The 57,671-nt window shown below is 48.8% G+C and carries 60 protein-coding genes, 1 tRNA gene and 1 other annotated feature (2 of these 62 cut by a window edge); of the genes, 2 read left to right on the top strand and 59 right to left on the bottom strand.

Annotation, left to right across the window (positions count from 1 at the left end):
- Positions 1-4,894, top strand: the 3' portion of a protein-coding gene (locus tag QZV31_RS03445; protein WP_295358115.1) for an ESPR-type extended signal peptide-containing protein. Its footprint begins 1,418 nt before the window's first position; the window shows 4,894 of its 6,312 coding nt (coding positions 1,419-6,312); its start codon lies beyond the left edge, outside the window; its stop codon occupies positions 4,892-4,894.
- 99 nt (positions 4,895-4,993) lie between these two features.
- Here QZV31_RS03445 and QZV31_RS03440 read toward each other — a convergent pair whose 3' ends face one another.
- The 52 genes from QZV31_RS03440 to QZV31_RS03185 all read right to left on the bottom strand — a co-directional run bounded on the left by QZV31_RS03440 (position 4,994) and on the right by QZV31_RS03185 (position 45,312).
- Positions 4,994-6,532 carry a class I SAM-dependent methyltransferase gene (locus QZV31_RS03440; protein WP_295358112.1) on the bottom strand — a complete coding sequence of 513 codons (1,539 nt, stop codon included), beginning with the start codon at positions 6,530-6,532 and terminating at the stop codon, positions 4,994-4,996.
- 191 nt (positions 6,533-6,723) lie between these two features.
- A complete protein-coding gene (locus QZV31_RS03435; RefSeq protein WP_295358109.1) occupies positions 6,724-8,475 on the bottom strand; it encodes a diguanylate cyclase in 1,752 nt (583 codons plus the stop codon).
- Between the two features lie 180 nt (positions 8,476-8,655).
- Positions 8,656-8,732 (bottom strand) — tRNA-Val (locus QZV31_RS03430).
- 117 nt (positions 8,733-8,849) lie between these two features.
- Positions 8,850-9,242 (bottom strand): 30S ribosomal protein S9, encoded by a 393-nt coding sequence (gene rpsI / locus QZV31_RS03425; protein ID WP_093729223.1) that lies wholly within the window; start codon positions 9,240-9,242, stop codon positions 8,850-8,852.
- Positions 9,243-9,261: 19 nt separating this feature from the next.
- Entirely contained in the window at positions 9,262-9,699 is a 438-nt protein-coding gene (rplM, locus tag QZV31_RS03420) for a 50S ribosomal protein L13 (protein ID WP_093729224.1), read from the bottom strand.
- A gap of 368 nt (positions 9,700-10,067) precedes the next feature.
- Complete coding sequence (gene truA / locus QZV31_RS03415; RefSeq protein WP_295358104.1) at positions 10,068-10,808, bottom strand: tRNA pseudouridine(38-40) synthase TruA; 741 nt, start codon at positions 10,806-10,808, stop codon at positions 10,068-10,070.
- 124 nt (positions 10,809-10,932) lie between these two features.
- A complete protein-coding gene (locus tag QZV31_RS03410) occupies positions 10,933-11,742 on the bottom strand; it encodes an energy-coupling factor transporter transmembrane component T (protein ID WP_295358101.1) in 810 nt (269 codons plus the stop codon).
- Positions 11,743-12,600 (bottom strand): energy-coupling factor transporter ATPase, encoded by an 858-nt coding sequence (locus QZV31_RS03405; protein ID WP_295358098.1) that lies wholly within the window; start codon positions 12,598-12,600, stop codon positions 11,743-11,745. It lies immediately after the preceding gene.
- A gap of 171 nt (positions 12,601-12,771) precedes the next feature.
- The gene (locus QZV31_RS03400; RefSeq protein ID WP_295358095.1) at positions 12,772-13,617 is read right to left on the bottom strand and encodes an energy-coupling factor transporter ATPase; all 846 of its coding nucleotides are present in this window, start codon (positions 13,615-13,617) and stop codon (positions 12,772-12,774) included.
- Between the two features lie 169 nt (positions 13,618-13,786).
- Positions 13,787-14,125 carry a 50S ribosomal protein L17 gene (gene rplQ, locus QZV31_RS03395; RefSeq protein WP_093729229.1) on the bottom strand — a complete coding sequence of 113 codons (339 nt, stop codon included), beginning with the start codon at positions 14,123-14,125 and terminating at the stop codon, positions 13,787-13,789.
- A gap of 15 nt (positions 14,126-14,140) precedes the next feature.
- Entirely contained in the window at positions 14,141-15,130 is a 990-nt protein-coding gene (locus QZV31_RS03390; protein ID WP_295358090.1) for a DNA-directed RNA polymerase subunit alpha, read from the bottom strand.
- 69 nt (positions 15,131-15,199) lie between these two features.
- The gene (gene rpsD, locus QZV31_RS03385) at positions 15,200-15,793 is read right to left on the bottom strand and encodes a 30S ribosomal protein S4 (protein ID WP_093729231.1); all 594 of its coding nucleotides are present in this window, start codon (positions 15,791-15,793) and stop codon (positions 15,200-15,202) included.
- Between the two features lie 19 nt (positions 15,794-15,812).
- Positions 15,813-16,205 (bottom strand): 30S ribosomal protein S11, encoded by a 393-nt coding sequence (rpsK, locus tag QZV31_RS03380; RefSeq protein WP_093729232.1) that lies wholly within the window; start codon positions 16,203-16,205, stop codon positions 15,813-15,815.
- 24 nt (positions 16,206-16,229) lie between these two features.
- Positions 16,230-16,592: a 30S ribosomal protein S13 gene (rpsM, locus tag QZV31_RS03375; protein ID WP_093729233.1), complete on the bottom strand. Its 363-nt coding sequence runs from the start codon at positions 16,590-16,592 to the stop codon at positions 16,230-16,232.
- Between the two features lie 17 nt (positions 16,593-16,609).
- Positions 16,610-16,723, bottom strand: coding sequence for a 50S ribosomal protein L36 (rpmJ, locus tag QZV31_RS03370; RefSeq protein WP_009015366.1), 114 nt, complete (start codon positions 16,721-16,723; stop codon positions 16,610-16,612).
- Positions 16,724-16,751: 28 nt separating this feature from the next.
- On the bottom strand, positions 16,752-16,970 hold the full coding sequence (infA, locus tag QZV31_RS03365; protein WP_093729234.1) for a translation initiation factor IF-1: 219 nt from the start codon (positions 16,968-16,970) through the stop codon (positions 16,752-16,754).
- 6 nt (positions 16,971-16,976) lie between these two features.
- Positions 16,977-17,633: an adenylate kinase gene (locus QZV31_RS03360; protein ID WP_295358076.1), complete on the bottom strand. Its 657-nt coding sequence runs from the start codon at positions 17,631-17,633 to the stop codon at positions 16,977-16,979.
- A 14-nt stretch (positions 17,634-17,647) separates the two neighbouring features.
- On the bottom strand, positions 17,648-18,904 hold the full coding sequence (gene secY / locus QZV31_RS03355) for a preprotein translocase subunit SecY (protein ID WP_093729236.1): 1,257 nt from the start codon (positions 18,902-18,904) through the stop codon (positions 17,648-17,650).
- Positions 18,905-18,906: 2 nt separating this feature from the next.
- Positions 18,907-19,347 carry a 50S ribosomal protein L15 gene (gene rplO, locus QZV31_RS03350; RefSeq protein ID WP_295358071.1) on the bottom strand — a complete coding sequence of 147 codons (441 nt, stop codon included), beginning with the start codon at positions 19,345-19,347 and terminating at the stop codon, positions 18,907-18,909.
- 17 nt (positions 19,348-19,364) lie between these two features.
- Positions 19,365-19,550 (bottom strand): 50S ribosomal protein L30, encoded by a 186-nt coding sequence (rpmD, locus tag QZV31_RS03345; RefSeq protein ID WP_093729238.1) that lies wholly within the window; start codon positions 19,548-19,550, stop codon positions 19,365-19,367.
- A 17-nt stretch (positions 19,551-19,567) separates the two neighbouring features.
- Positions 19,568-20,086, bottom strand: a complete 519-nt coding sequence (gene rpsE / locus QZV31_RS03340; protein WP_093729239.1) for a 30S ribosomal protein S5 — start codon at positions 20,084-20,086, stop codon at positions 19,568-19,570.
- A gap of 17 nt (positions 20,087-20,103) precedes the next feature.
- Positions 20,104-20,463 (bottom strand): 50S ribosomal protein L18, encoded by a 360-nt coding sequence (gene rplR, locus QZV31_RS03335; protein ID WP_093729240.1) that lies wholly within the window; start codon positions 20,461-20,463, stop codon positions 20,104-20,106.
- 21 nt (positions 20,464-20,484) lie between these two features.
- Positions 20,485-21,033 carry a 50S ribosomal protein L6 gene (gene rplF / locus QZV31_RS03330; RefSeq protein ID WP_295358067.1) on the bottom strand — a complete coding sequence of 183 codons (549 nt, stop codon included), beginning with the start codon at positions 21,031-21,033 and terminating at the stop codon, positions 20,485-20,487.
- A 24-nt stretch (positions 21,034-21,057) separates the two neighbouring features.
- Positions 21,058-21,456, bottom strand: coding sequence for a 30S ribosomal protein S8 (rpsH, locus tag QZV31_RS03325; protein WP_093912288.1), 399 nt, complete (start codon positions 21,454-21,456; stop codon positions 21,058-21,060).
- A 30-nt stretch (positions 21,457-21,486) separates the two neighbouring features.
- A complete protein-coding gene (locus QZV31_RS03320) occupies positions 21,487-21,672 on the bottom strand; it encodes a type Z 30S ribosomal protein S14 (protein ID WP_093729243.1) in 186 nt (61 codons plus the stop codon).
- A gap of 17 nt (positions 21,673-21,689) precedes the next feature.
- Positions 21,690-22,235, bottom strand: coding sequence for a 50S ribosomal protein L5 (rplE, locus tag QZV31_RS03315; RefSeq protein WP_093729244.1), 546 nt, complete (start codon positions 22,233-22,235; stop codon positions 21,690-21,692).
- 27 nt (positions 22,236-22,262) lie between these two features.
- A complete protein-coding gene (gene rplX, locus QZV31_RS03310) occupies positions 22,263-22,592 on the bottom strand; it encodes a 50S ribosomal protein L24 (RefSeq protein ID WP_093729245.1) in 330 nt (109 codons plus the stop codon).
- A gap of 37 nt (positions 22,593-22,629) precedes the next feature.
- Positions 22,630-22,998, bottom strand: coding sequence for a 50S ribosomal protein L14 (rplN, locus tag QZV31_RS03305; RefSeq protein WP_093729246.1), 369 nt, complete (start codon positions 22,996-22,998; stop codon positions 22,630-22,632).
- Positions 22,999-23,041: 43 nt separating this feature from the next.
- On the bottom strand, positions 23,042-23,302 hold the full coding sequence (rpsQ, locus tag QZV31_RS03300) for a 30S ribosomal protein S17 (RefSeq protein WP_093729247.1): 261 nt from the start codon (positions 23,300-23,302) through the stop codon (positions 23,042-23,044).
- 32 nt (positions 23,303-23,334) lie between these two features.
- Positions 23,335-23,529, bottom strand: a complete 195-nt coding sequence (gene rpmC / locus QZV31_RS03295) for a 50S ribosomal protein L29 (RefSeq protein WP_093729248.1) — start codon at positions 23,527-23,529, stop codon at positions 23,335-23,337.
- Positions 23,526-23,981 carry a 50S ribosomal protein L16 gene (rplP, locus tag QZV31_RS03290; RefSeq protein ID WP_093729249.1) on the bottom strand — a complete coding sequence of 152 codons (456 nt, stop codon included), beginning with the start codon at positions 23,979-23,981 and terminating at the stop codon, positions 23,526-23,528. Before rplP ends, rpmC begins: the two co-directional genes overlap by 4 nt.
- A gap of 1 nt (position 23,982) precedes the next feature.
- Positions 23,983-24,651, bottom strand: a complete 669-nt coding sequence (rpsC, locus tag QZV31_RS03285) for a 30S ribosomal protein S3 (protein WP_093729250.1) — start codon at positions 24,649-24,651, stop codon at positions 23,983-23,985.
- A 27-nt stretch (positions 24,652-24,678) separates the two neighbouring features.
- Entirely contained in the window at positions 24,679-25,011 is a 333-nt protein-coding gene (gene rplV, locus QZV31_RS03280) for a 50S ribosomal protein L22 (RefSeq protein ID WP_093729251.1), read from the bottom strand.
- Between the two features lie 10 nt (positions 25,012-25,021).
- Positions 25,022-25,303, bottom strand: coding sequence for a 30S ribosomal protein S19 (gene rpsS / locus QZV31_RS03275; RefSeq protein WP_093729252.1), 282 nt, complete (start codon positions 25,301-25,303; stop codon positions 25,022-25,024).
- A gap of 25 nt (positions 25,304-25,328) precedes the next feature.
- On the bottom strand, positions 25,329-26,159 hold the full coding sequence (gene rplB / locus QZV31_RS03270) for a 50S ribosomal protein L2 (RefSeq protein ID WP_093729253.1): 831 nt from the start codon (positions 26,157-26,159) through the stop codon (positions 25,329-25,331).
- Positions 26,160-26,172: 13 nt separating this feature from the next.
- Complete coding sequence (gene rplW / locus QZV31_RS03265) at positions 26,173-26,463, bottom strand: 50S ribosomal protein L23 (RefSeq protein ID WP_093729254.1); 291 nt, start codon at positions 26,461-26,463, stop codon at positions 26,173-26,175.
- Complete coding sequence (gene rplD, locus QZV31_RS03260) at positions 26,463-27,092, bottom strand: 50S ribosomal protein L4 (protein WP_295358028.1); 630 nt, start codon at positions 27,090-27,092, stop codon at positions 26,463-26,465. Before rplD ends, rplW begins: the two co-directional genes overlap by 1 nt.
- A gap of 29 nt (positions 27,093-27,121) precedes the next feature.
- Positions 27,122-27,760, bottom strand: a complete 639-nt coding sequence (gene rplC, locus QZV31_RS03255) for a 50S ribosomal protein L3 (protein ID WP_093729256.1) — start codon at positions 27,758-27,760, stop codon at positions 27,122-27,124.
- 13 nt (positions 27,761-27,773) lie between these two features.
- The gene (gene rpsJ / locus QZV31_RS03250) at positions 27,774-28,085 is read right to left on the bottom strand and encodes a 30S ribosomal protein S10 (RefSeq protein ID WP_093729257.1); all 312 of its coding nucleotides are present in this window, start codon (positions 28,083-28,085) and stop codon (positions 27,774-27,776) included.
- Between the two features lie 179 nt (positions 28,086-28,264).
- Complete coding sequence (gene tuf, locus QZV31_RS03245; RefSeq protein WP_093729258.1) at positions 28,265-29,458, bottom strand: elongation factor Tu; 1,194 nt, start codon at positions 29,456-29,458, stop codon at positions 28,265-28,267.
- Positions 29,459-29,519: 61 nt separating this feature from the next.
- Positions 29,520-31,628 carry an elongation factor G gene (gene fusA / locus QZV31_RS03240; RefSeq protein ID WP_093729259.1) on the bottom strand — a complete coding sequence of 703 codons (2,109 nt, stop codon included), beginning with the start codon at positions 31,626-31,628 and terminating at the stop codon, positions 29,520-29,522.
- Between the two features lie 37 nt (positions 31,629-31,665).
- On the bottom strand, positions 31,666-32,136 hold the full coding sequence (gene rpsG / locus QZV31_RS03235) for a 30S ribosomal protein S7 (RefSeq protein ID WP_093729260.1): 471 nt from the start codon (positions 32,134-32,136) through the stop codon (positions 31,666-31,668).
- A 62-nt stretch (positions 32,137-32,198) separates the two neighbouring features.
- On the bottom strand, positions 32,199-32,579 hold the full coding sequence (gene rpsL / locus QZV31_RS03230) for a 30S ribosomal protein S12 (RefSeq protein ID WP_093729261.1): 381 nt from the start codon (positions 32,577-32,579) through the stop codon (positions 32,199-32,201).
- Between the two features lie 64 nt (positions 32,580-32,643).
- Complete coding sequence (locus tag QZV31_RS03225) at positions 32,644-32,895, bottom strand: ribosomal L7Ae/L30e/S12e/Gadd45 family protein (protein ID WP_295358017.1); 252 nt, start codon at positions 32,893-32,895, stop codon at positions 32,644-32,646.
- A 288-nt stretch (positions 32,896-33,183) separates the two neighbouring features.
- On the bottom strand, positions 33,184-34,296 hold the full coding sequence (locus QZV31_RS03220) for a glycosyl hydrolase family 18 protein (protein WP_295358014.1): 1,113 nt from the start codon (positions 34,294-34,296) through the stop codon (positions 33,184-33,186).
- 34 nt (positions 34,297-34,330) lie between these two features.
- Positions 34,331-36,205: a glycoside hydrolase gene (locus QZV31_RS03215; protein ID WP_295358011.1), complete on the bottom strand. Its 1,875-nt coding sequence runs from the start codon at positions 36,203-36,205 to the stop codon at positions 34,331-34,333.
- A 48-nt stretch (positions 36,206-36,253) separates the two neighbouring features.
- Positions 36,254-38,125 (bottom strand): glycosyltransferase, encoded by a 1,872-nt coding sequence (locus tag QZV31_RS03210; protein WP_295358008.1) that lies wholly within the window; start codon positions 38,123-38,125, stop codon positions 36,254-36,256.
- Between the two features lie 65 nt (positions 38,126-38,190).
- On the bottom strand, positions 38,191-40,278 hold the full coding sequence (locus QZV31_RS03205) for a polysaccharide deacetylase family protein (protein WP_295358005.1): 2,088 nt from the start codon (positions 40,276-40,278) through the stop codon (positions 38,191-38,193).
- 43 nt (positions 40,279-40,321) lie between these two features.
- Positions 40,322-41,239: a polysaccharide deacetylase family protein gene (locus tag QZV31_RS03200; RefSeq protein ID WP_295358002.1), complete on the bottom strand. Its 918-nt coding sequence runs from the start codon at positions 41,237-41,239 to the stop codon at positions 40,322-40,324.
- A 2-nt stretch (positions 41,240-41,241) separates the two neighbouring features.
- Positions 41,242-42,558, bottom strand: a complete 1,317-nt coding sequence (locus QZV31_RS03195; RefSeq protein WP_295358000.1) for a nucleotide sugar dehydrogenase — start codon at positions 42,556-42,558, stop codon at positions 41,242-41,244.
- A gap of 100 nt (positions 42,559-42,658) precedes the next feature.
- On the bottom strand, positions 42,659-43,951 hold the full coding sequence (locus QZV31_RS03190; RefSeq protein WP_295357997.1) for a hypothetical protein: 1,293 nt from the start codon (positions 43,949-43,951) through the stop codon (positions 42,659-42,661).
- 359 nt (positions 43,952-44,310) lie between these two features.
- A complete protein-coding gene (locus QZV31_RS03185) occupies positions 44,311-45,312 on the bottom strand; it encodes a GGDEF domain-containing protein (RefSeq protein WP_295357994.1) in 1,002 nt (333 codons plus the stop codon).
- A 349-nt stretch (positions 45,313-45,661) separates the two neighbouring features.
- Here QZV31_RS03185 and QZV31_RS03180 point away from each other — a divergent pair, with 349 nt between their 5' ends.
- On the top strand, positions 45,662-46,564 hold the full coding sequence (locus QZV31_RS03180; protein ID WP_295357992.1) for a LysR family transcriptional regulator: 903 nt from the start codon (positions 45,662-45,664) through the stop codon (positions 46,562-46,564).
- 363 nt (positions 46,565-46,927) lie between these two features.
- Here QZV31_RS03180 and rpoC read toward each other — a convergent pair whose 3' ends face one another.
- The 7 genes from rpoC to nusG form a co-directional block, all read right to left on the bottom strand.
- Positions 46,928-50,950 (bottom strand): DNA-directed RNA polymerase subunit beta', encoded by a 4,023-nt coding sequence (gene rpoC, locus QZV31_RS03175; RefSeq protein ID WP_295357989.1) that lies wholly within the window; start codon positions 50,948-50,950, stop codon positions 46,928-46,930.
- A gap of 18 nt (positions 50,951-50,968) precedes the next feature.
- Entirely contained in the window at positions 50,969-54,733 is a 3,765-nt protein-coding gene (locus QZV31_RS03170) for a DNA-directed RNA polymerase subunit beta (RefSeq protein WP_295357986.1), read from the bottom strand.
- A gap of 431 nt (positions 54,734-55,164) precedes the next feature.
- Complete coding sequence (gene rplL / locus QZV31_RS03165; RefSeq protein ID WP_366508679.1) at positions 55,165-55,539, bottom strand: 50S ribosomal protein L7/L12; 375 nt, start codon at positions 55,537-55,539, stop codon at positions 55,165-55,167.
- A gap of 57 nt (positions 55,540-55,596) precedes the next feature.
- Positions 55,597-56,127 carry a 50S ribosomal protein L10 gene (gene rplJ, locus QZV31_RS03160; RefSeq protein ID WP_295357983.1) on the bottom strand — a complete coding sequence of 177 codons (531 nt, stop codon included), beginning with the start codon at positions 56,125-56,127 and terminating at the stop codon, positions 55,597-55,599.
- A gap of 38 nt (positions 56,128-56,165) precedes the next feature.
- Positions 56,166-56,313 (bottom strand) — a sequence feature (ribosomal protein L10 leader region).
- Between the two features lie 18 nt (positions 56,314-56,331).
- Entirely contained in the window at positions 56,332-57,036 is a 705-nt protein-coding gene (rplA, locus tag QZV31_RS03155) for a 50S ribosomal protein L1 (RefSeq protein ID WP_093729273.1), read from the bottom strand.
- A gap of 57 nt (positions 57,037-57,093) precedes the next feature.
- Positions 57,094-57,519, bottom strand: a complete 426-nt coding sequence (gene rplK / locus QZV31_RS03150; protein WP_093729274.1) for a 50S ribosomal protein L11 — start codon at positions 57,517-57,519, stop codon at positions 57,094-57,096.
- Between the two features lie 18 nt (positions 57,520-57,537).
- Positions 57,538-57,671, bottom strand: the 3' portion of a protein-coding gene (nusG, locus tag QZV31_RS03145; protein ID WP_295357980.1) for a transcription termination/antitermination protein NusG. It continues 475 nt past the right edge of the window; 134 of the gene's 609 nt are visible here — the last part of the coding sequence; the start codon falls outside the window, past its right edge; the stop codon is at positions 57,538-57,540.

Raw genomic sequence — 57,671 nt, 5'->3', positions numbered from 1 at the left:
GCTGGGCGGCGGCATGTCCTACACATATCACCAATATGGCAAAGACGCCGACGGTAATGAGGATCGCACCAAAATGACCAATATTACCCAATATTATGATGGTGCACAAAGCAAATGGGTAGACAGGGCCGAAGGCACCGGCGCTCACGTAGGTCTGGAAGCTGACGGCGCTGTAGCCATTGGCGGCGCAACCGGAACAGTAAAAGGGATTGATTCCGAGTATTTTCCTACAACTGCTCTTAGCGGCGAAATTGATGATTACACCGCCGCAGCAACGATTGGCGATAACGCAACTCGCGCTATTGCCATCGGCAGCGGTTCAAGCGCCAGCGTGGCAAACGGCGTTGCGTTAGGCGCATACTCCGTTGCAGCAAGGGCAAGTTCAAATGGCGGCGCAGGCGCTGGCTACGATGCAACAACCGGTAAGAATTATGCTGGTGAAGACGCGGGTAATCCTATCTGGACTTCTACGCTGGCAGCCGTTTCCATCGGCGGCAATTCGTCCAATGCAAAAATCGGCCAAGCAACAACTGCAACACGCCAACTCACAGGTTTAGCTGCTGGCACTGCCGATACCGACGCCGTTAACGTAGCGCAGTTGAAGAAAACTGTATGGAACATAGGGCTTGCAGCAGACGGGGGCAAGGTTAAAAATCCGACAGACGGTTATTCGTTAGATGTGAAAACGACTGTTGTGGGCAACGGGAAAAACAAGGTGCAGTTCGTTGCAGGTAAAGGCATAACACTAACCTCTGTGCCTTATACAACGGTCAGCACAAAAGATACCTATGGCATTGCCATCAGCACGCGTTTCGAAGCGTTAGAAACAACTCCAGACAATGTAGCTACAGCAATCTATTATGATGGTATAAGATACACCATTGCTTCCGGCGGATCATCCGCTCCATCAAAAGTCACTACAGACCACCGCGCATTGAACGTAGATACGATACATTTTCAAAAATTAGATGACCAAGGCAAGCCAGTTGTAGATGAACATGGAAATCCTGTAATGGAAGATTATCACAGCATCAACAGCCCGTATATACATATTAACGGATTACGGGCAGACCCATCAGATCCATACACGGGAGTGTATGTCGCGCCTGAATACCAGGCGAACGCTGCTGGTGAGAATGCGATTGCAATTGGCCGCGAAGCAGATGCATTGTATACGAACTCCATTGCAATCGGTCATTTAGCCGAAGCGGGACATAGCGACAAGCGCGCTGTTAATACGGTAGCCCTCGGTTACAGGGCGCATGCACTGGCCAACAATTCTGTATCGGTTGGCACGGCGGCATTTGCTACCGGCAACCGGAGTATCGCCATCGGCGTTTCCAATGTAGTAGATACCGAAACTCTAGACCATAATGACCAGAGAGCCTGGGCTGCCGGCCAGGGTTCCATGGTATTAGGTAACGAAGCTACAGCTGTTACCCAGGCGGTCCGGTTCAACCTTAATGGTACCGGGAACTCACCCATCGATTACAACACCAATGATGCCATTGCCCTTGGTACCCGGTCTGATGCCCGAGCTCTGAACGCAATTGCTTTGGGTGGCAACATGTCCTATACCAACAGTGATGGGAAAGTGGTTTATGGTGCGCCGGAAGGCAACGCCCGCGACTTCGGAGCAACCGTTGGCGAAGGCGCCAAATCTGCCATTGCAATTGGCGGTGCTTATGGCACTCAAAAAATCGAAGAGGGTACTGTCAAAGGTATTGAAAGCGTAACATATGCAGCAGCCACCTCCTATGGTGCAAAAGGTATTGCGATAGGCAGCGGCGCCTTAATCGCCAATAACGAAGATTATCTTGATTTACAGAATCTGATTGATAATGAAGTATATCAGGGCCGTAAAGATGCGTATTATAAGAAACGTCACGCATTTACTGTTGCTGAACGCGAATATAACATCTATGTTGCTGCAAAAGGCGCATCAACCGCAGACCCAGAATATAACAGGCTAAAGGGTACCATGGACGCAGCCAAAAATGCGTACGATAAAGCAGCAGACGCCTTTAGCGTTAAGATTCGGGAAAAAATTGCACTGGAAGAAAAGAATGCATCTTCCGTCGAAGATGCCGTCGCCATCGGTGCAGGATCTCGTACCGGAGTAGCCGGCGGTATCGCCTTGGGCAGCCAGGCTAAAGCCGGTTATCTGGACAGGTCGGGTACAGAAAGTGCCATGACTGGTTACGATATGCAGACCGGATTAGGTTATTATGGAAAAGACGCAGATGATCCTACCTGGAAAGCGACCCATGCCGCCTTATCGATCGGCACCTTATCTACAAGTAACTCATCCAGTCGCGACGCCAACGTAACCCGCCGTATTACCAATGTAGCTGCCGGCGTGTTTGACAGAGATGCGGTTAACGTAGCACAATTAAAACGCGCAACCACCTTCACTACAGATTATCGAAATGTAGCCATTGGAACTGACGCAAACAGTTACAGAAAAATTCAGAGCCCGTATGCTCATTTTGAAGGGGTAAGAGAAGTATCCGATGCTCTTTCCATCACGGAATATGGAAAGCAAGACTACATTAAAAAAGTATCTACCGAAAGAACAACGATTACTAACAAAATTGGCGAATATGATAAGGCAATTAAGGTATTAGAAAAGAGGCTTGATGGGGATCCCAGTGATACTACAAAGAAAGGTTTAAATGCTAAATTAAGCGAATTAGAAAAAGTTGAGGACAACAAGCAAAACAAAACATTAATAGCTGACTATAAACGGTTGATTACCGATATCAATTATGAAAAGAAGATTCTGGGTGATAAGATTAAGGACCTTACGAACGAGCTTAATCTACTTCCCAAAGATGACACGGCTGCCGGAACCGCTTATGATAATGCAGAAGCCCTTGTTAAAACGCAGGCCAAGGCCTATGGCAAAGGATCCATAGCCCTTGGCAAAGGCTCGGTTGTCGGTGAAAAGGGAGACCAAAGCATAGCCCTTGGCGTGAATAACACCGTAACCGGAAGCAACAACATCGCAGTTGGCACCGGGCACAAGATTTACGGTAAAAATTCCGGCGCGTTCGGCGATCCGACAGAAATTGATGCCTCCGTAGACGGAAGCTATGCCATCGGTAACAATAGTCACATTAAGACGTCCGACACATTTATCTTAGGAAACAATGTAACAACCACGTACCAAGATTCCGTATTCCTCGGAACTAAATCCGGATATACGGAAGCCGGAGACAGCACCGCCGGTGTAAACGGGTATGGAACCAAGGACGACCCCGTAGAAATCAACGGAAAACCCTATGAATTTGCAGGCGCAACGCCTGCCGGTGTGGTGAGTGTTGGCAGTACCGATAACGGTACCCGCCGCATCCAGAACGTAGCGGCCGGCCTGATTTCAAAAGATTCTACCGACGCGATCAACGGCAGTCAGTTGTATCAGGCAATGCAGGCTTTGAGTGTACAGGTGATTGGAGATACGACGCCTACCAAGAGCACAACGGTCACCAAGACAACGGAAGGCGGCGAAGGCGCAGGGACGACAGGTACCGGAGCAACGGGCACTGACACGCCCGCTACGGACCCCTCCCCCACTTCAATTACGCTTACTCCTGCCACTACGTATGAGGTGAAAGCCAGCACAACGACCATCTACAATACGAATGACCATTCTGAATCCGGCAATTTGACAATTAAAGAAACAAATCCCTCCGACGATCCCAAATCCTATCATTATGAGATTGACCTTGCCAAAGATATTGAAGTTGACAGCGTAACGGCAGGCGATACCGTTATGAATACCAAGGGTATGACGGTTGGGGACACTTCCATTACCAAAGATGAAGTAAAAGCCAACCGGTTTACGGCAGGAAACACCACGATGAACAACGACGGTGTTTCGATCGCCGGCGGTTCCAGCCCGGTCAACCTGACGAATCAAGGGCTGACAGTCGGCGGAACAACCGTGAACGACAACGGCGTAACCATTCAGAATGGTCCCAGTATGACAAAAGACGGCATCAACGCAGGCGATAAGAAGATTACGAACGTAGCGCCCGGTGAAAATGATACCGACGCCGTAAACGTTTCCCAGTTACGAGACTATGCAGCAGGAAACAATCAGGCGTTGAATAACCTTGGCGATCAGATCAGCAACGTAGACAACCGGGCGAAAAAAGGCATCGCCGGCGCTGCTGCATTAGCAGCCCTGCATCCCCTTGATTTTGATCCGGATGACAAACTGACCTTTGCGGCCGGCGTGGGGCATTACCGCGGTGAAAACGCAGCAGCACTGGGTCTGTTCTACCGTGCGGATGAAAAAGTCATGTTCAGTTTGGGTGGTACCGTAGGCAACGGCGAAAATATGGTGAACGCAGGCGTCAGCTTCTCGTTGGACCGCACACCCCGCGTCACCGGTTCCCGTACGGCCCTGACGAAGGAAGTCGTTGCGTTGCGTGAACATGTGGCCCGTCAGGACGCCCAGATTGCGGAACTCACGGCGCTGGTACGGCAGCTGGCCGGAAATGCCGGCGTGAATATGCCGGCAGCTTCTTCCCTGCCCACAGCGATGCCCGCCATGTTCCCGGACAACCTGGATAACAAGTGGGCCTATGACAAACTGGAAGAACTGGAACAGCAGGGTTACATTAAAGGATATGCCGGACATACCCTCACCCGCAGCCAGTTTGCTGCAGCCCTTGACATGGCGATGAAACGCGGCGCGAAGCTGGAAGAACGCCTTGTGAAGGCGTTCGAGCCGGAACTGAGTCATGTCCGTGTGGCCCATGTGGAAGGCAATGGCAATGAAGAAGGCAAATGGTACGAGCGTCCCCGTTTCAGCTATGACAAGTTGGAAAAGAAACACGAGATTAAAAAGAAGAACGCACGCATTGTGCCTGCAAAACAAAAGTAAAACACAGCAAATAGAAAACTCCTCTCTGCGAAATGCGGAGAGGAGTTTTAATTTACAAAGCAATAACAGCCATTGGAGTCATTACAGGGAAAAAGCAAATCACAAAATCCCCAGCCTCGTCAGGACCGGCAGGGTCTGTTCGGTGAATCCCTTGACCTGCAGTTTCAATTCCGCCAGGTTCTCTTTTTCCGTTTCCAGCTTTTTGCCGTCTTTCAGCAGGAACTGCCCCTGGGAATCCAGTGTTTTCCACACTTCTTTCGGCAGCGCGTTTTCCTTGACCCCCTGCCACATAAAATGTAAAACCATCTGAGCGATCCGGTTCAGGTTGACGCCGCTTCCGGTTACCGGACTGGCCAGGTAGAAGATCTCATCTGCGGCCAGAGCCCGCTGGCATAAATAGCGGTTCAAACGGTCGCAGGCCGGTTTGGCTTCCTGCACAGCCTCTTCCGACTGACAGGGCGCAATCACTCCCTGCTCCACCATTACCTTCAGCAAACTGCACACAACCTCAGGCGCCGTTTCCGGGTGGGCCGCCAGGTACCCGGTGAAGTCTTTCGGCTTATTCCCGCCGGTCTTCAGCCAGGCCACCACCGGTTCCACCAGTTCGGATTTGAAATCGATCTTGCGATAATAGCCGCTGCATTCCAGATGTTTCAAATCCATAACTAACAGGATGTAGCGGGTGGACAATATCCCTTTCAGCTGCTGGGCGGGCGTCAGCCGCCGGGTGCCTTTTACATACAGGTCTTTCCGGAACTGGCGGTTGATGTAATAATCCCGCAGCTCTTCCCGCAGCAACGGGTGGCTGATGGTAGATAAAAAGGCCGTGGCTTCTTGCGGCAAGTTCATGCTTTCCACATCGTCCAATGTATCCAGCAGCGATGCGGTGCAGGCGTAATCCAATTTGGCTTCTTTCAGCATTTCCGCTACTTCGGTAAAATACATCACGTTCCAGTCCCGGTTCAGGTACTCGTGAGCCAGATAGTTCGGATTTTTTGTCTGCAGATCTTTCAGGCGTTCCAGAAGATCCGCATTGCGTTCCGCATAAAGCGGATTGGCAGTGACAGCTTCTTTCGCGAACGCCAGCGCGTTGGTCACCCGGGCCGCTGCATTGTTGCCGCTGCGGATGTAGATGTCGGGCATGGTCAGCAGTTCCCGTATCGGATGGTGCTGGGCCCAGCCGGGGAAACAATTGTAGCTGTTGTAGAAGATGCCGCCCGGTTTCAGATAGCGGCGTATAAATTCCACAACTTTTTTCTGGTTCTCATGGCTGATCCAGGTCCACACCCCATGCATGCTGATACTGTCCAGCATGGGCATGTCCGGTTCGTCCATCAGTTCTGCAAAGCTCAGGTCGTATAACTTTGCGTTTGTGCCCGAAGCTTTACACAGCAGGTTGGCGTGCAGCGCGTGGGATGGGTTAAAATCGGTGCCGATAAAGTTTCCCTGTGCGGTTGCCGCATGAATGTTTACCGAAATACCCTGCCCGAAGCCCAGCTCACAGTGCACATTGTCCCGGTCCGGCGCCGGTACCTCGTAGCCGTTGACCAGCAGGCAGAAACGCTGCCAGATCGGGCTCAGTTCCCGGTAGTAGCCGTAGGTGTAGGTTCCCTCCGTAAAGTAACCGTCCGTCCACATAAAAAATGCCCCCTCTTTATCGTTTTATCATAATCGTTTTAACGTAATACATACGTAGTAAGAAAATGCGGATGGCAATCCAGGTATACATCTTTTGGTTTAATTTTACCATATTTTATGTTAATTATGCAAATTTAAAAGCCGGAGCCTGCAACACCATAGCTGCCAGCTCCGGCTTGTGTATTTCATTGCTATTTCACTACGACACGGTTCTTGCCGGCACGTTTTGCCGCATACAGCGCGTCGTCCACACGGATGCAAAGGTCGTCCGTATCTTCACCGGGAATATATTCCGTCACACCCAGGCTCATGGTCTGCCGGCCGGCGCCCTTAAATTCGATGGCCGCAAAGCCGTTCCGCAGTTTTTCCGCAATCACGGCTGCGTCTTTTGCATGCATGCCGGGTAAAACGATCATGAATTCTTCCCCGCCCCAGCGCCCGGCCATATAGCGCACTTCTTCCGAATGCAGCGATACCTGCAGGAAATCCGCCAGTCCGGTCAGCACTTCGTCGCCGATTTTGTGTCCGTAGGTGTCGTTGACCTTTTTGAAATCGTCCAAATCGATCATGATCAGGGAGAACGGTTCTTTCTTCCCTTCCCCTTCGCCCTGCTCTTCAATCCGCCGCTGTATCTCGCCCCGGTTGTACAGCCCGGTCAGCGCGTCGGTGATGGCTACCTCGTGAAGCTTCTGGTTCGCCTCTTCCAGTTCCTTTGTGGCCATATTGATGAAGGTGGCCAGACGGTGAATCATGGAGATGCGTTCCGTATGATCCAGTTTTTCGGCAGCAGTCGTGTTTTCTTTGGGTTCTCCTTCCCGCATGGCTGCGATGACCAGCGTAACATTATGCTGGTTCACATAGCCGTTGGTGCGCAAAAACTCGCTGGATGTGAAAAAGCCAAAGGTCGGTGCAAGGGATTCAAAAGGCTGTGTTTCCCGGCCGATCCTGTCGTCGCCCCAGAATAACCGGCGTCCGGCGCAGGAAAAGATAAGGATGGCTTCCGGCGAAAAGCTTGCTACTTCCGTCCGGGTTTCCGCCACGCTGTCCAGAATCGTCATGGGATCGCCGTAGGCAAGGCGGCCCGTCGCCCCTTCTTTCACGTCCGAGGTCATTTCGATGGACCCGTCTTCGTTGCAGCATACCGGGTCGCGCAGGATGTTGACGCCGTTCCGAATGTAGTAGAACGGGAACTCTATAGTATGGAAGAAAAAATTCTCATCATTCTTGATTTTTAAATAACGATAGTATGCGTCATAGGTCGGCTGACCGTCCAGTTCGTATACGATGTTGCCCGTGGCACGGGTCACTTTCATTTCTTTGCCCAGCGGCTTCCAGCCGGACACAAACTGTGTGGAAAGATAAAAATCATCGCCGCCGTACAGCACAAAGGCAACGCCCTTTTGCATACAGGAACCTTTTTTGGAAAATACGCAGGCCTGTACGGCATCCAGCTTGCCGCTGAATGCGCCGCCGCCGAACACCTGAATGGAAGGATCCAAATCGTGCAGATTGTCGCAGAACGCAGACATGGACAGGCCCCGGATGGTGGCTACCAGTTCCACGGCCTTGACCCAGGGACGGGCTTTCACTTCCCGCTTCAGCGCATCGGTCACCTCTATGGCCACGTCTTCTGTAAGCCTGTACTGCAGCGTTTCCACATGGATGGAAGGACAGCTGAACACCATACACGTAATGGATACACCGGAAGGCGAGAAATCACCGCTGCTGATGTTGCCGTTGGTAGAGCAGCCTGCATATTCCGCGTCCGGCATCTCCTGGTCCAGCACGGTGCAAACGCCATCAATCAGCTCTTTGTCCGGCGAATCGGTAAATATATGGAAAAGGACTTTAGAAGCGCCCTTCTCTTCACAGTATTGACGAATTCTGTGCAGCTTGCCACGTAATGAAATTTCGTTTTTATAATCAAACTGGAACAGCTTCATAAGGCAACATCGCCCCCTATCTTGCAAAAACTTTCAGTGATTATAATCATTTTGTCATTATTGTCATTTTATTATATCATAGTTTCACTGGATTTCAAATATTTTTCATCTTTTTGGTGTAAAAATTGTGTGATATAAAAACAACCCCCAATGCCCGTACGGGATTGAGGGTGTGATGGCTGGTGCGCAGAGTGGGGCTCGAACCCACGACCTCCGCCATGTCAAGACGGCACTCTAACCAGCTGAGCTATCCGCGCGATACTTTCGCATAATTATTATACACGAAATTATAAAATTTTGCACATTTTTTACAGAAAAGCCCCGCAGCCAAAAGCTGCGAGGCAGGATATACGGTAAAACAACGTACGCAAAAATTAACGCTTGCTGTACTGGGAAGCCTTGCGGGCTTTCTTCAGGCCGTATTTGCGACGTTCTTTTTCGCGGGGATCGCGGGTCATCAGACCGGCTTTTTTCAGGGTCGGACGATATTCTTCGTCAACCTTGCACAAAGCGCGGCTGATGCCGTGACGGATTGCGCCGGCCTGGCCGGAGAAACCGCCGCCGATTACGTTTACCAAAATATCATACTTGTCTTTGGTCTCAGTCAGTTCCAGAGGCTGATTTACAATCAGCTTCAGGGTTTCCAGACCAAAATAATCGTTCATTTCGCGGCCGTTGATGACCACTTTGCCTTCACCCGGTACCAGGCGGACACGGGCAACGGAAGATTTGCGACGACCAGTCGCGCTGTATACTACTTCTGCCATGATGTTTTCCTCCTCCTGATTACCGTACGTTGATTTCTAATACTTCAGGCTGCTGTGCTGCATGCGGATGTTCCGGACCAGCATATACGTGCAGTTTTTTGTAGATCTGGTCGCCCAGACGGTTCTTCGGGATCATGCCGCGAACAGCAATTTCAACCATGCGGACCGGGTTGTTGGCCAGCATGTCTTTAGCCAGTACAAAACGGTCGCCGCCCAGATAACCGGTGTGATGGAAGTAGGTCTTCTGCGTCAGCTTTTTGCCAGTCAGCACAACTTTGTCAGCGTTTACAATGATTACATTGTCGCCGGTGTCCATATGCGGGGTAAAGGTCGGTTTGTGTTTACCGCGCAGGACTTTGGCAACTTCTGCGGCCAGACGGCCCAGCGTTTTATCAGTGGCGTCCACCACGAACCACTTGCGTTCGATGTTGGACGGGTTTGCCATGAAAGATTTCATTTCAATGTCCCTCCCAGGATTTATTCTTGCAGTGTTTACATAATAATGAAAAAACGTGAATGTGATGATGAGTCATTGCATTCCCTGCATCGGGGCTAATCGAATTCAGGACGCAAAATCACGTAAATATATTTTAATCACTTTTGCTGTTTTTGTCAACAGGATTCAGGGTTATTTTATAAAAATTTTAAAGGAAAAGGTATGAGCAAAACATAGAGAACGATTGCGTGATTTCATGAGATGAAATGTGCCGTCGTGGCGAGACTGTCTGAGGGCAAAGCCCGAGTTTCGAAGCCACAGGCACATGAATCCATGAAATAGCAATCGTGAACGTTTTTGCTCGTGCCTGTTCCTTTAAAATTATTATATTATTTGTACTCTACTCTTGCCAGATATAACCCCTGCGCCGGCGCCGGTGAATTCTCAAATTCGCCCCGCTTTTGCTTCAGCTCTTCTGCCATCGCCTGCGGCGGTTTTTTCCCCAGTCCGATCTGTACCATAGACCAGACTAAATTGCGCACCATGTGGTACACGAAGCCGTTGCCTGCAATATGATAGACCAGCGTACCGTCCGCTTCCGTTTCCCAACAGGATCTGTAAATCGTTTTAACAGGAGATACCTGGGTGCTTCCGGTGCTTTGGAAACCGCTGAAGTCATGGGTGCCCATAAGCATGGCAGCCGCTTCGTTCATTTTCTCCATGTCCGGTCGTTCTTTCATCTGCCACGCATAGTTGCGCGTAAACGGATCCGGCTCCGGCGCATACCGGATGCGGTACTCGTATTCTTTCCGGCAGGCGTCCTTGCGGGCGTTAAAACCCGGCTTCGCTTCTTCGGCACGCAACGCCCGGATATCTTCCGGCAGGATACTGTTCAGCGCCCGCGGCAGGTTTGAGGTGGGAATCGTCCCCTCTGTGGTAAAGGAAACCACCTGGCAGCGGGCATGCACCCCCGCATCCGTCCGGCCGCTGCCGGTAACGGTTACAGGTTCGCCGCAAACGCGGGCCAGTTTTTCTTCCAGAATCTGTTGTACGGTTATTTCCTTCGCCTGCCGCTGGAAGCCGAAATAGTTGCTTCCGTCGTAGCAGACAGTGAGTTTTATCGTTCTCATATTACTACTATGTTGAATAATTGGATTATTTTGTAGCGTTTCGCTCGGTTTTCTTTTCATCATTCTGCCACAACGCATTGCAGCAGTTTGATTTTACAAGGGCTAAGCAACCCGTACAATTTGTTTATATAAACTTCGGTCCCCAGCGCAGAAACGCCAGCAGTCCGATCATGACAAACGCAAACACAAAAGCCAGTCCGTCACCGGAACGGTAGGCCAGCTGGTGCATACGGGTACGCCCTTCCCCGCCGCGATAGCATCGCGCTTCCATGGCAATAGCCAGGTCGTCCGCCCGTCGGAAAGCGCTGATGAACAGCGGCACAAGAATCGGCAGCATGTTTTTTGCCCGGGCCAGCAGGTTCCCGCCGGAAAAATCCGCGCCCCGCGCCGTCTGCGCCTTGATGATACGATCCGTTTCTTCCATTAAAGTCGGAATGAAACGCAGGGCGATGGTCATCATCATAGCCAGCTCGTGGGCCGGTACGCCGATGACACGGAAGGGACGCAGCAGCGCTTCAATGCCGTCCGTCAATACGATGGGCGACGTGGTAAAGGTTAATATGGAAGAAATCATCAGCAGCAGGATCAGGCGCATGGCCATCTGCACACCAAGCTGCAGGCCTTCTTCCGTCACTTTGATAAACTTCCACTGATACAGCACGTGCTCGCCCTGTCCCATGACCGCGTGCAGAAACAGCGTCAGCACGATGATGAACAGCAGCGGTTTTACCGATTTCAGCACCAGCATGAAAGGCAGGCCCGAAATTGCGATGATAAACAGCACCATGGCACAGAGCGCAGCGTAACCGATGGCCGAATTGGCCAGAAAAACCGCCACGATCAGGATCAGTGTGGTCAGTATTTTGGTCCGGGGGTCGAGGCGGTGAATGAAGCTGTTGCCCGGGTAATACTGTCCCAGTGTAATATCCAGCATCTACTTCAGCCCCTTTCTGCGTTTCACTTCCGCCAGCAACCGCTTCGCGTCAGTGATTTCATAAGGCAGACGCAGGCCTTTCGCCCGCAGCGCGTCCGCCAGTTTATAGACTTCCGGTATATCCATCCCGGCTTCCAGCAAGCGGTTCTTTTCTTTCAGGAAGATTTCCCCCGGTTTGCCGTCAAGGATGACTTCGCCTTTATACACCACCAGCATCCGTCTGGCATATTTTGCCGCCTCTTCCATGCTGTGGGTCACCATGATGATACCGATGCCCCGTTTTTTATACAGGGCCATGATTTCCGCAAACACGGCATCACGGGAGCCGGGGTCCAGTCCGGCCGAGGGTTCGTCCAATATGAGGTAGTCCGGGTTCATTGCCACCACACCGGCAATGGCCGCCCTGCGCATCTGCCCTCCGGACAGGGAAAAAGGAGACCGTTGGGCGTAGGTTTCAAAATCCAGCCCTACAAACTTCATGGCGTCCCTGACGCGCGTCTCCACTTCGTCGGCGGCAAGGCCCAGGTTCCGGGGACCGAACGCGATGTCCTCGTATACGGTTTCCGCAAACAGCTGGTGCTCCGGATACTGGAACACCATGCCGATCCTTCCCCGTGCCAGCTTGGCTTCTTTCGTTTTGCCGGACAAATCAACGCCGTCCAGTGATGCGGTTCCCTTTGCGGGATGCAGCAGTCCGTTCAGGTTTTGCACCAGCGTGGATTTGCCGCTGCCGGTGTGCCCGATGACCGCCACGAATTCGCCTTTATGAATTTCCAGGGAAACATCCTTCAGCGCTTCTTTCTCGTAAGGCGTTCCCGGCATATATGTATAGGAAACATGTTCCAGTTTAATCGACATCTTTCTCGTTCCCGTTTCACTGTTTTAACTAATTATGTAAGCAGCGTATGTCGCCGTCTGCAACAACCTGAGCTGCCCGTCATTTCAAAAGCTGCTTCAATGTATGCCAGTACTTCTCAATTTTTTCCAGCGCTTCGCCGGTTGCGGCTATGTCCGGAAACATTGCCACAGTCATGCACAAAACGTGCCGGCCAAGGCTTCCGCCAGCTCTTCGTTGGTAATGATACCCTGCGGCAGTTTCACGCCGCTTTTCCGTAACTCAAACGCAAATTTGGCAGCCAGAGGCGCTTCCAGTCCCAGCTTTTCCAGTTCTTCTACCCGGGAGAACACGTCCCTGGGCGTGCCCTGGAATTTGATTCTGCCGTCCCCCATGACGATGACGCGGTCAGCCTGCATGGCTTCCGTCATAAAATGCGTAATGTAAACGACGGTAATATGCTGTTCCCTGTTCAGTTTCCGCACGGTACTGAGGATTTCCTTGCGGCCTTTCGGGTCCAGCATGGCAGTGGGTTCGTCCAATACGATGCAGCGGGACCCCAGCGCCAACGTGCCGGCGATAGCCACCCGTTGCTTCTGCCCGCCGGACAGAAGATGCGGCGCATGTTCCCGGTAATCCAGCATATCCACCGCCCGCAAAGCGTCTTCCACTCTTTGCTTCAGTTCCTCTGTGGGTACGCCGATATTTTCCGGCCCGAAAGCCACGTCCTCTTCCACAACAGCCGCCACGATCTGGTTGTCCGGATTTTGGAACACCATACCCGTGTCCTGCCGGATCTGCCACAGATTGTTTTCGTCCAGCGTATCCAGCCCGTGAACGTTCACACTGCCCTCCGAAGGTAAAAGCAGCGCGTTAAAATGACGGGCCAGCGTACTTTTGCCGCTGCCGTTGGCACCGATGACCGCCACGAATTCGCCGGGCATGATTTGAAGATCAATCCCATCCAGCGCCGTGACCGGATTGTTGTCCGAATCTATATAAACATGTTTAAGCCCTTTGGTTTCAATCACCGGCTCCATAGTTCCCCCTTGAGGATGAAATAACAAGCCCTTCATTTCAAAATGAACACGTATATTATATCTTTAGTCGCCACAACCGTCAACCCAATTTGCATAAAGAGTTAACAATTTTCTCTGTATAAAAAAACTGCTTACCCTGTTTCAGGTAAGCAGTTTTGTATTGAAACTCTTATAAAAGTTCAATAATCGCCATTTCGGCTGCATCGCCACGACGAGGACCAACCCGGTAAATACGGGTGAAGCCGCCCTGTCTGTCCTGGTACTTGGGAGCCAGTTCATCAAACAGTTTTCTGGTAGCGGTTTCGTCTACCAGCGTTGCCAGCACCTGACGGCGTGCATGCAAATCACCAACTTTAGCCAGAGTGATCAGCTTTGCCACATTCTTGCTGGTCTCTTTTGCTTTCGTGATGGTGGTCTCAATTCTGCCATTCATAATCAGAGCGCTGGACAGACTGCGGAACAGAGCTTTACGGTTACCGGACGCGCGGTTTAATTTTCTGTATGCCATTTTCCGTCCCCCTTATTAATCTTCCTCATCCTTACGTAAGGACAAGTCTAAATCCACTAACTTTTTAATAATTTCTTCCAACGATTTGGTACCCAGGTTGCGGACCTTCTTCAAATCATCTTCCGATTTGTTGATCAGGTCGCCCACTGTGTTGATGCCGGCCCGGCGCAGGCAGTTGTTGCTGCGTACAGACAGGTCCATCTCTTCAATCGACATGGCCAGTTTCGGATCTTCCTGTTCTTCCGTGTCTTTTTCCGTTGCAGACGGTTCTGCAGCAGGAACAAGTTGCTGCTCCACAACAGTACCGTTCTGGAAGAGCTTCAGGTAATCGATCAGAAGTCCGGATGCGCGGCTGATGGCGTCTTCCGGATTGATGCTGCCGTCAGTCCATACTTCCAGTGTCAGTTTATCGTAATCGGTCACGTTGCCGACACGGGTATCGGTCACGCCAAATTTAACGCGGGTGATCGGAGAATAAATGCTGTCAACGGGAATCCAGCCGATGCCCATATCATCTCTTTTATTCTTGTCACCGGGTACATATCCCCTGCCGGTATCGACATAAATATCGATTTTCAGGCTGGCGTCTTTGTCCAGCGTTGCGATATGCAGATCCGGATTCAGGATCTCCACGTCGCTGTCGGTTTCAATGTCTTCAGCCGTGATTTCCTGTTCTCCTGCAGCGTTGATATGCAGAACCTTCATCTCGCTGTCCGGAGAACTTAACTGCATACACAGCCCTTTAATATTCAGGACGATGTCTGCCACGTCTTCCCGGACACCCGGAATCGTGGTGAACTCATGCAGGACTTTCGTTCCTTCACCGTACTCGATCATCACGCCGATTACCGCAGCACCGGGCAGGGACGATAACAGGACACGGCGCAGGCTGTTTCCTAATGTAATGCCATAGCCACGTTCCAACGGTTCCCAGACAAATTTGCCATAACGTTTATCACCAGAAACTTCAGTCGTAACCAACTTCGGTTCAATAATTTCAATCATGCGGAAAGCCTCCTTCTCTCGCGTATTACCACAATACGCCAACTGGTTGGTGGCAAAAGATGCTCATCATTATTTGGAGTACAGTTCGACAATGGACTGTTCCACTACCGGAACATCAATTTCCTCACGAGCCGGGAAACGGTCAACTTTGGCGCATAAAGCTTCCGCATTCACAACAAGCCAGGCCGGAGCCGTTACAGCAGCCAGCTTCTCGTTCATGCCTTTGAAGTAAGTCTTAGCGCGGCTGTTTTCCATTACAGCTACTTCATCGCCAACTTTGATCAATGCAGAAGGAATATCAACGCGTTTTCCGTTAACGGATACATGACCGTGACGTACCAGCTGACGCGCCTGACGGCGAGTGGTAGCCAGTCCCATGCGGAACACTACGTTGTCCAGTCTTCTTTCCAGCAATAACAGCAGGTTTTCACCGGTGATGCCGGGCATTTTCTTCGCTTTTTCGTAATACAGGCGGAACTGTTTTTCCAGTACGCCGTAAATGAATTTTGCTTTCTGTTTTTCTTTTAACTGCGCGCCATATTCACTTACCTTATGGTTAGCATGATGGGGCTGGCGGAAAGAGCTCTTGGCCAGACCTACAACCGCGGGTTCCAGACCCAGTGAACGGCAGCGTTTCAGAGCAGGTACTCTATCAATTGCCATCTGTGTTTTACACCTCCTGTTATACTCTGCGACGTTTCGGCGGACGGCAGCCGTTGTGCGGAATCGGAGTTACGTCTTTAATGGAGTTAACTTCGAGACCGGTAGCCTGTAAAGCGCGGATTGCAGCTTCACGGCCGGCACCGGGGCCCTTAACATATACTTCAACGGTTTTCATGCCATGTTCCATTGCAGCTTTGGTAGCGGTTTCTGCTGCCATCTGTGCTGCGAACGGGGTGCTCTTGCGGCTTCCGCGGAAGCCCATTTCACCGGCAGAAGCCCAGCTGATTACATTGCCGTTCAAATCGGTGATCGTAACCAGCGTGTTGTTAAAAGTGGATTTAATATGCGCAGCGCCGGCAACGACGTTTTTGCTTACTTTCTTTTTGTTGCGAACTACTTTTTTTCCTGCCACTTCTTATTTACCCTCCTCTACTGATTACTTCTTGCCCTGGCCCTTTTTGGGACCCTTGCGGGTACGGGCGTTGTTTTTGGTGTTCTGGCCGCGAACGGGCAGACCGGCGCGATGTCTTCTGCCGCGATAGCTGCCAATTTCTACCAGACGTTTAATGTTGAGGGATTCCTCACGGCGGAGGTCGCCTTCCACCTTGTAATCTCTGTCCACAACCTCACGAATTTTCGCAACTTCGCCTTCGGTCAGATCGCGAACACGGGTATCGGGATTGATACCGGTCTTTGCCAGGATCTCACGGGATAAGGTAAGACCGATACCGAAAATATAGGGCAGCGCATATTCTACACGCTTATCATTCGGTAAATCGACACCAGCAATACGTGCCATTCAAGTGTACCTCCTTCTTAACCTTGTCTTTGTTTATGCTTCGGATTTTCGCAAATGACCATAACGCGGCCTTTGCGTTTGATAATTTTGCATTTTTCGCAAATACGTTTTACAGACGGTCTGACTTTCATTTTCTACCTCCTCAGTGTCTGTGCCGGTTTATTTATACCGGTAGGTGATTCTTCCACGGTTCAAATCATAAGGTGTCAGTTCCACTGTCACTCTGTCGCCGGGTAAGATTTTGATGAAGTTCATACGGATCTTACCGGAAATATGAGCCAGTATCTCATGATTATTCTGTAACTTAACCTTGAACATAGCATTGGGAAGCGATTCCAGAATCGTGCCTTCCACTTCGATTACATCCTGCTTTGACACAGATCCTTACCTCCCTGCCCGTTCTTCAAGGCTTGCCTTTACATCGGCATAAACTTTGTCGATAGCCTGCGTTCCGTCAATTTCCAGATAAACACCCTGCTTATTATAGTATTCAATCAGGGGTTCCGTCTGGGAATGATATGCCTTCAGGCGGTTCTTAACGGTTTCTTCTTTATCATCATCACGCTGATAAAGGCTGCCGCTGCATTTATCGCAGACACCCTCCACTTTCGTGGGATTGAAGGAAACATGGTAGGTTGCGCCGCAGGCCTTGCAGATGCGCCGCCCCGTTACACGGGATACCAGTTCGCCATCCGGTACGACAATATTTACTACGCCGGTCAGTTTGATCCCCAGATCGTTCAGGATTCCGTCCAGTGCAACAGCCTGTTCTTCCGTACGGGGAAACCCGTCTAAAATGAAACCTTTTGCACATTCCGGTTTAGACAAACCTTCCCGTACAATTCCGATTGTTACAACGTCCGGTACCAGTCCGCCGGCATCCATGTATTTTTTAGCTTCTTTTCCCAGCTCCGTGCCCTGCTTTACAGCAGCCCGGAACATATCACCGGTGGAGATATGGGGAATTTTATACGTTTCGACAAGCTTTTCAGCCTGAGTACCTTTTCCGGCACCAGGAGGTCCCATTAAAAGAATATACATCTGTCTATCCTCCTTTACTTCATAAAGCCCTGGTAATGACGTACCAAAGCCAGCGACTCAATCTGTTTCATTGTATCCAGTGCAACACCGACGACGATCAGCAGAGATGTGCCGCCGATGTAGATACCCTCGATACCGGTCAGGTACACGATGATGTGGGGCATCATGGCAATCAGGGCCAGGAATATGGCGCCTGACAGCGTAATACGCGTCATGACCATGTCCAGATAATCGGTAGTCGGTTTGCCGGGCCGCAGCCCCGGGATAAACCCGCCCATCTTCTTGATATTCTCACTCATGTTCTTGATATCCAGCGTAACCGCGGTGTAGAAGAACGTGAAGAATATAATCAGGATGATATACAATGCAGTTTGCAGCGGCGTGCCCCATGCAAAATACCCTGCAATTTTCTGAACCCAGGGTACTTTTACAAACTGTCCGATCGTAGCCGGAAGCATCAGAAGTGACGAAGCAAAGATAATGGGGATTACGCCTGCCTGGTTCACCTTCAAGGGAATGTAACTGCTGTGACCGCCATACATCTTACGGCCTACGATACGTTTCGAATACTGTACAGGGATCTTGCGGACGCCCTGAGAAATCGCAACTACGAAAACGACCATGGCCAGCGCGATAAGCAGGAACAATATCACGTTCAGGATGTTAATTGTACCTACATTCAGATATTTTGCCAGCGTGGAAATGCCGTCCGGGAGGCGGGAAACGATACCCGCAAAGATGATCAGGGAGATACCGTTGCCGATACCTTTCTGCGTAATCTCTTCACCGATCCACATCAGCAGGCAGGTGCCTGCCGTTAAGGATACGACGATCATCAATACCGAGAACACATTCGGGTTATTGATGGCGGACCGCAGACCGAATGCCATACCGAAGCCCTGGATCACTGCAAGGACTACGGTAAGGTAACGGGTCGTCTTGTTGATCTTCTTGTAACCTTCCTGCCCTTCCTTGGACCATTCTTCCAGCGTCGGTATAACCACTTTCAACAGCTGCAAAATAATGGACGCGTTGATGTACGGGGTGATACTCATTGCAAAAATGGAGAACTTGCTCAGGGCGCCGCCGGAGAACAGATCCAGCAGGCCAAACAGGTTTCCATTGTTAAATAACTGCTCAATCATTGCGGCATTGACTCCGGGAACCGGAATATGGGTTCCCAGTCGGAACACCGCAAACATAACCAGGGTGAAGATAACTCTCCGCCTCAGTTCGGGGACCCGAAGAACATTAGCCAAAGCAGCTAACATTATCAGATCACCTCTACTTTTCCGCCGGCAGCTGTAATCTTTTCTTCAGCAGTCTTGCTGAAGCCGTTTGCCTGTACCGTCAGTTTTTTAGTCAGCTCGCCGCCGCCTAAAATGCGCAGTCCGTCACGAATACTCTTAATCAGACCGCATTCGATCAGCATTACAGGTTCTACTACAGTACCGTCTTCAAAGCAGTTCAAAGTACCTACGTTTACTTCTACATATTGTTTGCCGAACTTGTTATAGAAGCCGCGTTTCGGAAGACGCAGGTATAACGGTCTCTGGCCGCCTTCAAATCCCGGGCGTTTTACACCGCCGGAACGGGATTTCTGACCCTTTTGGCCTTTGCCGGAGGTCTTGCCCAGACCGGAACCCAGGCCACGGCCTACACGAACGCGGGCTTTATGGGAACCCGGAGCCGGATGTAATTCATGTAATTCCATTTTGCTGCACCTCCTTATTAAGCTTCCACTTCTTCGACCTTCACAAGATGTCTCACTTTGTGAACCATGCCGCGAATGGTCGGGTTATCTTCCTGTACTACAGAAGTACCGATTTTTCCTAAACCCAGCGCTCTTACGGTTGCGCGCTGATCCTGCTTGTATCCGATCAAGCTGCGGATCAGCGTGATTTTTAACTTTTTCATCAGGCTTCCTCCTTAGCTTAACCTAAAATTTCCTGGGGAGTCTTGCCGCGCAGGGCAGCTACAGACTGCAGGTTCTTCAGACCTTTTAACCCTTCCAGGGTTGCGCGTACCATGTTGTTGGGGTTATGGGAACCCTGGCATTTCGTCAGGATGTCGCGGATACCTGCCAGTTCCAGAACGGCACGCACCGGACCGCCGGCAATAACGCCGGTACCTTCGGAAGCCGGACGCAGGAACACGCGGCCTGCACCGTACACACCGATAATTTCGTGAGGAATGGTATTGCCTACCATGGTAACTGTAATCAGATTTTTCTTAGCGTCGTCAACGCCTTTCCGGATTGCTTCCGGAACTTCAGCAGCTTTGCCCAGGCCCATACCTACATGGCCTTTTCCATCGCCAACCACAACCAGTGCGGCAAAGGTGAAGCGACGGCCGCCTTTAACAACTTTCGCAACGCGATTGATGAATACAACTTTCTCGGTAAAGCCGTCATCGGGTTTTTCGCGTCTGTCGCGCTTATCAAAATTAGCCAAGATACTTCCTCCTTCCGTTAGAATTGCAGTCCAGCTTCACGAGCTGCTTCTGCTAATGCGGCAACACGACCATGATACAGGTAGCCGCCGCGGTCGAATACAACTTCTTTTACGCCTTTGGCCAGTGCTTTTTCAGCAATCGCCTTGCCTACGGCCTTGGCAGCTTCCACGTTGCCGCCGTAGTTTTCAAAGGTCTTTTCTACAGTGCTTGCCGCTGCAATGGTCTCGCCGGTTTCATCGTTGATGACCTGTGCATAGATGTTGCTCAGGGAACGGTATACGTTCAGGCGGGGTCTTTCAGCAGTGCCTACAACATATCTGCGGGAACGAACATGACGTTTCTGACGTTTTTCGTTCTTGTTTGCTTTATTGAACAAGAGGTTTCACTCCTTCCTTAATTACTTCTTAGCTTTCGCGCCTGCTTTACCAACTTTGCGGCGTACATGTTCGCCTTCATAGCGGATGCCTTTTCCTTTGTAGGGTTCAGGCGGACGCAGGTTGCGAATTTCCGCTGCTACCGCGCCAACTTTTTCCTTATCCGCACCGCTTACAACAATCTTGTTCGGAGCGGGTACGTCAAAGGTGATGCCGGCAGGCGGCTCTTTAACAACCGGATGGGAGAAACCCAGTGTGAAGTTAATGTTGTTTCCCTGTTTTGCTGCACGGTAGCCAACGCCCTGGATTTCCAGCGATTTGCTGAAGCCTTTGGTTACGCCTTCCACCATGTTGTTGATCAGGGTACGGGACAGGCCGTGCATGGCCCGGTTTTCTTTTTCATCATCGGGACGTTCTACGATGAGTACGCCGTTGTCCAATGTGATCTTCATTGTCTGGCTGATCTGGCGCTGTAATTCGCCTTTGGGGCCTTTTACAGTTACCAGATTGTTTTCAACCGTTACCGTTACGCCAGCGGGAACAGTAATCGGTTTTTTACCAATTCTAGACACTTAAACGGTACCTCCTTTTTAGTATTACCAAACGTATGCCAGAACTTCGCCGCCCAGACCAGCTTTGCGGGCCGCTTTATCGGTCATCAGCCCCTGAGAGGTGGAGATGATTGCGATACCCAGGCCGCCGAGAACCTTCGGCAGCTGATCTTTCTGGGAATATACGCGCAGGCCAGGCTTGGAAATACGTTTGAGGCCGGAAATTACTTTTTCACGGTTTGCGCCGTATTTCAGGCTTACTTTGATAACATTCTGTTTGTTATCTTCAATTACTTCAAAATCTTTAATAAATCCTTCGTCCTTTAAAATCGTGGCAATCGCCTCTTTGATTTTGGACCCGGGGATTTCAACTTTATCATGATGAACCGAATTTGCATTACGGATACGGGTAAGCATATCGGCGATCGGATCAGTCATTACCATTATTCAATGGCCTCCTTTCTTAGATGGTTGTTACCAGCTTGCTTTTGTTACGCCGGGAATTTCGCCCTTGTAGGCATATTCACGGAAGCAGATACGGCACATACCGAACTTACGTAAGTAAGCATGGGGGCGGCCGCAGATTTTGCAGCGGTTGTAATGACGAACTTTAAATTTCGGTTCTTTACTCCATTTTTCAATCAGTGCTGTCTTAGCCAAAATTCTTTCCTCCTTACTTAAGCTGCGAACGGCATTCCCAGAAGCCGCAGCAATTCGCGGGCTTCTTCGTCAGTCTTGGCAGTAGTTACAATGATGATATCCATGCCATGAACTTTGTCAACCTTATCATATTCGATTTCCGGGAAAATCAACTGTTCTTTCAGACCCAGGGCATAGTTGCCGCGGCCGTCAAAGGAAGTTGCGCTGACACCGCGGAAGTCACGTACGCGGGGCAGTGCCACGTTCATCAGTTTGTCAAGGAAATAATACATACGGTCGCCGCGCAGGGTTACTTTTGCGCCGATCGGCATGCCGGCACGCAGTTTGAAAGCCGCGATGGATTTCTTGGCTTTGGTTACAACCGGTTTCTGACCGGCGATAGTAACCAGCTCGGAAACAGCTGTTTCCAGTGCTTTGGCATTGGCAACCGCTTCGCCGACGCCCATGTTGATAATAACTTTTTCAACTTTGGGAATTTCGTTTACGTTTTTATACTGGAATTTATCTACAAGTCCTTTAACGACTTCAGATAAATACTTTTCTTGCAGTCTGGTCTTGGCCATTTACAATGTTTCCTCCTTTCCCGGATATTATTTATCGATTACTTCGCCGCAGTGCTTGCAGACTCTCTTGGACTTGCCGTCTTCAATCTTGTGAGCAATACGGGTCGGTTTTTTGCAGCTGGGGCAAACCAGCATTACTTTGCAGGAAGCAATGGCTGCTTCTTTCGTCACGATACCACCCTGAGGGTTGGTCTGGGACGGTTTGGTATGACGTTTTACTTTATTGACGCCTTCCACGATAACTTTGCCTTTTTTCGGCAGGGCAGTCAGGATTTTGCCTTCTTTGCCTTTATCTTTACCGGACAGGACCTGAACGGTATCGCCTTTTTTAACATGCAGCTTTACAGCAGTACTCATGTCTTAAGAACACCTCCTAATGTGCTTTTATGATTTCTTACAGCACTTCCGGTGCCAGAGAAATAATCTTCATAAAGTCTTTTTCACGCAGCTCACGGGCTACAGGCCCAAAAATACGGGTTCCGCGGGGGCTCTTGTCGTCTTTGATCACTACAGCGGCATTTTCATCGAAACGGATGTAAGAACCGTCTTTGCGATGAAGTCCCTTTGTAGAACGAACAACAACTGCCTTTACTACGTCACCTTTCTTAACAACGCCTCCGGGTGCTGCATCTTTAACAGAACAAACAATGATGTCGCCGATATTGGCATATCTGCGGAAAGAGCCACCCATAACGCGGATGCACATAACCTTCTTAGCGCCGGTGTTGTCGCCGACATTAAGAATTGTCTGTTGTTGAATCATGTTTAACCTCCCTTGTCAGATCCGATATAATCTGACAACTACATTATTTAGCACGTTCTAAGATTTCAACCAGGCGCCAGCATTTATCTTTGGACAGCGGACGGGTCTGGGTGATTTTAACCAGATCGCCGATATGCGCTTCGTTGTTTTCATCATGTGCCTTGAATTTGATCGTGTTCTTTACGCCTTTTTTGTAGAGCGGGTGCTGAACAAAACGTTCGATAGCAACAACGATGGTCTTCTGCATCTTATCGCTTACAACTCTGCCTACACGGCTGACACGTGCGTTTCTTTCTACGGTCACGACTGTTTCCTCCTTAATTAAGCTTCAAAACCTTACGCGTTGATTTCGTTCTGGCGCTGAACAGTTTTGATTCTGGCAATGGATTTTTTGATTTCGTGGATCTTCATGGGATTCTCACATTGTCCGGTTGCCATCTGAAAACGTAAGTTGAACAGTTCTTCTTTCAATTCTGCTAACTTTTTGTCTAAATCTTCAGCAGATAACTCTCTGATTTCATTGATTTTCATTCAGCTTCACCACCCTTTGCTTCTACGGCAGTTTCGGCTTCCAACTGAGCCTTTGTCATGAATTTCGTTTTGATGGGGAGCTTATGACCGGCCAGACGCATTGCTTCTTTCGCGTCGGCTTCAGCAACGCCGCCCATTTCAAACAGGACGCGGCCGGGTTTTACAACCGCTACCCAATATTCCGGAGAACCTTTACCGGAACCCATACGGGTTTCAGCCGGTTTTGCAGTGATGGGTTTGTCCGGGAAAATCTGAATCCATACCTGGCCGCCACGTTTGATGTAACGGGTCATGGCAATACGGGCTGCCTCAATCTGACGGTTGGTGATCCATGCAGGTTCCAGCGCAACCAGGCCAAAATCGCCATGGCAGATGGTGTTGCCGCGCATGGCGCGACCTTTCATACGGCCTCTGTGTTGTTTACGGTGTTTAACTCTGTTCGGTAATAACATATTACTTTGCCTCCTTTGCGGATGCAGGCTTTGCTGCCTTGGTTTCCGGCAGTACTTCGCCTTTGTAGATCCAGACCTTTACGCCGATACGGCCATACGTGGTATGGGCTTCTGCTGTACCGTAATCAATATCAGCACGTAACGTGTGCAGAGGAATGGAGCCTTCGCGATAGCTTTCGCTGCGGGCAATTTCAGCACCGCCCAGACGGCCGCCGACTTTTACTTTAATACCCTTGGCGCCCATACGCATGGTGCGGCCAACGCACTGTTTCATGGCACGACGGAACGCAATGCGGCGTTCCAGCTGGCTGGCAATATTTTCCGCTACCAGCGTCGCATCCATATCCGGCTGTTTGATCTCCTGGATATTGATGTCAACATTTGCATCGGTCATCTTTTTCAGGTCTTTCTTCAGCAGTTCGATGTTGCTGCCCTGACGGCCGATAACCATGCCCGGTTTTGCAGTGTAGATCGTAACACGTGCCTTGTTGGAGGCGCGCTCGATATCTACTTTGGAAATTCCGGACAGGAATAATTTTTCTTTAATGAACTCACGGATTTTAATATCTTCCAGTAAGAATTTTTCATAGTCTTTGTCGGCAAACCAGTTGGATTCCCAACCTTTGATCACGCCAACGCGCAGACCATGCGGATTAACTTTCTGACCCACTATCATTACCCTCCTTATCCGGGATTATTATTTTTCAGAAACACATACGGTCACGTGGCTGGAATGCTTCAAAATCTTGAACGCCTGTCCACGGGAACGCGGATGAATACGTTTCAGTGTAGGACCCTGGTCTACAAAGCAGGTAGACACATAGAGGTTATCTACATTCATATCGTTATTATGTTCAGCATTGGCAACCGCGCTGCGCAACACCTTTTCCACAACTTCAGAGCCAACTTTCGGAGTGAATTTCAAAATTGCGAAAGCTTCAGACACTTTTTTACCGCGGATCAGGTTCATAACAATGCGCAGTTTGCGAGGAGCAATGCGGATATATTTTGCAGTAGCGTTAACTTCCATTACTTATTCCTCACTTTCCTGTAGTATCTGCTTTCTTATCCTGATGACCTTTGAATGTACGGGTCGGAGCAAATTCTCCTAATTTATGGCCTACCATATCCTCGGTGATGAATACCGGAACATGTTTGCGTCCGTCATGAACCGCAATGGTGTGTCCTACAAACGTAGGTAAAATCATAGAAGCGCGGGACCAGGTCTTTACAACCTTCTTATCATTTGCGGCATTCAGTGCATCAACCTTTTTCAACAGACTGGGATGCACATAAGGTCCTTTTTTAACTGATCTAGACACTGATAAGCCTCCTTTCTCTCAACGATTATTTCGTTCTACGGCTTAAAATTAACTTAGTTGAAGATTTCTTGTTCTTGCGGGTGCGAACACCAAACGCAGCTTTGCCCCAGGGAGTAACAGGACGTTTACGTCCAACCGGGCTGTGACCTTCACCGCCTCCATGCGGATGGTCGTTCGGGTTCATAACTACGCCGCGGTTTGCAGGACGGATACCCAGCCAGCGGGAACGGCCGGCTTTACCGATGGTGAGGTTTTCAAATTCCAGATTGCCAACCTGGCCGATCGTGGCACGGCAGTTGATATGTACTTTGCGGACTTCACCGGAAGGCAGACGCAGCAGTGCGTAATCTCCTTCTTTAGCCATCAGCTGTACGACTGCGCCGGCAGAGCGTGCCATCTGGCCGCCTTTACCGATCTTCAGTTCCACGTTGTGTACCAGAGTACCAACCGGGATGTTCTTTAAGGGCAGGCAGTTGCCGGTTTTGATATCGGCATTCGGACCGCTTTCCACTTTGTCGCCAACCTTCAGGTCCAGGGGAGCCAGGATATAGCGTTTTTCGCCGTCTACATAATGCAGCAGCGCAATGCGGGCATTACGGTTCGGATCGTATTCAATGGTAGCAACTTTTGCGGGGATTCCGTCTTTGTTGCGTTTGAAGTCAATGATACGATACTGTCTTTTCGTGCCGCCGCCCTGATGGCGAACGGTCATTTTACCGGTGTTGTTGCGGCCGGCGTGTTTGTTCAGCTTCTCAAGAAGCGGACGATAGGGTTTATCAGTCGTAATCTCTTCGAAGGAAGACGTTGTCATAAAACGTCTCGAAGGAGAATACGGATTGTAGCTTTTAATCGCCATTTAGCTTACCTCCTTACATTCCTTCAAATATCGGCAGCGTCTGACCTTCTGCCAGTCTGACGATTGCCTTTTTATAATCGGACGTCCGGCCTACATTTCTGCCCATCCGTTTTACTTTGCCGCTGACCCGAATGGTCGTTACGGACAGAACCTTTACATTCCAGATGGATTCCACAGCCTGACGGATTTCGGTTTTGTTAGCGGTTACCGGAACCTTAAAAGTGTATTTGTTCTCCTGCATCATCATGGAAGTTTTTTCCGTGATGAGCGGGCGGATCAAAACGTCGCGAGGATTAGCAGCCATTATGCAAGTACCTCCTCAATCTTTTCTACAGCATTCTTGTCCAGGAACACTTTATTATTGTGCAACAGGTCAAAGCAGTTCAAACCGCCGTTATTGATGACGGTAACTTTGCGGATGTTGCGTGCGGACAGTTCTACGTTTTCGTTTTCCCCGTTCGTGATGATCAGGGTCTTATTCTCTGCAGCTTCGAAAGCTTCCAGCATTTCAAGAGTACGTTTGGTCTTGAAATCATCAAACGCGATATTGTCGATGATCACCAGCTGGCCTTCCGCAACTTTGGCGGATAATGCACAGCGGATTGCCAGACGGCGCGCTTTGCGGGTCATATCTTTGTGATAGCTGCGGGGCTGCGGTCCAAAGGTTACGCCGCCGCCTACCCACAGAGGAGAGCGGGTGGAACCTACACGTGCGTGACCGGTTCCTTTCTGTCTCCAGGGTTTCCGGCCGCCGCCGCGTACCATGCCGCGGGTTTTGGTAGCGGAAGTGCCCTGGCGCTGGTTGGCCTGCTGCATTACGATAGCCTGATGCACAACAGGTTCATTAAATTCAACGCCAAATACTTCTTCATTTAATTCAATCTCTTCGCCGGTAGTTTTGCCGGCCATGTTATATACAGATAACTTCGGCATATGAAGCATCCTCCTTTCTGTCGTTTACATTACTTACCTTTAACGGCTTCTGTGATTACTACGCAGGTGCCGTTTGCACCCGGAATAGAACCGTGTACAAGGATAAGGTTGCGTTCAGTATCAACCCGTGCAATGGTCAGAGACTGAACGGTAGCACTCTTGCCACCCATGCGGCCAGGCAGTTTTTTGCCTTTGATTACCCTGCCGCCGGGGCCGGAATGCATCGGTCCCATAGAACCCGGCTCACGATGCGATTTGGAACCGTGTTTCATAGGGCCACGGCCGAAATTGTGGAGCTTAATGGTGCCTGCAAAGCCTTTGCCGCGGCTGATACCGCTTACGTCAACCAGATCTCCGGCTGCGAATACGTCGGCTTTGATTACGTCACCCGGTTTTAAGTCGGACGGAGCGTCCAGACGTAATTCCTTAACAAATTCAGCAGGAGCAACACCTGCTTTGTCAAAATGACCCTTCTCCGGTTTGGTCACTTTCTTTTCGCTTACTTCGCCGAAACCAACCTGGATCGCATTGTATCCGTCGGTTTCTTCCGTTTTATTTTGAATGACTGTGCAAGGGCCTGCTAACACAACCGTAACAGGAATGAACTTGCCATCAGCTTCAAAAATTTGGGTCATGCCCAGTTTTTTGCCAATAATTCCTTTAGCCATCGTTAGCACCTCCTCACAGTTTGATTTCGATGTCTACGCCGGCCGGCAGGTCTAAGCGCATCAGCGCGTCAACCGTTTTCGGAGTCGGCTCCAGAATGTCTACCAGACGTTTGTGAGTGCGCATTTCGAACTGCTCACGGGAATCTTTGTTGACATGAGGGGAACGCAGAATCGTATAAATGTTCTTTTCGGTAGGCAGCGGAATCGGGCCGGAAACCTGTGCGCCGGTACGTTTCGCCGTCTCAACGATCTTTGCAGCGCTCTGATCCAGAGCGGTGTGGTCATACGCTTTCAGGCGTATTCTGATTTTTTGTGTCTTAGCCATTAATTTTTCCTCCAATCGCCCAGTTTCTAAGAACGGACATACTCCGTGAAAATCTCCCCGTCTGCAAGGCAGGACAGGCAAGCAACCTTTCACATCATCGCAGGTACCAATAAACATAAGAATATGAGGGGCTGTCTTAAGCCCCTCATACCGGGATCTAAGATCAATTTAATTCAAAATTAGTCGATGATATCGCCAACAACGCCAGCGCCTACGGTGTGGCCGCCTTCGCGGATAGCGAAACGCAGGCCCTGTTCCATAGCAATCGGGGTGATCAGGGTGATCTCCATGTCTACGTTATCACCAGGCATTACCATCTCCGTGCCTTCCGGCAGTTTTACGGAACCGGTTACGTCGGTGGTACGGAAGTAGAACTGCGGACGGTAGCCGTTGAAGAACGGGGTATGACGGCCGCCTTCTTCTTTCTTCAGTACATATACCTGGCCGGTGAAGTGGGTGTGCGGATGTACGCTGCCCGGTTTCGCCAGTACCTGACCGCGTTCGATTTCCTTGCGGTCAACACCACGCAGCAGCGCGCCTACGTTGTCGCCTGCCAGCGCTTCGTCCAGAGTCTTGCGGAACATTTCCAGACCGGTGATAACGGTCGCTTTCTTCTCGTCTTTCATGCCGACGATTTCAACGGGGTCGCCTACATGGGCTGCGCCGCGTTCGATACGGCCGGTAGCAACGGTGCCGCGGCCGGTGATGGTGAATACGTCTTCTACAGGCATCAGGAACGGTTTGTCAGTCGGGCGTTCCGGAGTCGGAATGTAGTTGTCTACTTCTTCCATCAGCTTCAGGATGCTGCCTTCACCGATTTCGCTCTTGTCGCCTTCCAGGGCTTTCAGCGCGGAACCTACCACGATGGGAATGTCATCGCCGGGGAATTCGTAGCTGCTCAGCAGGTCGCGTACTTCCATCTCTACCAGTTCGATCAGTTCGGCATCGTCTACCATGTCTGCCTTGTTCAGGTACACTACCATAGCCGGTACGCCTACCTGACGGGACAGCAGGATGTGTTCGCGGGTCTGCGGCATCGGGCCGTCAGCTGCGCTTACTACCAGGATCGCACCGTCCATCTGCGCGGCGCCGGTGATCATGTTCTTTACATAGTCAGCGTGGCCGGGGCAGTCAACGTGTGCATAGTGACGGTTGGCCGTCTCGTATTCTACGTGAGCCGTGTTGATGGTGATACCACGTTCTCTTTCTTCCGGCGCCTTATCGATCATGCTGTAATCCATGAACTGCGCGCCGCCTCTTTCTGCCAGCACTTTGGTGATAGCAGCGGTCAGGGTGGTTTTGCCATGGTCTACGTGACCGATAGTTCCGATGTTAACATGCGGTTTTGTTCTTTCAAACTTTGCCTTTGCCATTTTTTCCTTCCTCCTTGAAGTAAATGTATATTTAAAAATTTATTAGGATCAGCGTAACTGATTATTCAGCCTTAGTGCCTTTGTTTTTGGCAACGATTTCATCTGCAATGCTCTTGGGCACTTCTTCGTAATGGTCAACCTGCATGGTGTAGGTGCCACGGCCCTGGGTCTTGCTGCGCAGGTCTGTCGCGTAACCGAACATGGAAGCCAGCGGTACGAACGAGTGGATAACCTGTGCACCGTTGCGCGCTTCCATACCGTCGATGCGTCCGCGGCGGGAGTTCACGTCGCCGATTACATCGCCCATGTATTCTTCCGGTACGGTGATATCAACCTTCATGTAAGGCTCCAGCAGAACCGGGGAAGCCTTTTCGGCGCCGGCCTTGAAGCCCATGGAACCGGCAATCTTAAATGCCATTTCCGAAGAGTCGACTTCATGGTACGAACCGTCGTATACGGTAACGCCGATGTCTACCATCGGGTAACCGGCTACCACACCGTTTTCCATTGCTTCTTTGACACCGGCTTCAATCGGGGCAATGTATTCTTTCGGAATCGCACCGCCGACAACCTTGTTTTCAAAGGTAAAGCCCGCGCCCATTTCCAACGGGGTGATTTCCAGCCAGCAGTGACCGTACTGGCCTTTACCGCCGGACTGACGGATGAACTTGCCTTCCGACTTAACAGCCTTGCGGATGGTCTCGCGGTATGCAACCTGCGGATTGCCTACGTTGCAGCCTACCCGGAATTCACGGAGCAGACGGTCAACGATGATGTCCAGATGCAGCTCGCCCATACCGGAGATGATGGTCTGCGCGGTTTCCGGATCCGTATGTACCTTGAAGGTCGGATCTTCTTCCGCCAGCTTCTGCAGCGCAATGCCCATCTTTTCCTGGTCGGCTTTCGTCTTGGGTTCCACCGCAACGGAAATAACCGGTTCAGGGAACACCATGGATTCCAGAATGATCGGAGCCTTTTCATCACACAGCGTGTCGCCGGTCGTCGTAAACTTCAGGCCAACCGCTGCTGCGATATCTCCGGAGTACGCTTCCGGGATTTCTTCCCGGTGATTGGCATGCATCAGCAGGATGCGGCCCATACGTTCGCGTTTCTCTTTGGAAGAGTTGTAAACATAGGAACCTGCGGTGATCATGCCGGAGTAAACCCGGAAGAAGCCAAGCTTGCCAACGAAGGGGTCGGTCGCGATTTTGAATGCCAGTGCAGAGAAGGGCTCGCTGTCAGAAGTCGGCCGGGAATCTTCCTCGCCGGTTTCCGGATTGATACCCTTAATGCTCTCGATATCCGTCGGAGCCGGCATGTAATCCACAACCGCGTCCAACAGGGGCTGAATGCCTTTATTCTTATAGGAAGAACCGCAGAACACAGGATTCAGCTTGCATTCGATGGTTTCTTTGCGGATTGCCGCTTTCAGCTCTTCGTTGGTGATTTCTTCGCCTTCCAGATATTTCATCATCAGCTCATCATCACCTTCGGCAACGGTTTCTACCAGAATGCCGCGGTATTCTTCAGCCTGTTCCTTCATGTCGGCAGGAATTTCAACGAACTCTTCTTCCTTACCCATATCGTCGCCATAGACGATCGCTTTCATCCGGATCAGGTCAACCATGCCCTGGAACTGATCTTCACAGCCGATGGGGATCTGAAGGGCAACCGGATTTGCATTCAGCCGGTCGCGCATCATATCCATAACATGGAAGAAGTCAGCGCCGATGATGTCCATCTTATTTACGTATGCCATACGCGGTACTTTGTACTCGTCAGCCTGGCGCCATACGGTTTCAGACTGGGGTTCAACGCCGCCCTTGGCAGAAAATACTGCAATCGTTCCGTCCAGTACACGCAGGGAACGTTCAACCTCAACCGTGAAGTCAACGTGGCCCGGGGTATCAATGATGTTGATACGGTGCGTATCATACTGCTTTTCGGAACCGTTCCACATGCAGGTCGTTGCAGCGGAAGTAATGGTAATGCCACGTTCCTGCTCCTGAACCATCCAGTCCATGGTGGCCGCGCCATCATGAACCTCACCAATTTTATGAGTCTTACCGGTGTAGAACAGGATGCGTTCCGTGGTAGTCGTTTTACCGGCGTCAATGTGTGCCATGATGCCGATATTTCTTGTTCTTTCAAGCGGAATTAGTCTGCCCACTCTTTTATCCTCCTCAGCTATTCAACAGGACAGGCCGTTACCAGCGGTAATGTGCAAACGCTTTGTTTGCTTCGGCCATCTTGTGGGTATCTTCACGCTTTTTCACAGCAGCGCCGGTACCATTAGCAGCATCCATGATTTCACCGGCAACGCGTTCGCACATGGTTCTTTCACCACGAAGGCGAGCATAATTTACCAGCCAGCGGATACCCAGGGTGGTTTTACGGTCTGCACGAACTTCTACAGGAACCTGGTAGTTTGCACCGCCCACGCGACGCGCCCGTACTTCCAGCAGCGGCATTACGTTTTTCATAGCGGTATCAAATACTTCCAGCGGATCCTTGCCCGTCTTGGAACGGATTACATCAAATGCATCATATACAATGCGTTCGGCAACGCCTTTCTTACCGTCCAGCATTACCTTGTTAATAAATCTTGTTAATAATTTAGAACCGTACACCGGATCCGGCAGTACGTCTCTTTTTGGAACTGCGCCTTTTCTCGGCATGCTCTTTCACTCCTTTATATCAATTCGTAATTTCTCAGTAGTTATGGTTTTTTGCGCAAGACTTACTTCTTAGCTTTAGCGCGTTTTGCACCGTACTTGGAACGGCCCTGGTTGCGGTTTGCAACGCCGGCAGTATCCAGAGAACCACGAATGATATGGTAACGCACGCCAGGCAGGTCCTTTACACGGCCGCCCCTGATCAGAACAACGGAATGTTCCTGCAGATTGTGACCGATACCCGGAATATAAGCTGTAACTTCAATGCCGTTGGTTAAACGTACACGAGCAACTTTACGCAATGCAGAGTTAGGTTTCTTCGGTGTGGTGGTGTATACACGGGTGCACACACCACGTTTCTGCGGACATTCTTTTAATGCCGGCGCAGTGGATTTGGTCTTCAGCACCTCTCTGCCCTTACGGATCAGCTGATTAATTGTTGGCATATCGGCACCTCCTTTCTGTCAATTAGATTTAGTATTTATAAAAACCCCGTTGCCGGGATCCCTATCAGTTTTTCAGTATCGCCGCCGCAGAAGCACCCGCATGGATGCCGCAGGCTTTACCTAACACCTGCATGCTTTCCACAACCAGGCAGTCAACATTTTGTCTTTCGCATTCTGCCTTGATGGGAGCCGTGATGCGTTCCTCCGCATCTGCCGCGATATACACGCCCGAAGCCGTCTTTTTCTGAAGGGCTTTCGCCGTTTGCTTCACCCCTACAACCTTGGCCCCGGCTGTCTTCAAGTCGTCCAGACTCATTGCATTTACTCCTTCAAAATGAGCGCACTTATCCCGTGAGACTTGTGTATTGTAACATCTTTTACAAAACGTGTCAACACTTTTTTAATATTTTTTATTACGCTAAGCAGTGTTTTTATGCGCCTCTCTTTTTACACGCACCCGAGTGTTTCAAAAAACGATAACAAAAGAAGATAAAAATCCATCCCGAAATCAACATTTCCCATGATTTCTTCTATATATAAATATAAATCCCCGGCATCTTTGCCGTAACAAAAATACCGGGGCTGTCAATTTAATTATTCAATGTTATTTTTTATTCATAATACCCGGATAGTATTCCTGTATCTTATGATTACCGCCCAACCGCCAAAGGGATATTCCATCTACGCCGTAGTCCAGCGCCTGGCGTTTCCAGGCTACGATCGTTTTTGCATCGGCAAACCAGCATTCCACGTTTTTACCCGCAGCATTCTTTCCCTTAAAACTCATCGCCTGGCTGCCTGCATCACGTGTGGCCTTAGCTTTTAAACTTCTTTGCAGCAAAAGCGCTTCGTTTTCCGTAACAAAATACGGCGCTCTTCCATCCTGCCACACGCAACCGCCGGTTGCCAACGCTACGGAGCGGGGCCTAGGCAGATAGCTGAGTTTGAAGAGAACCTTTTTCAAAAACGGAATATCCGCCTTGGCGCCAGCCGTTTTACTATGGATCCCATACAAATTGTAACACATTACGACATACTCGGGACCCTCCGGCACCGTAAAATCTTCCATCATGGTGGCTAATGTAGTAATGGGATCCCCGAATTCAAAAAAGCCTGGTTCAAGAATGACCCGTAGCGGTATTTCTTCCTTGTCGGCCAAGGAAGCCAGAATTTCCAAAAAGCGAACATAGCGCCGCGCCACTTCCGGATCCTTCCAGATATTCTCGTAATCAAGTTCCAGTCCGTCAAACCTATGCCTTTTTACGAGAGCAATCATGTTTGCCGCATGTTCCTGCATCGTCTCAGGCGTTTCAAATAATTTAAGCAATACCTGAGTATCTTTAGCAATCGTTTCCCCTTTTGGATTATGAATGTCTTTATAAACGTCATTCACAACAGTCAGATATTTGTTTACTTTAGCCCGGTAACGGGTAAACTTCTTCCCCGTAAATTGATGGGAATGTCCCATGACCATCGGCTTGCCTTCGCCGTCCAGCACAGCAGCAAAATAACTGATGGAATTTAACTGGGTCTGGATCGCCATCGCTTCCTTCATTCCCTGCTCAAAATCCCAGTATGTCACCCAGGCATTCCCGTCAAAGGTCGGCTGCCCGCGACGCGCCGCATCAACGGAAAGGCCAAGGGGAAGGCAACCCGCAATCAACAGAACAGCGGAGCCGATTGCCGCAAAAATACCTGACTTTACGAATTTTCCCATGAAACCTCCTAACATCTATATTTAATCAGCAAAATCAGAAAACCTGTAACGCCCAATCCAAAAGAGCTTCCCATTTACGTTTCAACAGCAGCTTCATTTTTTTAGCGCCGGTGTAATGGACATCATACAATACCGGCAAATCGTTCTTTTCTTCATTAAATAACTGTTCCACTTTAAATTCAGAAAACACCGCGTCATATACATCATCGGCCAGATTGACCTGACTGTAACCGTAGCCCTGCCATCCGGCTCCCAAGAACAACCGGCCCGGTTTTACATTCCGGACTTTTAAATTGCTTACCGCCGGCTTTCCGTCAATTAACACATTTAAATGATCGTCTTTCAGAAAAATCTCCAGCTTGCGATCTAATCTTGCATGGTAACTAATGGTCGGAATATACGCTTCGGCCCCTTGTCTTACAGAACGGGTTTCTTTCTCCCGTTCTTTTTCCAAAGCGTTAATCTGTTTTCGGGCCATAACTGTATTCTGCGCATATCTTCCGAATACTTCCCGTTCGTACATCGCCACTTCTTTCCGGTCTTCTTCCACAGAGCGGTATTCCCCTCCGTCAAATGTACGCAAATCTATATCCGCCAGTTTTCCGTAGACGCCATTTATCATTTCGCCTGCTATGAAATGATTATTTTCAAATGCTATGCGGATCGCATTTTGCCGTTTCTCATCAGCCCTGATGAAAATTTGCTGGGTTCCAAACTGATTTCCCTTAAATTCGGTAGTTATACGAACATTACAAAAGTCCTCACGATTCTTTAATTGCATCAAACCGTCACGTTTTGGCAGGGTAGTTAAGATAATTGATTCATTCCTGAATTCAGCGGCTCCCTCCAAAACATCCCACTCACTATGTTGCTCTGTATCGCCTGGTTCAAACTGGATATCCGGAACATTATCATATTTTATACGCATCAGCAGATGATTCGCAGGCCAGTATGCCCTGGGTTCCATCCTTGTCAGATCGTATACGCTGCTATTCCGTATATTATGGCAGTCTCCTTCACGGTTAAAATTCATCTTGAATAACTTGCGCATCCATTGTTCATTCAGGGCGCTGACATCATTATTGTTCCCAAACCGCCCGGTATTGGCGTGCATCAGCGTATAGGATTCCGGAACATAACCGAGATCCGCAGAATAGATGTCCCGCAACATGGTATAGTCATTGGATATACGCTCTTTCATGGCTAAATAGCTTTCAACCGGGAAATCCTTTTCATCCCTGATGTAGTCCATCAGATAATGATTGTAGCTGCGTCCCAATACGCTGGTCAGATGAGAATACACCAGCGGGTTCATGTTGCCGAGATACCGGTTCCACCGGTCAAACACATTGATATAATACAACCGGTAACCATTGGATCCCATTTCCCAGAATCCGTTTTTTTCCAAATTCTTTAAGTCTGCTGATTTTAAAAACTTGTCATCATTATTCCGCAAATTTTCAGCATAGGTGGAGATTGTCGCATGATAATTATATTTTTCCAACAGTTTTTCCGCAAAAGCCGCCGTATCTTTTCTTCCGTCTTCAAAATTCAAATACAGCGAATGTTTCGGAAGCGCCTTTCCTTTGCTGTAATACTCCTGGACATCTTTTCCCGTAATTGTGGCGAATCCGTTCTTCTTTAACACTTCCAGATGATGCTCCAGCTGTTCCACGCCAATCAGGCTGTTCGTCCCCGTTCGGTCCACGCCAAAGTAGGATATCGCAACAAATCCCTCATCGCCGCCATACTCTGCATTGCGTAAGGTATAGGGCTCGTATTTCGCAAAAACAACCAAAGCATTGATAATTATATATAACAGCGAAAGCAATACAATCGCTTCGATTACAGCGCGAATCTTCTTAGTCCGGTTTTTTTTTGCTGAAAACTCTTTGTCTGCCAACGACATGGCTTATTATCTCCCTGTTTGTGTTATGTGTTATTAATTGCTAAAGCGCTACTCTGCTTTGTCATCCGGTTGCGTATCCTGCTCTGCTGTTGCCCCGGATTCCTGTGCTTTTTCTTTTTTCTTTTTACGTTCCTGTGCTTCCACATCCGCCGGCGTCATCCGGGTGCCCCAGGTCGATTTCCAGAAAGTGAACCAGGCAATAGGCATCTGCCAAAGCAAGACCATTTCATAGTAAATACAGAACCATATCCCATAAAGCCAGGTCGTGCTACGCCGCAGCAAGGCCTGACATGCACTCATCAAGACAGCCATGGAAATCATGCCTAAAAGGAACGTAGTAGGAAAAACCCTGTATGTCAACGGTACATAAATCAGGTTGTAACATACAATAAAAGGAGCGATGATCGGAACCAGAAGCCCCATATAAAAACTCAGGGCCGCAAATGGTTCTTTCCTCCACATAAAACATGCCGCAACCAATGATTCACGAAGCCAGCTCCGTTTCCACCGCATCTGCTGTTTCAAAAACACATCATAATCATTTGGAACAATCGTATAGCAGATGGAAGTGTCCTGATAACCCGTCCGGTGATGACGCAGTATCAGGTTAGTCATAGCTCGGTCGTCCCCAAAGGTCGCGCGCTGTCCCAGAAACTTCTGATTCAGCCATTCATCGGAATATTTTAATACCAGATCTTTACGATAGCATGATAAAGGACCGGACAGGCAGCTGACCGTATCAAAAATGCCTTCCGCAGCTTTCATCACGCGAAATGCGATATAGTAACGGACAGATTGCATCTTGGTCAAGGAATTCGTATATGTATTTGCCACATCCGTACGCCCGGCTACGCCGCCCATTTTTTCGTCTTTAAAGGGCTGGACCAGATTGATGATCGCATACGGATTCAGGAAACTGTCCGAATCAACAAATACAAGGAGCTCATGTTTTGCATGTATGGCGCCCAAAGCAAGGGCGTCCCGTTTCCCTTTGTTGACCGGCTGTAAAATATAGCGGATGCGGGAAGCTACCTCCTCCCCTTCCTGCTCAATAATATCCTGGATTGTTTCCCTGATTACTTCAGCCGAACGGTCAGTGGAACAATCGTCTACCACAATCACTTCCAGCTTTTCTTGGGGATACCACTGATCCATCGCATTCAAAATAGTCTGCCTTATCCACGTTTCTTCATTAAAACACGGAACAATGACGGACACGCCCGGCGTATAGTTTTCATCTGCGCCGTCTGCTTTGTAAAAGATTGCAAACGCGTACTTCGTGAGTAAAAATGTGCTGGCAATAATACTGTATAAATACAGGTATTTATTAAACTTAAAATAAACGACGCTTTCTGTTCGCATCAGTAAAACGCAAAGGCATATCCCGAATAAAAGAAAACTTGCCGTCATCAATTCATAGCGGGCATGATGATCGTTGGAATACTCCAGCAAATTCTTTTCAAACTGCATGCCGAAGGCAAATTCCGTATCGGGAGACAGTTTACCGCACCTGACATCAGCCAGCTTCTGAAGCAATACCTCCTCCGGCGGCCAGACGGAATGCCCATTGGTTTTCACTTTCATTTCCAGGCCTTCGGGCAAAGTTCCCGGTTGAATTTCAAACGAAAGCGTAACTTTTTTGTGTTGGGCAATTACTTCCGCTACCTCCGCAGAAGTATGAAGCCTCATGCCCGAAATCGAAATATCCGATGCATAACCTGAATACGAAATCAGACTGTTCCCTATGGAAATCTTGACAGGATAACTGACATCGTAACGGACATTAGCGTCTTCACCATTGAAGAATTTAAGATACGGATACTTTTTAACTTCTTCGTCACTGATGGCACGCCGGCTTTTGCCGCTCCTATGCTTGCCCGGCACGTGAGGCAGCAGTCGCCGGTCCGGCGACTGTTTCATTAAAATATCTTCAACAGTTTTTTCTTTTTCCGATTGGTTTCTAAACAGAAAATCAAATAACAAGGTTACCACCACGAAATTCTTCTTTTAGTCCGGGCCATTTCCTTCGGCGTCTTTGCCTGGGAATAGTTTTCATTCAAGTAGTCAGATAACAGCCCGACCTTAAACTTAGTCGGATCGTTATCCGCTTTCTTCTCATTAGCCGTTAAAATCAAATCCACCGCATGGGCAGTATATTTTGCTGCCGCCGTCATGTGCATAACAAAAATTGCGCCTTTCCTTACCCTGTCACGGTAGTACAACCCATCCCGGATAGTCTTAATTTCCGCTTCAAGACTTTTTGCGGCAAAATCATCCGTACTGGTGCTTCCGTTAATGATAAATTCAAAGCCATTTTCAAAAATCGCTCTGGCTCCCATAGCGCTGACCGCTAACGTAGGAGGGCGCATAAATTTAGTCAAAACCGGCCTTCCGTCGCTCCTCTGCATATCTCCGATTACGCTTTCCAAAACCTTATACGAAGTGTTCAGATCGTTATAATATTCTTCATAGCTCATCATCGGCCACATTTTGCCGTCTTTATCCTTTACAACCATGGGTACATGCATGTTTGTATGGCTTGCAATATCATGTCCTTCTTCTGCGATGGCCCGCAACAGGTTAGGATTACCAGCCACATTGTTGGTCAATATAAAAAACGTCGCAGGGACTTTATGCTTTCTGAGTACGTATAATATAGGATTTACAGAGGAATCGTGCGCCCAGTCATCAAACGTCAGAAAGACTACATTATCCTCTGTTTTTACTGTCCCCGTCATATCCAGTTTTGCGAAATCGCCATCAGAAAAGCCCAGCGTCCTGTTCCTTGCACTGATAGATTCTTCGCCGAAGTAACGTTTGCTTAATTCCTCCACTAACTGCTCATGCGTGGCTTCCGGCGAAATAACAGGCTTTCTTTTGACTTCGGCTAAATACGCATTATCCGGTACCGGATAAGTCCACAGTTTATCTTTGAGCGCTAATACTTCGCCTACTGATTTAATATGATAGGCGGAATTGTTTTGCTCCGTAATGCCGGAAACATCATCAAAAGAGTTGTATGCAATATTGTCAATTTTTTTGCGTTTCAGATAAAGCATTAACTCCGCCGCCAGTTCCGGTTTATCATAAAAATCCATACGGATATTTACAATCCAGCCCCGGCCCAGAGAATAAATAGCCGGCCCCAAAATCTCCGGTAGTATCTGTTCCGGCGTCTGATACTCTTTATGACGGTTCTGCACCGCATTAATGCTGGTACCAATCAGACGGCAGCCAAAAGAAGATACAGCCTCTTTGGTATCATCCCGGACAACTCCCGAAAACTGTTTCATTAAATTTGTTTCAATTCCATATCCCTGCTTAAGCAAATACTTTATCCTCAAAATTTCGGCGCAGATATCTTCATAGCCTTCTTCCGGCCTGGGATAAATACAAATGCCAATCTCCTGTCCGCGTGCGACAATTTCTTTTATTACATCAGCATGTCGGCGAAGTTCTCTTTCCGTAACGAAAAACGTGCCCTTTCCCTGAATCTGGTCAAGCGCAGACAGCACCGCCTCCACCGACTTTTTATTGGCCATCCCCGTAAAGGTAAACATAATGGAAGGATCCGTGGTATATATCATTTTTTCTTCAGACGCCAGCCTCCCGTTATTTTGTTCCTGCAACGCTTTGATATATTCCAAAGTATACCCTTTTGGCAGTTTTATTTTCTTTTTCTTTGCAACAGGCAATCTTTCAGTCAGCTTCGGGGCTTTTTCTCCTTTGTTCAAAGAAGGCTCGGTCTGCTCTACAGTTTTTTCCGCCTGCTGCTGTTTGTCTGCAATGGTTTCTGTTACATTCCGTTCTCCCGCAGTATTCGTTTGCAGAGTAGCTGCAGCGTTTTCATTTACCGGCGCATTATCTGTATACCGTTCCATTATAGACTGCAACGCCGAAGCAAAGCTTTCATTCTCTTCCTCTGTTGCCGCCAGGGAATTTTCCAGGTTAGCCTGTCTATAAACATTCGCCGCAAAACAACTTGCCCCGCTTCCTATATCAGTAAAAACAGATATTGGTAAAACAGTCAGCAATGTACTGATGATAATGCTTTGTCTAAAAAAAGTGCCCATCCTTAATTTCTCCACTTTTCATTGGGTATTATCCTGAAAACACTCACGGTTTCCGACTGGATTTATTAATTTCTGTCAATGCATTAACCGTTACAGTCTGGTAACCTTTTGCCTGTAGCAAACCGCACAGTTTTTTTATAATCAAAACGGCAGGAATGTCTTTGACTTCAATTGGATTCTTTATTTCAATAGTAGGTTGCTTGTCAATCGCCGGCGCATCGGGTCCTTTTTTCCGGGTGTACTGGACTGGCACCGGCTTTCCCATTTGCAACGACACAATCATGCCCGGTTGGATTTTTCCGACAAACTGCTCCATTGCCTCCTCGTCCCCTAACTCGCTTATGGTAGCAGAAACATCGCTTTGTACTGCGTTTTCCAAACCGCAGGCTTTAGCTATTAGTAGCAGTTCATCTGTAAACTGGGTATCCGGTAATTTAAACAACTTAGGTTCGCTGCCGGTTATCAGTTTTACTATCTTCTGAGTACGGCAAAACTGTTCTAATACCACTTCCGGTTTTAACTGTTCCGCTTTACTGATTCCAACAAAACTGTAATTTCCAATTAACTGTTCTTCCTGTATCAACTTTTGGATAACAGCTGATTCTTTTGCCGCATTGACGCCCTCTACAAAAAATGTAGCATGCCAGCCGTAATCCGTAATAATCTTAAGGATTGCTTCCATATTTCCCCGGCTGTCCATTCCGTCAAACGTCAGCGCGATAAAATTACCTTCCACATTTTCTTTCCCATGTATAATACCTGCAGGGTTTTTGACGATGGTCAACACTTTAGAAGCTTTCGCAATTTCGTTGGATGCGTCGAACTCTTCATTCATCTCTGTAAAATTTTCATAGCTGGCAATCTGTTTGGGATGGAACAGATCTGAAATAGCATAAAAATATATCATTCCCAACGCAATGAGTATTGCAAAAATGAACATTAAATGTTTTTTCAAATGCATGGTTATAAACTCCAGTATAAGAACCCGGCATCCAGCAACTCTTTCTTATCAAAAATGCATTTTACATCCGCCAGTACTTTTACGTCTACTTCCCTTTTGTATTTGGAAGCAAGCGAAGCTGCATCAAACTTTTTGAATGCATCGTGGGCCACCACGAAGACAAGCGCATCGGCATCTTTCACTTCATCCATGTTTACCATTAATTTTTCATATTGTTCCGGCAATCCCATCAAATCCGCGCAGGGATCCACCAGCTTTACATCAATACCGTAAGACAACAGGTTTTTACAAACATCCAGCGCCTTGGAGTTTCGCACATCAGGACAGTTTTCCTTAAAGGTGATGCCATACAGGTATACGCGGGCGTTCTTCACTTTAAGATCCGCCTGGATCATGTTGCGTACCACAGAACGGGCCACATAACGCGCCATCACATTGTTGATGCGACGCCCTGCCCGGATAATTTCCGAGGTGTAGCCGGCGCGCTGGGCTTCATACAGGAAATAATAGGGATCCACGCCGATGCAGTGACCGCCCACAAGGCCGGGCCGGAAACCCAACGCGTTCCATTTCGTGTCCATGGCGTTGATGACCTGGTGGGTATCGATTCCCATCTGGCTGAAAGCAAGGGACAGTTCGTTCATAAAAGCAATATTAATATCGCGTTGTGCATTCTCCACCAATTTGGCCGCTTCCGCCACTTTGATGGACTCTGCCTGATACACTCCTGCCTTAATGATAAGACTGTATATTTCTGCTACGTTTTTCAGCGTTTCTTCATCCATGCCCGACACAATCTTGCAAATATTGAATACCCTGTGTTCCTTATCCCCCGGATTGATCCGTTCCGGCGAATAGGCTACTTTAAACTCTTTCCCGCATACCAGCCCGGATTCCCGTTCGAGAATGGGAGCACAAATGTTTTCTGTTACCCCGGGATACACCGTGGACTCATAGCATACAATCGTGTCCCTGCTGATATTTTTGCCTACCAGTTCACTGGCGCCGGTTACCGGGCTTAAATCCGGCATATTGTCTTCCGTTACCGGGGTAGGTACTGCTACGATGACAAACGCAGCGTCTTTTAACTCTGCAGGATTATCCGTAAAACGTAGGGTCGTGTTTTTTACCGCTTTATCTCCAGCTTCTTTCGTCGGATCGATTCCCTTCCTGTAAAGAGCCAGTTTTTCTTTGTTGATATCAAATCCTATCGTGGGAACTTGTTTTGCAAACTCCAGTGCCAGAGGCAAACCTACATACCCTAACCCCACTACTGCAACTTTTTTATTCTGCTTTCGAATTGTTTCCAATGTTTTCATCAGGATCACTCTTTTTCTTTATAGTTTTAAAACTTTCTGTATATCTACTTTCTCACTACAATTCGTTCCGCAAGTTGCGCTATTGAAAGCAAGCTGTTTATCAGAAATAATAGGTCACATCGGTCCACCAGGTATTCGCCTTGTCCTTGGTTGTTAATTCCCGCAACATATAGTATTCCATGTTAAATACTACATTCGGAAATATCGTTCTCTGATAAAATACAGCCGGTCCCTGAAATCCTCCTCTCATATACCCCGCAAGACCCGACATAGTATGTGCCATATAGGTGCCTCTTGGCTGGTAATAGTATTTAAACTGCAGCATTTGCGTCTTCGGTTTCCAAATACGGACTTTTCCAAAGGATGCAGTAGCAACAAACCCATGTTGTCTGCCATCTTTATCCTTTAAATCCGAGCCAAGATACATCAGACCGAGCCAATTGTCTCTAGATATTTTATAATCATAAAACGCATGCCATATGGTTCTCTTTTCGTTATCCCAATCATCTTTCGTAAAATGGTGAATCCCCCCACCATACCAAGCAGGTTCCGAAAGCAATTTTGCGTTCGCGCTAAATATCTTTCCGTGCGCTTTTGTCCTTCCTGCCGTGAGTTCATAATTAACGGGACTGCCAAAATTTGCCGTGACCCCCGTAACGGTAGAATCAAATATATTGCCTTCGCCCAACATATAACCGTACCACCCGGCCGTCCACAATACATCCCCAGTAAGACCGCGGACGTAAAACCGCCAGTTTTCAAGCCAGTCATCTTTCCCATGCTGACTTAAAAAATGCTTGTTAGCTTCCAGCATACCAAACGCATGCCAGTTATCATTGATGCGCGCTTCCAGAAAGACCCGTGCGCGCAACCGGCTGTCATTCCAGTCCCATCTCTTATTACCTGAATTCCGTTGGTAGTTGTATCGTATCTCTCCGTGTATTGCGAATTTTCTTCTTTCGTTAACTTTTGCTTCACCAGCCTCTGATGATGGAGAAAGATCTTTCATGAGATGTTCCTGATTCATACCCAGATTCTTTAGATCCAGCGTCAATGCTTCTTTAAGATATAAAGTGTCTGCATACCCGGTCAAGTTTTCTTTATCTTCTCTGGCCACCATCCCGTTTTCATCCATCCTGATCCGTTTCATGGCCTGCAACGTCAGAAGCGACATTTCATGTCTGTCGAAATTAGCATCCCGCACATTGCGGCAACCGGCCGGCAATCTCACAATTCCCTGATCTACAAGCCTTTGCATAGCCGTATAAACTTCCCTCGGCATCATCTGCATATTTGTATTCTGTCGATCCGTCTTGACCGCTGCCAATGAATTAATGTGTATGCCGCACAGCATGGTAAGTAATAGGAAGGACACAATCGCTTTTTTATCCATACCGGTACACCTCTGTTTAAATTCGAAATACAACCCAAAATTCCGCAATGGTAAGGCTTTGCGGACTATCGATTTTTCATATACAATTTACTTTATTTTGTATAAATTGTGAACAATTTTAAAAAATGCTATTATTTGTTATTTTACCACTAAAGGGTCATTTTCTCAAGGTTTTTAATGAAAAAGACCGGACACACGACACTTCTAATTATCCCTCATTGCTTGAACCGCACATGGATGTAAAAAGACCTGGATTATTTTGCAAACATGTATGATTACTGAACTTGTCCCTTCCGTAACGTATATGCGCTTGATTTATTTGTTGAACATGAGATTTTCCGATTCTTCCAAGCTGTCCGTCACGATAACCCTTTCAGCTTTTTCTTGTTTTCATACATGCGTGCATCGGCCCGTTTGAAAACCTCCTCCACGCTTTGGTCGCTATTAAATTTCGACATACCGCAGGCGATCACTACCCTGCCGTCTTCTCTGTTCGTGACATTGATTGCCACAAGTTTTTCCACCAAGCTGTCGATATTCTCGTAATCAACGCCCTGGGATATGATGACAAATTCATCGCCGCCCAAGCGGAACACCGGACTGTGTTTAAACACTTCGCAGACGATCCGGCAGGCCTCCCGGATATACAGGTCGCCAGCTTGATGTCCCTGCTCGTCGTTCACTTTTTTCAGCTCGTTTATATCGCAGACGCTGACGGCGAACGCTATGGGTTCATTTGTGCCGATCTGCCTGTCAAGCCGGGCTACTGCATCAACATAGGCGTACCGATTCTTAATCCCGGTAAGAGCATCTATAACAGCCCTGTTTTCGGCTTCCGCCAGATGGTGCGCATATTTCTGTTCCAGTTTGACGCGGGCATCAATGTTGCTGACACCTACAATCAGCCGCGGCCCCTCCTGTTCTTTCACCAGGACTGCTTTCAGTCTCACATAGGTGGGCGCGCCTGCAATCATGAGCCTGTACGTCATCTCAAAGATTCCATTCTGCTCAATCTCAGCCATCACTTTTTCTTTGGTGAACATTGTGATAACAAAGTTTTGGTCTGCCTGATAAATTGCGCGGCAGCATTCCGCGCGGGCCGTTTCAAAGAAATCTTTCCCCTCCCTGGTAAGCCCCAGCCCTTCGAAATCCCGGGTAGCGTTATATCCCACAAAGTTATCCGTAACCGGATCTACAGCGTAAATGACGATAAAATCCCCGGCCAGGGCCATCATGCGTGCAAAGATAATCTGTTCTTCCCGGACGCCTTCTGCTCCCTTTACGGAAGCCCTTCCTTTTTTGGCTTTCCGGCTTTTGGCAGCTTCTTCCTGAGTATCATGCGCACTCCTTTCCCAAGTCATTCTGATCCCCCCACTTTAAAAAAAATATGAATACTAATTTCACCAAACAATTATCCTGTTTCTTTGGATGAACGGAATCCTCCTCTAACTCTTTACATTTCCTTCCATCCTGTCATCTTCTCGCATAGTAATCCGTATTCATAATAATTGCATATTAAAACAGTGGGAATATTAAAACTTCCAACCATGTAATTAGACAGATTAACATGTCGGAAAAACTTACATCTTCTAAAATAGAAAAAACATATTATATCTTTATTAGAGCATGATATAATAATATGCATTAATTTTCGACTGTTTTAATGAATTATTTTCAGATGTAACCAGTATTAGTAGAGGTTTATCCACAATGTTAAAATATCAGATGTTCGAGAAATTAAAGCAAATCGCTCAAAGCGGCAGTATAGCAAAAGCATCAGACGTCCTGTTTATATCCCATTCCGCCCTGGTGCAGCAGGTCAAAGCCGCGGAAAAAACGCTGGGCTTCTCCGTCTTTGTAAGAACCTCAAAGGGCGTCCGACTGACCCCGACGGGGAAAGTGTTTCTGGAAGAAGGAAACTCTATTCTTAAGAATTACGAAACGCTTCACCGGAAATGCCAGGACTTGGCCGGACATAAATCGCCGACCGTCACCATAGGCACGTTGCCAGGCTTAAAGGCCAACCTGTTAACTGTCCTTTGCAAGAAATTCAAGGAAATTCATCCGAATGTTAACCTCGTTTTCAAATCAGTAGCTTTTCAGGATTATTTAGCGGCGTTCTTGGACGGCGAGTTTGACATTGCCTGTAATTTTATGTTGAACTTTGCCCATAACCGTCTTAACAAACCCAGCCTTGATATTATTCCATGCAAACCCTACAGATTCAGCATTTGCGTTTTCAAAACGAATCCGTTAGCCAGCCTGACAACTGTTACTTTTGCCGATTTGCGCGGCAAGAAATTGATGATGCACGCCCGGGGCGTCTCCAAAGCCGACGACCTGTTGCGCGATTACCTGGAGACACACGAACCGTTAATAGAGATTTTGGACTTTCCCTACTACGGTCATGAGCTCATCTTAAAAGCCGCACTGGAAAACGCCGTATTGTTAGCCATCAGGGAATTTGCTTTTGACAGTCCGTCTGTCGTCTACATTCCTACCGATTGGGATTTCCCCTTTGAGCGGGGTATTATCTACCGTAAAAAGTGCAGCCCGGAGGTTCAAGATTTCATCGATATGGCCAGACAGATCATTGCGGAAAAAGATTTATAATGTGTGTGATAAATAAAACAAAAAACGCCTGCACCCTGTCAGAGGTACAAGCGTAAGTTTCATGGCGTCGTACTTTACGACGCCATATTTAGTTTCTGAAGCTGTGCGCCGTTGAACCAGAAATTTTTAGGAAACAGGCTAAATGAATAATCATGTTCTCTGTTTTTCACAAAATCGCGACGGACACCCTTGCTTTCGGCTATGTGCTTGGCACGACTAACTCCCACTTAGGACTTTCACCTTTAAGACTGCGCCCATGCCGGGCGCACCTAAAAAATAACCATGACGCTTTTACACGCCATGGTCATTGTATAGAAATCCAGTTTTACTTTGTCCGCTTTTACTTTATTTGTATCTGTTCTCTCATTTCACCGGATTTTCATCTGTGCCGGCATCATTCAGGTATTTCACTTTGATGTCGCGATAGCGGCTCATGCCGGTACCGGCCGGAATCAGCTTACCAATAATAACATTTTCCTTCAGTCCCAGCAGCGGATCAACCTTGCCCTTAATGGCTGCGTCGGTCAAAACGCGTGTCGTTTCCTGGAAGGATGCCGCAGACAGGAACGAATCGGTAGCCAGAGAAGCTTTGGTGATACCCAGCAAAATCGGTTTTCCTTTTGCCGGTTCCTTACCCTCGGCCACAGCAGCAGCGTTCTGTTCGTTATACTCACCAACGTCAATATATTCGCCCGGCAGCATGGAAGTATCTCCGGCATCATCAATACGGATCTTCCGCATCATCTGACGCACCATAACTTCGATGTGCTTATCGTTAATGCCTACGCCCTGAGATTTATAAACGCTGAGCACCTGCTGCACAATATACCGCTGTGTAGCCTGGGGTCCCAGAATCCGCAGAATATCGTGGGGGTTCAGGGAACCTTCAGTCAGACGGCTGCCAATTTCCACAGTATCGCCTTCCTCAACGGAAAGCTTGGCGCCGTACGGAATGATGTAGGTCTGCTCCACCACTTCATCTTCAGGACTCCCTGTAATGATGACCTTGCGCTGTTTCTGGCCAGCTTCCTCCACAATGTGGACCGTTCCCGCATTTTCTGCCAGAATACCGGGATGCTTGGGCTTGCGGGCTTCAAACAGTTCCTCAACACGGGGCAGACCCTGGGTAATATCGTCCGCACCGGCAACGCCGCCCGTATGGAAGGTACGCATGGTCAGCTGGGTACCCGGTTCACCGATAGCCTGCGCGGCAATGGTGCCGACAGCTTCGCCCACGTCAACATTATGGTCTGTTGCCAGGTTACGGCCGTAGCATTTGCGGCATACACCGAATTTGGATTTACAGGTCAGTACCGTACGGATCTTGACTTTATCGCGCATCACGGCAATCTGATCTGCCATATCTTCCGTAATATAATCATTGATGTGGAACAGCACATTGCCTTCCGCATCTTTGATATCTTCCGCCAGCGTCCGGCCGATGATACGGTCATGCAGTGATTCGATTTCCGTTCCGTTTTCGGTGATGGCTTCAATTTCAATTCCGTCAATTTCATTGTTCCTGACAGAAATCTCGCTCACGGTTCTATCCTGCAGAATCCGGTCAATCTCTTCTTCCGTTAATGTAGCGCCAGCACCGACAAGCACTTCACCGCTGCCGTTGACAATATCTTCGGACACTTCTTTATTGGCATAGTGATGCATCAGCATCTCTTTAATTTTGCTATTTGCAAAATCTTCAGGTATGTTGATTGCAACTTCTTCCCGTGCGTCTTCGCTGCCATCGCCATTCGGAGCATAGATACTGATGGAAGTAACATTCGCATCCATCAGGCGATTATATACATCATTGGTAATAATCGTATCAGATTCCGCAATCGGCGCACCGGTCGCTTCGTTGATGATGGTTGCAGCGAGCATGCGGCCCAGCACTTTGGCACGAATCTTCTTCGCGCTGGCGCCAAGCTCTGCCTTACACAGACGGTTCCGCTCCTTCACCAGGTTGCAGGTATGGATATCGCAGTCGTCTTCCCGTACGATAACGTCCTGCGCCACATCGACCAGACGACGGGTCAGATAACCGGAGTCCGCCGTACGCAGTGCGGTATCAGCCAAACCTTTACGGGCGCCGTGGCTGGAGATAAAGTATTCCAAAATGGTCAGGCCTTCACGGAAGTTAGACTTTACAGGACGGTCAATGATACGACCGGAAGGATCCGCCATCAGGCCGCGCATACCGGCCAGCTGTTTGATCTGGTCAATACTGCCGCGGGCGCCGGAATCTGCCATCATGGCAATCGGGTTGAACTTATCCGCCGTGTTGGCTTCTTTCAACAGGTCCGCCACATCATCCGTCGCTTTATTCCAAATATCTACAACTTTCTTATAACGTTCGTCATCGGTCATCAGGCCGCGGCGGTACATTGCCTCCGTCCGGTCAACCTGCTTTTCCGAATTCTGGATAATCTCCTGCTTGCCCTGTGGTACATGGATATCGGACACCGCAATGGAAATGCCGGAATTGCAGGCATTGTCGTAACCCATTTTCTTTACGATATCCAGTACGTTGGCGGTACCCAGGTTCCCATAGAGCTTATGAGCCTTGGCAACCAGTTTGCCCAGTTCCTTTTTAGTGATCAGCTGACCCAGATGCCAGAACTCTTCACCGGTTTCTTCGTCTTTGCGTTTACTGAAGAAGCGCAGTTCTTTCGGCAGTTCTTCATTGTAAATCGCATTACCGATCGTCGTTTCAACCAGGCTCATGCCCTCATTTTTCGGCTCATCCACAATATCTTCGTTGGGAATCAGGATCCAGATCTTTGCCTGCAGATCCAGATATTTATGATAGTAAGCCATCAGGGCTTCGTGGAGACTGCTGTAACGGTTGCCTTCGCCTTTGGCGCCGGGCCGTTCAATCGTCATGTAATAGGCGCCCAGAACCATATCCTGCGTAGGCACAGCTACAGGCTTGCCATCCTTCGGAGCCAGAATATTGTTCACGGACATCATCATCAGGCGGGCTTCTGCCTGCGCCTCAACAGACAGCGGCAAATGAACTGCCATCTGGTCACCGTCAAAGTCGGCGTTATAAGCCGTACATACCAGCGGATGCAGTGTGATGGCACGACCTTCGGTCAGAACAGGCTCAAATGCCTGAATACCCAGACGGTGCAGCGTCGGTGCACGGTTCAGCAGCACCGGATGTTCTTTGATAACCTCTTCCAATACATCCCAGACTTCCGGAGTTGCCCGTTCCACCATGCGTTTTGCCGCACGGATATTCAGATTAGAATCATTATCCTGCAACCGTTTCATAACGAAAGGTTTGAAAAGTTCCAATGCCATTTCTTTCGGCAGACCGCACTGATGCATCTTCATTTCGGGGCCTACCACGATTACAGAACGGCCGGAATAGTCGACGCGTTTACCCAGCAGGTTCTGACGGAAACGTCCCTGCTTGCCTTTCAGCATATCGGACAGGGATTTCAGAGGCCGGTTGCCGGGTCCCACAATGGGACGGCCGCGGCGGCCGTTATCGATCAGGGCGTCTACGGCTTCCTGCAGCATACGTTTTTCATTACGTACAATGATGTCAGGCGCATGCAATTCCAGTAACCGTTTCAACCGGTTGTTACGGTTAATGACACGGCGATACAGGTCATTCAAATCACTGGTGGCAAAACGTCCGCCATCAAGCTGAACCATAGGACGCAGGTCCGGCGGGATGACAGGAACCACATCCAAAATCATCCAGGACGGCTTATTGCCGGATTTTTCGAATGCTTCCGCAACTTCCAGACGGCGTACAACACGTACTTTCTTCTGGCCGGTCGCCTCTTTCAGTTCTTCCCGAAGTTCAGCAACCAAAGCGGGAACATCTATTTCTTCCAACAGCTCTTTGACAGCAGAGGCTCCCATCTCCGCACGGAATGCATCTCCGTACTTCGCACGGTTGCTCATGTATTCTGCTTCCGTTAAAAGCTGTTTTTTCTGTAACGGCGTATCACCCGGATCCAGTACAATGTAGTTTACGAAATACAGCACACGTTCCAGACTGCGGGGAGATACATCCAAAATCAGGCCCATACGGCTGGGAATCCCCTTAAAATACCAGATGTGGGATACCGGCGCCGCCAATTCAATATGTCCCATCCTGTCGCGGCGAACCTTGGAACGGGTCACTTCAACGCCGCACTTGTCGCAGACGATTCCCTTGTAGCGGATCCGCTTATATTTTCCGCAATGACACTCCCAGTCTTTGATGGGGCCAAAGATTCTTTCGCAGAACAATCCGTCCGTTTCAGGCTTCAGTGTTCTGTAATTAATGGTTTCAGGCTTTTTTACTTCCCCATACGACCATGACCGGATCAGTTCCGGAGAAGCCAGCCCAATGCGCATGGAATTAAAATTGTTAACGTCTAACAAGAACCCCTCGCTCCCTTCTTAATTAAACTCATCAGCAGAACTGGACAGTTCTTCCATCGTTGTTTCGCTTAAATTGCCTAAATCGGCAATGCTGTCATCTTCCTGCTCGGTACCATTATACTGCTCGTCTTCATTATAGGCTTCAGAATCTCTTGGACCGTCCGGAACTACAACCGGGGCATCCCCCTGCAGTTCAGCCAGGGTTTCCGGAGAAACTTCCACAGCCTCTTCTTCTTCATCCTGCAGAGAAATATCTTCCCCGTCTTCGTCCAGCACACGGATATCCAGTCCGATGCTCTGCAGTTCTTTTACCAGCACCTTGAACGATTCGGGAACACCGGGTTCCGGAATATTTTCCCCTTTGACGATGGATTCATAGGTCTTGACACGCCCAACCACATCGTCAGATTTTACAGTCAGGATTTCCTGCAGTGTATACGCCGCGCCATAAGCTTCCAGCGCCCAGACTTCCATTTCGCCGAAACGCTGTCCGCCGAACTGGGCCTTGCCGCCCAACGGCTGCTGGGTAACCAGAGAGTACGGGCCGGTAGAACGGGCATGGATTTTGTCGTCTACCAGATGATGCAGTTTCAACATATAAACGCAGCCCACGGTTACGGGGTTGGCAAAAGGTTCGCCGGTACGGCCGTCATACAGGATCGTTTTTCCCATAGGACTTACACCGGACAACTTCACCATGTTCTGCAGATCTTCTTCATTCGCGCTGTCGAATACAGGAACCGCCATCTTAACCGCGCTCAGTTTTTCATTGCCGGCGTATCCGATATCTGTCAGTTTGGGCATGCCATACGCGGCACGGTCATAGCCGGTTTTTTCCAGCTGCTCCCCAATGCCTTCTTCATCCCGCTGGATTTTCATGCCTAACGCCAGCGCAGCCCAACCTAAATGTGTCTCCAGGATCTGGCCGATATTCATACGGGAAGGAACGCCTAAGGGGTTCAGAACGATCTGGACCGGTTCGCCATTAGGCAGGAACGGCATATCTTCCCTGGGTAAAATGCGGGATACGACACCCTTGTTGCCATGACGTCCGGACATTTTATCGCCGGCACGGATCTTACGCTTCTGCGCAATATGGATACGGACCTGCTCATTCACTCCCGGAGGCAGCTCGTCACCGTTTTCACGGGTAAACACTTTGACACTGACGATAATACCGGTTTCACCGTGGGGCACGCGCAGCGAACTGTCCCGTTCCTCACGGGCCTTTTCGTTAAATACGGCACGTACAAGACGTTCTTCCGCAGACAGCTCGGTTTCACCCTTCGGTGTAACTTTTCCTACAAGGATATCACCGGGGCGTACTTCCGCACCGATCCGGATGATACCGCGCTCATCCAGGTCTTTGCGCGCCGCTTCCGAAACGTTGGGGATGTCCCGGGTGATTTGTTCCGGTCCCAGCTTGGTGTCGCGGGAATCACAGTTATATTCTTCAATATGAATTGATGTATAGGTATCGTCCCGTACCAGGTCTTCGGAAAGCAGGATTGCGTCTTCGTAGTTATACCCTTCCCAGGGCATATAGGCAACGATAACGTTATGACCCAACGCCAGTTCGCCCTTGTCAGTAGCAGGACCGTCTGCCAGTACCTGGCCAGCCTTTACATGATCGCCTTTGAAAACAATCGGTTTCTGATTTACACAGGTACTCTGGTTGGAGCGTTTGAACTTCAGCACTTCATAATGATCAATATCGCCGTTCTCCGTACGAACCTGGATTTCGTCGCCGGTTACCCGGATGACTTCGCCGGCATGCTTTGCCAGTATACAGTTACCGGAGTCAGTAGCCACTTTATATTCCATACCGGTACCCACAACCGGAGCCTGCGGCGCCAGCAGAGGTACCGCCTGACGCTGCATGTTGGCGCCCATGAGCGCACGGTTGGCATCATCGTGCTCCAGGAATGGAATCAGGGCCGTTGCGATAGATACAACCTGCTTCGGCGATACGTCCATATAATCCGCCCGTTCCGGGGGGATGCTTAAAACGTCGTTCTTACGGCGGGCCGTAACACGTTCGCCCAGGAAATAACCTTCGTCATCCAACGGTTCGTTGGCCTGTGCAACGATATATTTATCTTCCTCGTCAGCGGTCAGATATTCAATTTCATTAGTAACACGTTTATGCGCCTTATCAACTTTGCGGTACGGTGTTTCAATAAAACCAAACTGGTTAATAACCGCAAAGGTAGAAAGAGAACCGATCAGGCCGATGTTAGGACCTTCAGGCGTCTCAATGGGGCACATACGTCCGTAGTGGGAGTTATGTACGTCACGGACTTCATAACCGGCCCGTTCACGGGACAGGCCGCCGGGTCCCAATGCAGAGAGACGGCGTTTATGCGTCAGCTCTGCCAGCGGATTGTTCTGATCCATGAACTGGGACAGCTGGCTGCTGCCAAAGAATTCCTTAATCGCCGCCACCACCGGACGGATATTGATCAGCGCCTGCGGAGTGACAACATCCACGTCCTGGATGGTCATGCGTTCTTTTACCACACGTTCCATACGGGCCAGGCCGATACGGAACTGGTTCTGCAGAAGTTCGCCTACGCAGCGGACACGACGGTTGCCCAGATGGTCGATATCATCTTTTTCACCATGTCCGTCCATTACATTCAACAAATAACCAAAAGAAGCAAAGATATCTTCTTTGGTAATGGTGCGGAGGGTTTCAGGAATTCCGGAAGTAAAGACGATACGCAGTACTTTCCCGCTTAATTCTCTGATTTTCAGCTGGTAAAGTCCGTATTCTTTATAAACTTGGCTTTCTTCCACTTTATCCAGCATCTCGTCAGTCATCATGGTTCCTTCCGGAATGATGATTTCGCCGGTTTCCTTGTCAACCAGCGGTTCTGCCAGGACACAATCCTGAAGCCGGTTTCTCCAGCCCAGTTTTTTATTCAGCTTATAACGACCCACATAAGCCAGGTCGTAACGTTTACTGTCAAAGAAAGTCTGTTCAATCAGTTGCTTGGCATTTTCAAACGCCGGCGGTTCACCGGGACGAAGCTTTTTATACAGCTCGATCATCGCTTCTTCGCAATTGGTCGTACTGTCTTTTTCCAGTGTTGCCTTCACAGCTTCAATAATTTCGGTCCCGTCTTCCGTATGGTTCTCGATTTGGGTATCGCCAAAGAATTCCAGGATTTCTTCATTGGTTTCCATACCCATAGCCCGAAGCAGCACAGTGACCGGCACCTTACGTGTCCTGTCCACACGCGCATAGATTACATGGTTCAAATCCGTTTCGAATTCAATCCACGCACCGCGATTCGGGATAACCGTTGTTCCATATAAGAAGATTGCGCTGGGGTCCATTATTTTATCATAATAAACCCCGGGAGAGCGGACGAGCTGGCTGACAATGACACGTTCTGCCCCATTGATAACGAAAGTACCCGTAGGGGTCATAAGCGGGAAGTCGCCCATAAACACACGGGATTCTTTGATTTCCCCCGTATCTTTATACAACAACAGAACGTTGACATTCAACGGCGCAGAATAAGAAGCATCCCGTTCCTTGCACTCCTCAATGGTATATTTTGGCTCGCCGATTTCAAAGCTTTGGAAAGAAAGCTCCAGATTTCCGTTAAAGTCCTTAATCGGAGAGATGTCACGGAAAATCTCATTCAATCCATCGCTCATGAACCACTCATAGGATTTCCTTTGCAGGTCAATCAAATGAGGCATTGGCAAAACTTCTTTGATTTTGCCAAAGCTATACCGGGTCCTGTCACCTGTCTGAACCGGTTTAAACATGTAGGTCTTCACTCCTTGTTATATAAGTCAGGCAATACAAAACTATGCACGTTGCCCAAAGTCAAAAAAAACAAGGTTCTTACCGCAAGATCACCCTGTTATTCAAATCAGACGAACGTACTTCATCCCAACGATATGGCAGCCGATGTGAACCACTACACTATCTGGCCGTTGTAGTCAAGCCTGCATTTTGGTCACAAACACAAAAAGCATAATTGTGGTAAATAATGATACCACAACTGTCAACAATTTGTCAACTCCCCTTTTAATATTTTTTTTGCAACTATGAATAATAACATAAATTATGCGAGGCGTTTTGCCTGCCCGTTATCCTGGCATTCAGCAATCCAACCCCGAATCCGAAATATCCGGTAACACAATACAAAAAGACCGGCTCCTTTCGGAACCGGTCCTGATGACGCGCAGTTAAATTATTTTACTTCAACAGTAGCGCCGGCAGCTTCCAGTTTTGCTTTGGCTTCATCAGCGTCAGCTTTGGAAACTTTTTCTTTAACAGCTTTCGGAGCGCCGTCAACCAGAGCTTTAGCTTCTTTCAGGCCCAGGCCGGTGATTTCGCGAACCGCTTTGATAACGTTGATCTTGCCCTGACCAGCATCTTTCAGGATTACGTCGAATTCGGTCTGTTCTTCTTCAGCGGCAGCAGCAGCCGGAGCAGCGCCAGCAGCAGCAACAGCTACCGGAGCAACAGCGGATACGCCAAATTTTTCTTCCAGAGCCTTAACCAGTTCGGCCAGCTCTAATACGGTCATTTTCTCAATAGCTTCAATAATCTGATCTTTATTCATTATAATTTCCTCCATATCAATTTAATAATTTAATTTTTTTATTTCTTCAACCATGCATTATGCAGATTGCTTTTCTTTTTGTTCGCGTACTGCATCCAATGCATACACGATCTTGGCGACGGTTCCGTTGAGTGTACGAACCAGGCCGGAAATAGGAGCGTTCAGGCTGCCCAGCATTTTGGCAACCAGCACTTCTTTCGGCGGCAGTGCTGCAACGGCCTTAACTTCATCAACAGTAATCACTTTGCCTTCTACAACACCGGCTTTCAGCTGCATCTTTTTATGATCTTTAACAAAATCACACATTACCTTGCAGGCTGCTACCGCGTCCTGTGAAGAAGAACAAATTGCAGTGTTTTTCTCCAATACGGGAGCCAGGTCATCCAGGCCGTATTCTTTTGCTGCCAGAGCAATTAAAGTGTTTTTGTAAACGGTATAGGAAGCGCCGGCTTCGCGAACCTTGCGCCGCAGTTCCGTATCTTCCGCAACAGTCAGACCGCTGAAGTCAACCAGTACGGCTCCTTTAGCTTCTGCAAACAGCTTTTTAATCTCAGCTAACTGGACCTGTTTCTCTGCTTTTGTTTTCAATGAGTTGCACCTCCTTCTTTCAGATTTTGACTTACGTTTTATAAATCAAAAAGACCTCTCGGCCGAAGCAGCCGGAGGTCGTGAAAGATTTGCCTGTCTATCTTTAACGTCTCCAGCCTCGGCAGGCGTGCGAATCTGCACTTGCGCTTACGCACCTGCTGTCTGTGGCCCGATTATCTTCTGATTTAAAAATTGTGTCCCGGATTATTTTGCACTGTCTGCTTTGAGGACATCAATCTTGATGCCAGGTCCCATCGTAGTAGATAAGGTAACAGATTTAATGTACTGACCTTTTGCTCCGGACGGTTTTACCTTAATCAAAGTAGTAACTAATGCAATATAGTTATCCAGAAGAGCTTCTTCCGAGAAGGAAGACTTACCAATCATCGCCTGCACATTACCGGCTTTGTCTGCACGGTATTCAACTTTACCGGCTTTGATTTCATTAAGAGCCTTGGTGATGTCCATGGTAACGGTACCAACCTTCGGGTTCGGCATTAAGCCCTTCGGGCCTAACAGCTTACCAAGGCGGCCAACCTTACCCATCATGTTCGGGGTCGCTACGCAGACTTCAAAGTCGAACCAGCCGCCCTGAATTTTTGCCACCAGGTCATCTCCGCCAACATAATCCGCACCGGCAGCTTTTGCTTCCTCGGCCTTTGCGCCTTCCGCAAATACCAGGACCTTTTTGGATTTACCGGTTCCATGAGGCAGCACCATTGCGCCGCGAACCTGCTGGTCAGCATACTTCGGGTTAATGCCCAGACGGAAAGATGCTTCCACGGAGCTGTCAAATTTGGTAACTACAGTCTTCTTTACCAGTTCAACTGCTTCTTTCGGCGAATACAGTTTGGTTTCGTCAATCAGTTTTAACGCATCAACATACTTTTTGCCATGTTTCTTTGCCATTATAAATTCCTCCTTGTGGTCCGAACGGCTTACGCCTCCCACTCATTAAACTGACAATCAGTCAGTAATTACAATGCCCATGCTGCGGGCAGTGCCTTCGATCATACGGGTTGCTGCTTCCACATCAGCTGCATTCAGATCTGCCATCTTGCTTTCCGCAATTTCGCGGGCTTTAGCGCGGGGCAGTGTAGCAACTTTCTTCTTATTAGGTTCACCGGAAGCTTTTTCCAGACCGGCAGCCTTTTTCAGCAACACTGCTGCAGGCGGGGTCTTGGTAATGAACGTAAAGGAACGATCTTCATACACCGTAATCTCAACAGGGATAATCAAACCGGCCTGCTGTGCGGTACGGGCATTGAAGTCCTTTACAAAAGCCATAATGTTAACGCCAGCCTGGCCCAGTGCAGGACCAACCGGAGGTGCCGGAGTAGCTTTACCGCCAGGAACCTGTAACTTTACAACCTTAGCAACTTTCTTTGCCATGTTTCTTACACCTCCTTATCATTCAATTTCTTCCACTTGGGTATAATCAATATCAACAGGAGTTTCGCGCCCAAACATGTCCACAAGGACCTTCAGTTTACCGCGTTCTCTGTCAATTGCCGAAACAACGCCTTCAAAGCTGGCAAACGGGC

The sequence above is a fragment of the uncultured Succiniclasticum sp. genome (genome assembly GCF_902793885.1).
GTDB lineage: Bacteria > Bacillota > Negativicutes > Acidaminococcales > Acidaminococcaceae > Succiniclasticum.
This window is presented reverse-complemented; position numbering and strand designations above follow the sequence as displayed.

Coding starts and splice junctions, on each gene's coding strand:
- QZV31_RS03440 (WP_295358112.1), bottom strand. CDS start 6,532: ATGTGGACGGACGGTTACTTTACGGAGGGAACCTACACCTACGGCTAC.
- QZV31_RS03435 (WP_295358109.1), bottom strand. CDS start 8,475: ATGAAGCTGTTCCAGTTTGATTATAAAAACGAAATTTCATTACGTGGC.
- rpsI (WP_093729223.1), bottom strand. CDS start 9,242: ATGGCAGAAGTAGTATACAGCGCGACTGGTCGTCGCAAATCTTCCGTT.
- rplM (WP_093729224.1), bottom strand. CDS start 9,699: ATGAAATCTTTCATGGCAAACCCGTCCAACATCGAACGCAAGTGGTTC.
- truA (WP_295358104.1), bottom strand. CDS start 10,808: ATGAGAACGATAAAACTCACTGTCTGCTACGACGGAAGCAACTATTTC.
- QZV31_RS03410 (WP_295358101.1), bottom strand. CDS start 11,742: ATGCTGGATATTACACTGGGACAGTATTACCCGGGCAACAGCTTCATT.
- QZV31_RS03405 (WP_295358098.1), bottom strand. CDS start 12,600: ATGTCGATTAAACTGGAACATGTTTCCTATACATATATGCCGGGAACG.
- QZV31_RS03400 (WP_295358095.1), bottom strand. CDS start 13,617: ATGGAGCCGGTGATTGAAACCAAAGGGCTTAAACATGTTTATATAGAT.
- rplQ (WP_093729229.1), bottom strand. CDS start 14,125: ATGGCATACAGAAAATTAAACCGCGCGTCCGGTAACCGTAAAGCTCTG.
- QZV31_RS03390 (WP_295358090.1), bottom strand. CDS start 15,130: ATGATTGAAATTATTGAACCGAAGTTGGTTACGACTGAAGTTTCTGGT.
- rpsD (WP_093729231.1), bottom strand. CDS start 15,793: ATGGCAATTGATAGAGTACCTGCTCTGAAACGCTGCCGTTCACTGGGT.
- rpsM (WP_093729233.1), bottom strand. CDS start 16,592: ATGGCACGTATTGCTGGTGTCGATTTACCGAATGATAAGCGTGTAGAA.
- rpmJ (WP_009015366.1), bottom strand. CDS start 16,723: ATGAAAGTCAGACCGTCTGTAAAACGTATTTGCGAAAAATGCAAAATT.
- QZV31_RS03360 (WP_295358076.1), bottom strand. CDS start 17,633: ATGTATATTCTTTTAATGGGACCTCCTGGTGCCGGAAAAGGTACTCAG.
- secY (WP_093729236.1), bottom strand. CDS start 18,904: ATGTTAGCTGCTTTGGCTAATGTTCTTCGGGTCCCCGAACTGAGGCGG.
- rplO (WP_295358071.1), bottom strand. CDS start 19,347: ATGGAATTACATGAATTACATCCGGCTCCGGGTTCCCATAAAGCCCGC.
- rpmD (WP_093729238.1), bottom strand. CDS start 19,550: ATGAAAAAGTTAAAAATCACGCTGATCCGCAGCTTGATCGGATACAAG.
- rpsH (WP_093912288.1), bottom strand. CDS start 21,456: ATGGTAATGACTGATCCGATCGCCGATATGCTTACCCGTATCCGTAAT.
- rplE (WP_093729244.1), bottom strand. CDS start 22,235: ATGGCCAAGACCAGACTGCAAGAAAAGTATTTATCTGAAGTCGTTAAA.
- rplX (WP_093729245.1), bottom strand. CDS start 22,592: ATGAGTACTGCTGTAAAGCTGCATGTTAAAAAAGGCGATACCGTTCAG.
- rplN (WP_093729246.1), bottom strand. CDS start 22,998: ATGATTCAACAACAGACAATTCTTAATGTCGGCGACAACACCGGCGCT.
- rpmC (WP_093729248.1), bottom strand. CDS start 23,529: ATGAAAATCAATGAAATCAGAGAGTTATCTGCTGAAGATTTAGACAAA.
- rplP (WP_093729249.1), bottom strand. CDS start 23,981: ATGTTATTACCGAACAGAGTTAAACACCGTAAACAACACAGAGGCCGT.
- rplV (WP_093729251.1), bottom strand. CDS start 25,011: ATGGAAGTTAACGCTACTGCAAAATATATCCGCATTGCTCCTCGCAAA.
- rplB (WP_093729253.1), bottom strand. CDS start 26,159: ATGGCGATTAAAAGCTACAATCCGTATTCTCCTTCGAGACGTTTTATG.
- rplW (WP_093729254.1), bottom strand. CDS start 26,463: ATGGCTGCTAATCCTCGCGACGTTTTGATCCGCCCGCTCATCACGGAA.
- rplD (WP_295358028.1), bottom strand. CDS start 27,092: ATGCCGAAGTTATCTGTATATAACATGGCCGGCAAAACTACCGGCGAA.
- rplC (WP_093729256.1), bottom strand. CDS start 27,760: ATGGCTAAAGGAATTATTGGCAAAAAACTGGGCATGACCCAAATTTTT.
- rpsJ (WP_093729257.1), bottom strand. CDS start 28,085: ATGGCTAAGACACAAAAAATCAGAATACGCCTGAAAGCGTATGACCAC.
- tuf (WP_093729258.1), bottom strand. CDS start 29,458: ATGGCAAAGGCAAAGTTTGAAAGAACAAAACCGCATGTTAACATCGGA.
- rpsG (WP_093729260.1), bottom strand. CDS start 32,136: ATGCCGAGAAAAGGCGCAGTTCCAAAAAGAGACGTACTGCCGGATCCG.
- rpsL (WP_093729261.1), bottom strand. CDS start 32,579: ATGCCAACAATTAATCAGCTGATCCGTAAGGGCAGAGAGGTGCTGAAG.
- QZV31_RS03225 (WP_295358017.1), bottom strand. CDS start 32,895: ATGAGTCTGGACGACTTGAAGACAGCCGGGGCCAAGGTTGTAGGGGTG.
- QZV31_RS03220 (WP_295358014.1), bottom strand. CDS start 34,296: ATGGGAAAATTCGTAAAGTCAGGTATTTTTGCGGCAATCGGCTCCGCT.
- QZV31_RS03215 (WP_295358011.1), bottom strand. CDS start 36,205: ATGTCGTTGGCAGACAAAGAGTTTTCAGCAAAAAAAAACCGGACTAAG.
- QZV31_RS03210 (WP_295358008.1), bottom strand. CDS start 38,125: ATGAAACAGTCGCCGGACCGGCGACTGCTGCCTCACGTGCCGGGCAAG.
- QZV31_RS03205 (WP_295358005.1), bottom strand. CDS start 40,278: ATGGGCACTTTTTTTAGACAAAGCATTATCATCAGTACATTGCTGACT.
- QZV31_RS03200 (WP_295358002.1), bottom strand. CDS start 41,239: ATGCATTTGAAAAAACATTTAATGTTCATTTTTGCAATACTCATTGCG.
- QZV31_RS03195 (WP_295358000.1), bottom strand. CDS start 42,558: ATGAAAACATTGGAAACAATTCGAAAGCAGAATAAAAAAGTTGCAGTA.
- QZV31_RS03190 (WP_295357997.1), bottom strand. CDS start 43,951: ATGGATAAAAAAGCGATTGTGTCCTTCCTATTACTTACCATGCTGTGC.
- QZV31_RS03185 (WP_295357994.1), bottom strand. CDS start 45,312: ATGACTTGGGAAAGGAGTGCGCATGATACTCAGGAAGAAGCTGCCAAA.
- QZV31_RS03180 (WP_295357992.1), top strand. CDS start 45,662: ATGTTAAAATATCAGATGTTCGAGAAATTAAAGCAAATCGCTCAAAGC.
- QZV31_RS03170 (WP_295357986.1), bottom strand. CDS start 54,733: ATGTTTAAACCGGTTCAGACAGGTGACAGGACCCGGTATAGCTTTGGC.
- rplL (WP_366508679.1), bottom strand. CDS start 55,539: ATGAATAAAGATCAGATTATTGAAGCTATTGAGAAAATGACCGTATTA.
- rplA (WP_093729273.1), bottom strand. CDS start 57,036: ATGGCAAAGAAACATGGCAAAAAGTATGTTGATGCGTTAAAACTGATT.
- rplK (WP_093729274.1), bottom strand. CDS start 57,519: ATGGCAAAGAAAGTTGCTAAGGTTGTAAAGTTACAGGTTCCTGGCGGT.